Below are 56,286 nucleotides of genomic sequence, written 5' to 3'. Positions count from 1 at the left end.
GCCCAGCACGCCGCCGAGCGGCACCAGCACGCCGGCGCGCAGGCCCAGCTCGGGGCTGCCGGTGGCGTCGGCCATCAGCTTGGCGGTCCAGGTGTTGGCGAAGTAGAAGGCGGCCGTCAGCAGCGCGTAGGACAGCCACAGGAAGGCGGTGCGCCGCGCCATCACGCCGCCGAAGATGGCCTGGCGCACGCCGCCGCGCCGGGCCTGCGCGGCGGCCTCGGGCAGCTGCTCCACGGCAGCGTAGCCGAGCCGGCGCGCGATCGCGTTGTACTGCGCCAGCGCGCGCCGGGGGCGCTTGTCCACCAGGTAGTCGATCGACTCGGGCAGGACGGCGATGACCACCACCAGCATCAGCGCGGTGATCAGCGCGCCGAAAATGAAGGGCGCGCGCCAGCCATAGGCGGCGATCAGCAGGCCGCTGAGGGCGCCGCCGAGGGCGGCGCCGGCGGGCAGGCCGATGCCGTAGATCCCCATCACCACGCCGCGCCGGCGCTGCGAGCTGTATTCGGACGCGGTGATGTTGAGCGTGGCCACCAGCGCGCCGATCGACAACCCCGCGAAGGCGCGGAACGCCACCAGCTGCGGTACGTTCTGCGCGGCCGCGGACAGGCCCATGCCAAGCGTGATCAGGACCAGGCAGGCGATGGCGTGCGGGCGCCGGCCGATACGGTCTGCCAGGGGCGACAGGAAGATCGCCCCCAGGGCCGTGCCGAGCACGCCGGCGCTCAGCAGGTAGCCGACCTCCACCGGGCTCAGGTGCCAGGCCTTGGCCAGGTGCGGCGCGACGAAGGCCATGACCAGGATCTCGAACCCGTCGATCATGGTCAGCACCAGGCAGACCGCCACGGTCTGCCACTGCAGCCGGCGCATCGGCTGCGTGCGGATGGCTTCACGAACGTCCATGCTGTTGTCTCTTCCGTAGTGGTTCTGTGGTGGCGGGGGGCGCTGGACGGACGGCTCAGTGCGCGAGGAAGTCGAGCACCATGCGGTTGAACTTCTCGGCATGCTCCCACTGCGCCCAGTGGCCGCAGCGGTTGAAGATGTGCATCTCGGCGTTCTGCATGCCCCAGACCAGGCGCAGGCCCACGTCCATCGGCACGAAGCGGTCGTCGCGGCCCCAGATGACCAGCGCCGGCGCGGCGATCTCGCCCAGGCGGTGGCCCACGTCGGGGAACTGGCGCGGGTTGGCGGCCAGGCTCTTGACGAAGTTCTCCAGGTGGTCGCGCCGCGCCAGCGTGTTGTCCAGGCGGGCCTGGATCAGTTCCTCGGTCAGGCGGCTGGCGTCGTACATGAAGACGTTCAGCATCTTCTTGAGGTTCTCCAGGGTCGGCTCGCGATAGACGCCCTGCAGCAGCTTGATGCCCTCCAGCGGCATCGGCTGGAACAGGCTCGGGCCGCCGGTGCCGCCGCCCATCAGGACCAGCTTGCCGACGCGCGCCGGGTTGGCCAGCGCGAAGGCCACGGCGCTGTGGCCGCCCATGGAGTTGCCGATGATGTGCACGGGGCCCGGGTGGTCGATGGCGTCGAGCACGCCCAGCAGCGCGCGCGCATTGAGCTCGGAGCGCGAGCCGGTGCAGACGATGGTGTCGCTCTGGCTCCAGCCTGGGCAGTCGACCAGCAGCACGCGGTAGCCGGCCGCGACGAAGGGCTCGATATTGCGGCTGAAGTTGGCCCAGCCGCTGGCGCCGGGACCGGAGCCGTGCAGCATGACGACGGTCTCGGCGCCGCTGCCGACGTCGTTGTAGTGGATGCGCAGGTCCTGGCCGGCTTCCTGGATGGTGACGAAGCGGCTGGTGGCGGCTTCGGTGATCGCTTGCGAGGAGGGGGTCATGGTTGGTCTCGTTGATCTCGTTCGGAGAGGGGAACCGCCGCGGCTGGCGGCGGGCGGTCAAGTCATCCGGTAATGCGGTAATGCGGTGGCGCCGGGCGCAAGCGCGGCCGGCCGGTGCCCTCGCGGGGACCGGGCGCGCCTGCGCATCAAGCGTCGGAATAGGCGGCCTGGCGGGGCGGCCAGGCCGGCTGGCCTGTTACCTGTTGCCGCTGCACCGGTCTGTCCGGTGGCAGCAGAAGCGGGGCTTCAGCCGGACGGCGGCTTGCCGTGGTGGTGCGATCGCATGCTGTCTCCTGTGGCCGGTCTCGTGTCCGGATCGAAGGGGTAAGCGCATGCTAGGCGGGTCCGGTCCTCGCGTAAAACGATTCTCGAAAACGTGCAAGGGTTGCACAGCCTTGATGCACAAGGAAAAAAGGCGGCGCCGGTGGAGGCCGGACAGCGCCACCGGCACCCGGGCTCCGGGTTTGCGAGCAGGCGCCGCGGCGCGGCGGGCGCCGGCGCGGCCCGGCCGGCCGGCCGCTGTCGTGCCGTCGCGACAGCGAAGCATTCCACCCGGCCGTGGGGCTTGCCGCGCACACCTGGCCGGCTTAGCATCGCCAACTTGCCTCAACCCAACCGCTATGCAAAGGAGATCGACATGAAGACTGTTCTGATTCTTTGCAGACCGCGCCTCGGCTGACCCTGTTCCCCGTTTCCCGCTCCTGCGCGGGAAGGCTTGCGTTGCCCGGCTCCGGCCTGCCACCTCTGGTTCCTGCTTCCCGCAATCTCTCCGGAAAGGCCTATGGGCAACGGCATCGTGCATTTTGCCGAGGGGATCTCCTTGATCGCTTCGGACGACACCTGGATCGACAGCCAGGCTGTCCATCAACTCCACTCCACCTTTGAGCTGCCCGGCATGCGGCGGCTGGTCGCCATGCCCGGCCTGCATCCCGGCCATGCCTATCCGGCGGGCGCCGCCAGCTTCGCCGTCGGCCGCCTCTATCCGGCGCTGGTCGGCGGCGATATCGGCGCCGGCATGGCGCTGTGGCAGACCGGCGTCGACGCCGCGGCAGCCAGCCCCGAGCGCCTCGACCGGAGCCTGGGCGACCTCGACGGTCCGCCCGATGCCGCCTGGCAGGACGAGGCCGCGCGGCTGGCGGCGGCGCACGGCAGCCACGCTGCCGTGCTCGACGCCCTGGGTGGCCCGGGGGCCGGCAATCCCTTCGCTGAGCTGCAGCAGGTCGACGGTATCGAGGACGCCGCCGCCGTGGCGGCGCTCGGCATCGATCCTGCCCGCCTGCTGCTGCTGGTGCACGGTGGCGCGCGCGGACTGGGCGAGACCGTCCTGCACGAGCACATGGCGCGCTGCGGCCACGATGGCCTGGCGGAAGGCAGCACGGAGGCCGCCGCCTACCTCGCCAGCCACGCGCAGGCGCTAGGCCTGGCGCGCGCCAACCGCGCCCTGCTCGCGCGGCGTGTGCTGGCACGCCTGGGCGGCGGTGCGGGGCAGGCCTTGCTCGACCGGCATCACAACCTCGTGGCGGCGGCCGAAGTGGACGGCGTGCGCGGCTGGCTGCACCGCCGGGGCGCGGCGCCGGCCGACCAGGGCCCGGTGGTGATCCCCGGCTCGCGCGGCGACTACAGCTACCTGGTGCGGCCGCTGCCCGCCGCGCACAGCCTGTTCTCGCTCGCCCACGGCGCCGGCCGCAAGTGGTCGCGTGGCGAAAGCCGCGAGCGGCTGGCGCGGCGCTACACGCCCGACCAGCTCACCCGCACGCGGCTCGGCAGCCTGGTCATCTGCGGCGACCACGCGCTGCGTTACGAGGAAGCCCCCGACGCCTACAAGCCGATCGACAGCGTGGTGCATGCCCTGCGCGATGAAGGCCTGCTGACCATCCTGGCGCGCCTGCGGCCGGTGCTGACCTACCGGATGCGGGGGGCGGGGCAGCGGGGGTGAGGCTCCGCGCCGCATTGGGGCGCGGTGGCGGCGGCACCCGCGTGCCGGAGGCGCGGTCTGGTTCCGCTTCGCTCGCCATCGCGCGGTCTTTGTATCGTGTTCGGCACGGGCGGAGTGTCATCGTGGCGCAATGCGCATGCTGAATGTGGGTTGAGAGCTACTTCTTGTGAGTGCTGGGACATTGCGGGTCCGCCTTGCCGTCCGTCCGGTGGCTTGGAAGTCCGGCCACGCCCGCTGGCAGCCGGGTGGCCCGTAATGTCTCTAATGCGAGCCGTCAGCCGGCCCTGCTGCGCACTTCGGTGATGCATGCCGCCTCGGCCTGGCGCGCCGGACAGGGTGCACGGATGCCGGCCGGACAGAATCGGACCATTGGGCAAGCCAGTGGAGTCTTGGGTGCCTGCGCTGGCACGGCGGGCCTTTACCCTCATGGTCGATGGCCCTGGGGCGGCACGGCGATGTCATGCGAGGCGCCGCTTCGCAACCATCGCGGCCGCCGACTTCACCCCACTGGAGCTCCCATGACCCTGAGCAAAGCCCTGGCTTCCCTTGTCCTGTCCGCCTGCTTCGGCGCGGCGGCATCCGCGTCCGCGCAGCCGGCGGCCCCCGCGGGCACCGTGCCGGCCGCCCACATTTCCCTCGATCAGGCGCAAGCGCTGATCCAGGCCGCGGTGGCCTATGCGAAGTCGCTGCAGACCGGCATCTCCATCGTCGTGGTCGATGCCTCCGGGCATGTGGTGGCCGCTGCCCGCATGAGCGGTGTGCCGTTCGGCAGCTTCGACGTGGCGCGCGGCAAGGCGCTCGCCAGCGTCGCCACCGGCGGCGTCAGCGGGCGCGAGCTGATGGAGCGCTACCGGGCCAATCCGATCGTGTTCGGCCAGATCAGCGCGCTGTCGTATGGCGGGCCGATGTTCCCCTCCCAGGGCTCCCTGCCCATCTTCTTCGGCGACACGCTGGTGGGCGCCGCCGGCGCAAGCGCGGCCTCGTCGCAGACCGACGAGGATGCGGTACGCGCCGGCATCCGGGCCATCGGCGCGCTGGCGGAGCGCGGCGGCCGCTGAGCCGCTCGCACAACGCCGCTGCGCCGGCGGTATCCATGGCCCGCTCGCCCGGGCCGACGACTTCCTGTCAACCCACCCTGGAAACACAACGTGCATACCCCTGTGACATTCGACTCCGACGGCCTCCTGCTGGCGGGAGCCCTCCATCTGCCCGCCGATGCCGAGCCCGGCGAGCGCCGGCCCGCCATCGCGGTCCTGCACGGCTTCGGCAGCAACCAGGACGACGGCATGGTGCAGCTGGCCACGCGCCTGTTCTCGTCGCTCGGCTACGTCGTGCTGCGCTTCGATATGCGCGGCTGCGGCAAGAGCGAGGGCGAGCGGGCCAAGGTGCTGTGCGAAGACCAGGTGGCCGACACGCGCCATGCGGTCAGCTTCCTGCAGGGCCTGCCGCAGGTCGATCCCGCGCGGGTGGCGGTGATGGGCCACAGCTTCGGCGCGGCGGTGGCCGTCTACGCGGCCGGCGTGGATGCGCGCATCGCCGCCTGCATCGCCTCGGCCGGCTGGGGCGATGGCGAAGCCAAGCTGCGCCAGCAGCACGCCGGCGCGCAGGCCTGGCAGCGTTTCGAGGAGATGGTGGCGCGCGGCCGCGCGCAGCGCAGCCAGGGGGTGTCGATGCCGGTGTCGCGCTTCGATATCGTGCCCATTCCGCCCAGCCTGCGCGGCAACCTGCCGGCCGGCTCCTTCCTGGAGTTTCCCTTCGAGGTGGTCGAGAGCATGCTGCGCTTCCGCCCCAATGCGGTGGTCGCGAAGATCGCGCCCAGGCCCTTGCTGCTGCTGCATCCCGCCGACGACTCGGTCACGCCGACCGAGCAGTCGATCGAGCTGTTCCGCCACGCCGGCATGCCGGCCGACCTGCACCTGGTGGCGAATGTCGACCACTTCATCTTCTCCGATGACAACCGCATGGTCCTGAACCTGGTCGCGGACTGGCTGCACAAGTACTTCCCCGTGCGGCGCGAGCGGGAGCAGGCGGCATGAGCGAAGCGGCTCCCCTGCGCATCGATGCCGCGCGGCTGCAGGCCTTCGCCGCCTCGCTGCTGGCCTGTGCCGGCCTGCAAGCCCCGGATGCCGCGCTGGTCGCCGAGAGCCTGGTGTGGGCCGACCTGCGCGGCGCGCACGGGCACGGTGTCGCACGCCTGCCGCTGTATGCGCGCTGGCTGGCCAGCGGCGAGATGGACGGCCAGGCACAGCCGCGCCCCGGCCTGTGCCTGCCGGCGCTGTCCGTGGTGGAAGGCGGGCGCTGCGCCGGCGCGGTCGGCATGCGCGCGGCACGCGAACTGGCCGAAGCCGGGGCCAGGCGCGCCGGGGCCAGCCTGGTGCTGCTGCGCGAGACCACGCATACCGGCGCGCTCGGTTTCCACACCGCCCGGTCCGCCCGGGCCGGGCTGTTCGCCATGGCCATGGCGGCCTCCGGCCCGCTGATGGCTTACCACGGTGCCGCCGCCGCCGGGGTCTCGACCGCGCCGCTCTCGATGGCCTGCCCGGGGCCGTCTGACCCGATCCTGTTCGACATGGCTTCGGGGGCCGTCGCGCTGGGCAAGCTGATGCAGGCGCGCGCCACCGGCATGCCGTTGGCGCCTGGCTGGGCCATCGATGCCGAGGGCAGGCCGACCACGGACGCGCGGCGGGCGGCGACTCCCTTGCCGCTGGGCGGGGCCAAGGGCTCCGGCCTGGCCCTGATGGCCGAGATCGCCTGCAGCCTGCTGGCCGGCCATCCGATCCTTGCCCCGGCGCTCGGCGCGGAGGCGGGCGCGGGGGCAGCGCGCCACACGCAGAATGCGTGGTTCCTCGCCATCGACATTGCCCAGTTGATGGAGCCGGCCCGCTTCCACGCGCAGGTGAGCGAACTGGCCGCGGCCATCCGCGGCCTGCCTCCTTCGGCCGAAGGCCCGCCACGCTTGCCTGGCGAGCGCGGTTATGCCGAAGCGCGGGCGCGCCGCGCGGATGGCGTGGCATTGCCAGGCGCCACCGTGACAGCGCTGGAAGGGCTGGCACGCGGGCTGGAGGTGCCGCCGCCGTGGAGCGGGGCTTGAGCGGGCGGGACCAGGGAGCGTTCCTGGTGCGCCGCCGGCAGCACTTGCCGTGGTGCCCAGGCAACCCTAGGGTATTTCCGATGATTTCCGATGCCGTGCGCTATCTCCTTGTCTTCATTGGAGATTCTCGCGTGGGCACGGCGGCCATGCGACCAGTGTCTGCGATACGCCTCTTGACGCTCCTGGCGCGGCATCGATAATGCGCTGGCGGAATGCAAACGTTTGCATTCAAGCGAGAGGGACTCGATCCCACCCGAGCCGGAACGTCCGCGCCCGCCCCCGCACGCCTGCCTGTGCGCGGGCCCGCGGCGCGGCGGTGCCGGGCCGTCCGCAGGACAGCCCGGCCGGCGCGGTTCACGCGGAGACATTCTGAATGGCAAGAGACCGCCAGATACGCATCGCCCTCGGCAGCTTCGGGCGCGCCACCCTGCACCTGACCGCAGGGCCGCTCGTGGCCCATGCGCATGCGGAATTCCACCTGATCTTCAAGCTCGGCGGCGCGGACGCCTGCTTCAAGGTCGACGGCGAGCAGCACCGGTTGGGCGACGGCTGCGCGCTGCTGATCAATCCTTGGGCGACGCACGCCAAGCTGCCGCAGGAGGGCGAGCCTTCCTTGCTGCTGGCCTTGCTGCTGGAACCGCAATGGCTGGGCGATACGCTCGCGGCCGACCATCCCGCCGTCGGCCTGCGTTTTCCGCAGCCGCTCGTGCGCATGGACGCGCCGACCGCCGCGGCGCTGGCAGCGCTCGCCGGCTGCCTGGCCCATGACGCCGGCGACGGCCCGGCGGATTGCGAGGCCGCGCTCGCCGGGCTGGTAGGCCAGGTGGCCGCGCGCCATGTGCAGCGCCGCTCCATGACCGAAGTCCTGGCCAGCGCGAGGCCGCTCGACTACCGCATCAAGCGTGCCGCGGAATATATCCGCGCGCATGTGTGGGAGAACCCCAGCGTGGAAACGGTCGCCGGTGCCGTGGGCATGTCGCGCAGCCGCTTGTTCGACCAGTTCAAGGCCTGCATGGGCATCTCGCCGCAGCAGTACCTGGACTGGGTGCGGGTCAGCATCGCCACGCGCCTGCTGGCCGAGCAGCAGGCGAGCATCAGCGACGTGGCGCACCAGCTCGGCTTCAGCGCGCAGGGACACTTCACGCGCTTCTTCGTCCAGCACCTCGGGCTCAGCCCCTCGGAGTTCCGCCGCGTCGGCATGACCGGCTCCGCGCGGGCCGGCTGAGGCACCGCGCGGCAGCCGAGGGGCGGGCCCGTCAGCCGCGCAGCGAGCGCGACAGCTTGTCGAGCATGGCGGCGTCGAACACGGCCTTGGGCAGCATGCAGTGCACGGTCTTGGGCGGAATCGAGGTGTAGTTGCTGGCGGTCTGGTTGGAGTACTGGGTGATGCGGAAGTCGGCGGCGATGCTGGCCAGCGAATAGACATCCTGCGGATCCATCCCTGCCGCCGCGCTGACCCATTCGATCAGTTGCCGCAGGCAGGCGGTCAGCGCCTCGTCGAGATTCTTGCCGAAGCCGAGCACGATCCAGTGGCCGGGCGTTTCCGCCATCGGCAGGGCCAGCGCGCGCCGCTTGTGCAGGAAGTACTGGATGCGCATGTCTTCCATGGCGGTCTCGATGGCGGTCTGGTTGACCACGCCGTCGCCCTGCGCGGCATGGGAGTCGCCGGTCCAGATCATGGCGCCGGGGCGCTGGACCGGCAGGAACAGCGAGGTGCCCTCGACCAGCTCGCGCAGCACGAGATTGCCGCCGTAAGGACCGCTGAGGATGCCGCTGACGGGCTCGTCGCCGGCCGGCTGCACCGCCATCACGCCCTGGAACGGCGCCAGCTTGATGCGGATGCCGGGCGCGAACTCGGTGTACCGGCGTTCCTCGTCGAACTTGAAGTAGCGCAGGTAGGGCTTGGCGAAATCGTTCGGCAGCGCGCCGACGCCCTTGGGCGCCGAGTTCCAGCCCCAGCCGATCGGCCGCAGCCGCACCATGCGGCACTCCACCACGTCGCCCGGCATCGCGCCCAGCAGCTCCACCGGCCCCACGTTCGAGTAGGGCCCCTGGGGGAAGCGCTTGCGCACCGGCTCACGGTCTTCGTAGCGCATGCCGTACTTGGCGCCGTTGGCCCAGTTGACCCAGGTGTCGGGATACTTGACGAGATCGCCGGATTCGATCCGCACGACCGGTGCCGCCTTCGGGTCGAGGATGCCGACACGCACCGTCTCGCTGCCGGACTCGATCGTATGGATCCTGCCCGGGCGCGATACCGGCAGCGGCGCCGCGCCGCCGGGCAAGGCGCGGGCATCCGCGGGGCTGCCCTGCGCCAGCGCCTTGAACGATGCGGCCCCCAGGCCGAGGGCGCTGGCGGTCTTGAACCACTGTCTCCTGTCGATCTTCATCTTGCGTACTCTCTTCCTCTGTTGCTTCCTGGTGGAGCCGTCGCCGGCAAGCGTACGGCGGGACGGCGAAAGTCTTTCTTGCCGAGGGGGGCGGTCCGCTCAGGGCAGCTGCGCGACATACTGCGCGACCGCCTCGATCTCCTCGTCGCTCATCAGCGGGACCAGCAGGCTCATCAGCTTGCCCGGTCCCCCGCGCGTGCCGGTCTTCCATGCGTGCAGCTGCTTGACGACATAGGCCGGCTGCTGGCCGGCCAGGCGCGGGAAGTCCGGCGGGATGCCACCGCCGTCGGGCCGATGGCAAGTCACGCAGGCTGGCAGCCGGCTGGCGGGGTTGCCTTGCCAATAGATGGCCTTGCCGGCCTCGACCAGCTGCGGCTGCGCGGCCTGTCCGCGCGCATGGGGCTGGCGGCTGAAGTAGCGGGCCAGCTCGTGCATCTCCTCGTCGCCCATGCCGTGAACTACCGCGGCCATGGTGGCGTCCTGGCGCAGTGCCGGCTTGCCGTCGGCCGCGCGGAACTGGCGCAGCTGCTTGAAGAGATACGTTTCATCCTGGCCGGCCAGGCTGGGATATCGGGCCTGCGTGCTCTGGCCCGCCTGCCCGTGGCACGCCGCGCAGACCTGTTCCGCCGTACGTCGCGCCGCCGCAGCTGCTGCTTCGGGCGGCAGCGGCTGTGCCAGCAACGGCCCGGACAGGGCGCAAGCGGCCAGCATGGCGGCACAGCGGCGGCGCAGTGGAAAGAGGTCACTCACCTCTGCCTCCTCTCGGCGGTCCGCCGCTTCAGTTGAGATAGCCGCCGGTCCTGGCGACGATGCGCTTGGCGCGCTCGGTTTCGCTGGCCACGCGGTTCGGCAGCGCATTCGCGCCGGCCTGGCTGAAGGCCGTATCCACGCTGAGCACCGCCAGCTTGTCGCGTACCTCGGCATCCTTCATCAGGCTGCGGATCTCGCCGCGCAGGCGTTCCACGATCGGCGCCGGCGTGCCCTTGGGCGCGAACACGCCGTACCACACCGTGATGTCATAGCCGGGGATGCTCTCCGCGACGGTGGGGACGGCCGGCAGCGCCTTGAGCCGGTTGGCGGTGCCCACGGCCAGCAGCCTCAGCTTGCCGGTCTTGACGTGGGGCATGTATTCCAGCAGCGGGCCGGTCGCCAGGTCGATGTGGCCGGCGATCATGTCGTTGATGGTCGGTCCGCTCCCCTTGTACGGCACGTTGGTGATATCGACGCCGGCCATCGTCTTGATCATCTCGAGCGGGTAGCTGGTCGGCCCGCCGTAGTTGACCTTGCCGGGATTCGCCTTGGCATAGGCGATCAGTTCGGCGACCGACTGGTAGGGCGTGCGCGGATTGGTGACCAGCACCAGCGGCGATTCGCCCAGCGGCGCCACCGGCACGAGATCGCGCGTGATGTCGTAGGGCAGCTTGCGGTAGAAGGCGGCGTTGACCCCGTGGATGCTGTTCAGGATGCCGATCGTGTGGCCATCGGGCGTTGCCCGCGACAGCACCTCCGCGCCGATGTTGCCGCTGGCGCCAGGGCGGTTCTCCACCACCACGGGCTGGCCCAGCGCGGTCGACAGGCGCTGGGCCACGGTGCGGGCCAGCACATCGTTGATGCCCGCGGGGGGAAAGGGCACGATGAAGACGATCGGCCTGGTTGGCTTCCAGCCCGGCGACGGCGCAGGCGATGGGGCCCCGTCCGTGCCCTCGGCCCGTGCCGCGCCGGCCGGCAGGCCCGCGAGCGTGGCGGCCAGGATGGCGAGCGCGGCCAGCCGCGCGGGGGCGGCGCGCCAGGTCAGGTGCTTGCGGTGGTGCATTGGATCTTGTCTCCTCATGACTGGTGCCGATGATGCGTGGTGGTGCGTGGTGGTGCGTGGCGGTGCGTGGTGGTGCGCCGCACGGCGTCGTGCCTTGTCGAAATGTGCCGTGTTGCACGGCCGCGACGCACCGGAAAACCGTGCGTATCCCGGCTGCTACTCTACGGATCTGGCGGCGGCCCGCTTCCCGCAATGGCGAGGCGTTTACCCAAGCGTCCACCGTTCTGCGCGGCGGCGCCGGACGGGCCGGGCGCTTACCCGATGGTCCGGGAATCTCGCCGCCGGGGCGCCGGCCGCGCGGCGCGTGCGGCAAGATGGCCGTCCGATCCAATCACAACGGGAGACGCAATGCGAGACGCAATGAGCCGCGATATCGACGCCGCAATCTTCACGGTCGGCACCGGTCCCAGGCATGTCATCGCCCTGCACGGCTGGTTCGGCCATGCACGGGGCTGGGGCGCCTTCACCGACGCGCTGGACGGCGAGCGCTTCACCTACGCCTTTATCGATTACCGGGGCTACGGCAGCCGCAAGGCGGTCCGGGGCGAGTTCTCCATGCGCGAGATCGCGCGCGACGTGCTGGCCTGCGCCGATGCGCTCGGATGGCAGCGTTTCGCGCTGCTCGGGCACTCGATGGGAGGCAAGGGCATGCAGGCGGTGGCGGCGCTCGCCCCCGCGCGCGTCGCCGCCATGGTCGGTGTCACGCCGGTGCCGCCGACCGCGGTGCCGTTCGACGAAGCCTCGCGCAGCCTGTTCGAGCGCGCCTCCGGAGATGCCGAGGCGCGCTTCGGCATCATCGACTATTCGACCGGCAGCCGGCTGAGCCGGCACTGGGTGGAAAAGATGGTCCGCGAGTCGGAGCGGCACGCCGACGCCGAGGCCTTCGCGGCCTATTTCAGGGCCTGGGCCGATACGGATCATTCCGCCCAGCTCGCCGGCACCCGTATCCCGACGCTGCTGCTGGTCGGCGAGCACGACCCGTCGCTGACCGCCGAGGTCATGAAGCAGACCTACGGTGCGCTGTTCCTCGAACTGGCGATCGAAGCGATCGGCAATGCGGGCCACTATCCGATGGACGAGACGCCGGTGGACCTGGCCACGCGGGTCGAGCGCTTTCTCGGCGGCATCCCGCTCGCGGGCATGGGGGAAGGTCCGCGCGGCTGAGCGCGGCGCGGCACTCCGCCTGCCGCGCGGAGCGCCCGCCCGGAGGCCGTATCCGGCCTCCTTGCCGCCGTACTTCAGAACAGGTGCCGCATCCCGGCCATGATGCCCTGCGGGTTGGAAACGCCGCCCGGCGTGACCTCGTTCGGCACATTGGAGAACGTATAGTTGGCCTTGTTCTTGTTCCAGATCTTGCTGGCATTCGCGTAGAGCGTGGTGCGCTTGGACAGCGAGTACTGGTAGCCGATCGAGGCCTGCTGGCCGCGGTTCGGCGTGTCGACCGAGCGCTGCATGCCGTAGGCCAGCAGCACCAGGCCGGCCGGGCCCGCCGGAATGGTGGCGCCGACGTGGAAGCCGCGGTCCTTGAGCGTTGCCTGCCCCGGCACCCAGCGCGTGGCCTGGCGCCCGTTGACGAACAGCTTGAACCAGGGCAGTTCGTAGGTGGCGCCGATCGCGCGTTCGTCGCGGTCGGCATTGGCGACCGCGGCGATGCTGTACGTGCGCTCGTAGGCCAGGCCAAGCCACAGCGGGCCGCGCGAGTAGGTCAGTCCCACCGCCTTCAGCCAGTCCGCGTCGCGCGGCGGGCCGGTGCGCTCGGCGCCGAAGGAGAACAGCGCGCTGGCCTGCAGGCCGGCGATCTCGGGCGTCTCGTAGCGGATGGAATTATCGGCGCGCGCCGTCAGGCTGCTGCCGGCCGGCCCGCTGTTCTGCAGGCGCCCGAGCGGGCCATACGGTGAGAAGCCGAAGGCCGAGGCCTGCCCCTCGATGTAGTAGATCGGCGTGTTCTGCCGGCCCAGGGTCAGCGCGCCCCAGGTGGTGCTGCTCAGGCCGACCCACGCCTGGCGGCCGAACAGCCGTCCGCCTTGCTGGACGTTGCCGCTGTCCAGCGCCAGGCCCGTTTCCAGGTTGAACACCGCGGCGAGTCCCGATGCGAGTTCCTCCTTGCCGCGCAGTCCCCAGCGGGATTGGTACAGCCCGCCATCCTCGATGCGCATGGCATGGTTGGCGCCGGACTTGACGTACTCCATGTAGACGTCCGCGACCCCGTAGAGGGTCACGCCCGACTGGGCGCTTGCCGTACCCGCTCCCGCGCCCAATGCTGCCACCAGGCATGCTCCCGCTCTCTTCATGCGTTTCTCCTCGTTCCTCCGCCGTGTCAGGCGTTATGGTTGTCCGCGCGGCGATACGCCGGCGCAGCAAGGGTACGAGGGGGGAGGGAGCGGGCGCTAACCCAATCGTCCCGCCAATTGGGCAGGGGTCCGGAATGCGGTGGCGGGTATGGTACGGGGCGGGGATGGCGGCGCGCCGCGGCACGCGCGATGCCCGCGAGCGTGGAGAAACGAGGGCGGCCGCAGTTGCCGCCCTGCGAGGCCTGACCTCTCTGCAGAAGAGCCTGGGGCTGGGCTGGCAGCCGTCGGCGCAGTCGCGCCGCTGCGTCAGGCGGCGCCGCCGCGCAGCAAGGCCAGCAGCGCCGGCGCCGCCAGGCCGCCGCCGATCAGCACCAGCACGCCGAAGGCCAGCCGGCGCGTGGCGCCCGCCGACAGCGGTGGCGGAAAGCGCCGCGCCGCCGCGGTGGCCAGCGCCACCACCGGCACCGCCAGTGCCGCCTGCAGCCAGAGCGCGGCATCGAGCCGCCCTTGGCTCAGGCTGAACAGCGTGCGTATCGTCGAACTCACGGTGAAGACCAGGATCAGCGCGCCGCGGATCTCCGCCAGCCGCAGCGGCTGCCGGTAGAACTGGAAGATCAAGGGCGGTCCGGAGACGCCGAACAGGCCGCTGAGCAGGCCACCGAAGACCCCGCTCAGGAAGAAGCTGCGCTGGCTGGAACGCCGCTGCAGCGGTTCGGGCCGCCAGGCCGCGCCCAGGCCGCCGTACAGGATCACCGCGCCCAGCAGCAGTTGCAGCAGGTCGGCCGCGCGCTGGTCGAGGTAATCGAGCAGCAGGGCGCCCGCCACCACCGAGGGCAGCAGGCCCAGCGTGGCGGCGCGCACCGCCGGCCAGTCCATGCGCTGCATCCGGCCGGGCAGGGCGACCGCGCTGTTGGCCAGCGTCACCAGGCTGACCAGCACGGCCAGCGTCGCCACCGGGGCGAGCTGCAGCACGCTGGCCGCGCCCATCACGATCATGCCGAGGCCGAAGCCGGTCACCGTCTGGAAGTAGCCGGCGGCGGCCATCACGGCCAGCATGGGCAGCGCCCCCGCGAACAGCGCCGCCGCGCCGGCGGCGGGCAGGGCGCTCATGGTGCCGGGGCGGCGGTCGCCGTGGCATCGGCCGCCGGCGTGCGTGCCGCATCGGCACGCTGGGCCTGTACCACGGTGACGGCGATCACGTGAAAGATGTCCTCGGCGCTGCAGCCGCGCGAGAGATCGTTGGCCGGCTTGGCCAGCCCCTGCAGCAGCGGGCCGATGGCCTTGGCCCCACCCAGCCGCTCGGCCAGCTTGTAGCCGATGTTGCCGGCTTCCAGGCTGGGAAAGACCAGTACGTTGGCATGTCCGCCCACGCGCGAATGCGCCACCTTGCGCTGCGCGATCTCGGCGACGATGGCCGCGTCGAGCTGCACGTCGCCATCGATGGCCAGCTCGGGCCGCAGCGCGCGCACGCGCTCGGTGGCCGCCACCACCTTGTCCACCGCCGCGTGGCGCGCGCTGCCGCTGGTGGAGAAGGACAGCATGGCCACGCGCGGTTCCTCCATCAGCAGGCCGGCCGCGCTGTCCGCGGCCGCCATGGCGATCTCCGACAGCCCCTGCGCATCGGGGTCGACCACCAGGCCGCAGTCGGAGAAGATCAGGCCGCCCTTGAGGGCGTGGAAGGGCTCGCACGACATCATCAGGAAAAAGCTGGAGACCAGCCTGCAACCGGGTGCCGCGCCGATGACCTGCAGCGCCGTGCGCACCACGTCGGCGGTCGTGTGCAGCGCGCCGGCGACCGAACCGTCGGCATGGCCGGCGCGGACCATCAGGTTGGCGAAGCAGAGCGGATCGAGGACTGCCGCCTGCGCCTGTTCCGCCGTCATGCCCCTGGCGGCGCGCAGCGCATGCAGTTCGGCCGCCAGCGCCGGAGCCAGCGGGGAGGTGGCCGGATCGACCAGCTCGATGCCGTCCAGCGGCACGCCCGCCTGCAGCGCCGTGCGGCAGGCGACGTCGGGCCGGCCCACCAGCAGGATGCGCGCAATGCCCTCGCGCGCTGCGCGCTGCGCGGCCTGCAGCACGCGGACGTCGTCGGCCTCGCACAGCACGATGCGGCGTGGCTGGGCGCGGGCATGGTCGATGATGCGGTGGAGCGCTTTCATGGCGTGGACTCGATAGTGCGGTGTTCAAAGGGGCGATGCCTCGGCAGCGCGAAAGCCCTGGCCTTGCCGACAACCGGGCTCCCCTCTCCCGCCTGCGGGAGAGGGGTTGGGGGAGAGGGCAGGCCTGCGCCAGCACGACGGCATGCACTTCGCGCCGGCGCCCACCCTCACCCCCGGCCCCTCTCCCACGAGTGGGAGAGGGGAGCAGAACATCGGCAGTGCGAAGGCCCCCGCCCCGCCCTCAGACAAAGTCCTTGTACTTGTCCAGCAAGCGCACCGGCCTGGAGAGCGCATCGCGGCGGAACGGGTCGCCCAGTTCGCGCGTGCACATGATCTCCACGATGGTGGTCTTGCCGTGGTTCATCTGCAGGTCGATGGCGCGCTGGAGCGCCGGGCCGACGTCCTCCAGGCGGTCTACCACGATGCCTTCCGCACCCATGGCGCGCGCGATGCCGGCGAAGGACGGGCTGTCCAGTTCGCCCGCGACGAAGCGGCGGTTGTAGAAGTCCACCTGGTTCTTCTTCTCCGCGCCCCACTGGCGGTTGTGGAATACCACGGCCGTCACCGGGATGTTGTGGCGCACGCAGGTCAGCGTTTCCATCAGGCTCATGCCCCAGGCGCCGTCGCCGGCGTACGAGATGGCCGGGCGATGCGGCGCGGCGACCTTGGCACCGATGATGGTGGGGAAGGCGTAGCCGCAGTTGCCCCAGCTCATGGCCGCGAAGAAGCTGCGCGGCTTGTCGAAGCGCAGGTAGCTGTTGGCCACCGAGTTGATGTTGCCGATGTCGGTGGAGACCATCACGTCGGCGGGCATGGCGCGTTCCAGTTCGCGCAGCACCTGGCGCGGGTGCAGGTAGTGGCCGCCGTTCGGCGTGCGTTCCTGCTTCTGCTCTTCGATCATGTCCAGGCTGTACGGGTCGCGCTCGTGCGTCCACTCGTCCAGTTCCTTTTCCCATGCGGCCTTCTCGGCGGCGATCTCGTCGGCGCGCTGACGGAGGGTGGCGTCGCAGGCCAGCGTGCGGCCGGCCAGGCGCTGGGTCAGCGCCGCGGCGGCGGCCTTGGCGTCGCCGCAGATACCGACCGAGATCTTCTTCACCAGGCCGAGCATCTTGTGGTCGGCGTCGACCTGGATGATCTTGGCGTCCTTGGGCCAGTAGTCCATGCCGTGCTGCGGCAGGGTGCCGAACGGTCCCAGGCGCGAGCCCAGCGCCAGCACCACGTCGGCGCGCGCGATCAGCTTCATCGCTGCCTTGGAGCCCTGGTAGCCCAGCGGGCCGCACCACAGCGGATGGCTGGCGGGGAAGGAATCGTTGTGCAGGTAGCTGTTGACCACCGGCGCGCCCAGGCGCTCGGCGAGCGCCTGGCATTCGGCCACCGCATCGCCCATCACCACGCCGCCGCCGGAGATGATGACCGGGAACCTCGCCTGGGCCAGCAGCTCGGCCGCCTCGTTCAGGCTCTGCTCGCCGCCGGGGCCGCGGTCCAGCCGGCGCGGCTGCGGGATCTCGGCCTTGATCTGGCCGTAGAAGTAGTCGCGCGGGATATTGAGCTGGGTCGGGCCCATCTCGTCCATGGCGCGGTCGAAGCAGCGCGCGGTGAACTCGGCCATGCGTGCCGGGTTGGTCACGTGGCCCTGGTACTTGGTGAATTCCTGGAACATCGGCAGCTGGTTGGCTTCCTGGAAACCGCCCAGGCCGATGCCCATGGTGCCGGCTTCCGGCGTGACGATCACCACCGGAGAGTGCGCCCAGTAGGCGGCCGCGATGGCGGTGACGCAGTTGCTGATGCCGGGGCCGTTCTGGCCGATCACCACGCCGTGGCGGCCGGACACGCGCGAGTAGCCGTCGGCCATGTGCGCGGCGCCCTGCTCGTGCACCACCGGCACCAGGCGGATGCCAGCCGGCGCGAAGATGTCCATGGCATCCATGAAGGCCGAACCCATGATGCCGAAGATGTCGGTCACGCCGTTGGCCGCCATGGTCTCGACGAAGGCTTCGGACGGCGTCATGGCTTGCGGGCCGGTGGCTGCGGTGGTGCGTTGCTCTGGCATGGCTTGTCTCCGATGTGTTAAAAAAACGGAACTAAATGTTCCGGAAAGAGTTTGTGAGGCGAATGTAGGACGGAAGTCGTCCGGGGTCAATCAGGAAATTGGTAAATCGGTACGATTCGTATCGAAAAATATAAGAAATGGGGCGTGACCGGAACACCGTGCCGGGTGGACCCATAACAAGCCCCCGGTGGCACTAACTCCGCCCGGTCGGGCTCCCTAACATGGCGCATACATGCGGCGCAGAGCGGCATGTCGCGGCGCCGCCGGGCCACCGGCAGCGCGCCAGACGGCACAACGAGAGGACGCACCGAGACGTCCCCGGCAAAAGGAGACACTGGCATGCCTCATGCTTATCAACCTCTCCTCCTCGCACAGGCACCGTAGCAAGCCCGCTTGCACGCACCGCAAGCGGGCGGCGCGCCGGTACCGGTCCACCGCGCCGTCCCCGCGGGCGGCGTGAACGCAGTCTCATTCATCGAGGAGTCCGACCATGCATTGGATCAAGCAACTCGCAGCAAGCGTGGCACTGGCAGCCGTCCTGGCGCCGGCCGCCCACGCGCAGGGCAAGGAAGTCGTCATCGCCTACCAGGACATGGTGGTGCCGTGGCGCTATGCGCAGGAAATGAAGGAGGTGGAGAAGCAGACCGGCTACAAGGTCTCGTTCCGGCAGTTCTCCGGCGGCGGCGACGTGATCCGCGCCATGGCTTCCGGCCAGATCGCCATCGGCGAGGCGGGCACCTCGCCGATCGCCTCGGCACTGTCGCAGGGGCTGGAGGTGGAACTGTTCTGGATCCTCGACGACATCAACGCGGCCGAGGCGATGGTGGCGCGCAACGGCACGCAGATCAACGGCGTGGCCGATCTCAAGGGCAAGCGCGTGGGCGTGCCCTTCGTCTCCACCACGCACTACCACACGCTGGTGGCGCTGGAGGAGGCCAAGGTCAATCCCAAGGACGTCAAGATCATGAACATGCGGCCGCCCGAAGTGGCCGCGGCGTGGGAGCGCGGCGACATCGACGCCACCTTCATCTGGGACCCGGTGCTGGCCAAGGTCAAGCGCTCGGGCAAGGTGCTGGTGACATCGGGGCAGATCGCCGCGCAGACCGGCAAGTCCACCTTCGACGGCATGATCGCCAACAAGAAGTTCGCACACGACAACCCCGACTTCATGGTCAAGTTCGTGCGCGTGCTGGCCGCCGCCGACGACAACTACCGCAACAACAAGGCAGCCTGGAACGCCGACTCGCCGATGGTCAAGGCGGTGGCGCGCATCACCGGCGCCAAGGCGGACGAGGTGCCCGCCAGCATGGCGCTGTACAGCTTTCCCACGCTGCAGGAACAGGCCTCGGCGCGCTGGCTGGGCGGCGGCGCGGCCAGCGCGCTGCGCTCGGCGGCGCTCTTCCTGAAGGAGCAGGGCACGATCCAGAACGTGCTGCCGGACTACAGCACCGGCGTCAATGCGGAGTGGGTGCGGCGCGCGGCGCAGTAAGCCGGGCACGCGTGGCACCGGCGGCGGCACGCAGTGCCCTGCGCCGGGGAATGCAGCAGGCCCCCGCACCATGGCGGGGCGGGGCCTCGAGCCTCTTCAGGAAGTCTGTCATGTCCAAGCTGGAAATCGACAATCTCAGCGTCAACTACGGCGGCCGCGGTGGCGCCCAGACGCTGGCCCTTTCGCAGGTCAACCTCACCATGGAGCGCGGCGACTTCGTCGTCGCCCTCGGCGCCTCGGGCTGCGGCAAGACCACGCTGCTGTCCTGCATCGCCGGTTTCATGCAGCCGTCCGAGGGCGAGATCCGCCTCGACGGCAAGCCCGTGCACGGTCCTGGCGCCGAGCGCGGCGTGGTGTTCCAGAAACACGCCTTGATGCCCTGGCTCAACGTGGTCGACAACGTTGCGCTCGGCCTGCGCCTGCGCGGCGCGGGGCGCGCCGAACGGCTGCGCGTGGCGCGCGAGAAGCTGGCCCAGGTCGGGTTGGAGAAGGTGGCCGACAAGCCGGTCTACCAGCTCTCGGGCGGCATGCAGCAGCGCGTGGGCATCGCCCGCGCGCTCGCCAACGACCCCGAGGTGATGCTGATGGACGAGCCGCTGGGCGCGCTCGACGCGCTCACGCGCGAATCGATCCAGGCGCTGATCCTGCGGCTGTGGGCGCGCGAGCAGAAGATCGTCTTCTTCATCACGCACAGCGTGGAGGAGGCGCTCTTCCTCGCCACCCGGCTGATCGTGATGACGCCGTCGCCGGGCCGCATCGAGCACAGCTACGAGCTGCCCTTCGCGCGGCGCTACATCGAGTGCGGCGACGCGCGCGCGGTCAAGTCCGACCCGGAGTTCATCCGCTACCGCGAAGAAATCGTCGACCTGATCCATGCCACGCACTGAGGACAAGACCATGACCGCTCCCGCCCAGAGACTCGAAGCCGCGGCCACCGTGCGCGCCGCGCCGGCCGCGCCGCGCCGCCCGCTGCGCACCGTGTCGGGCTACCGCCTGCCCGGCGAAGGCTCCAGCTCGCGCATCTCCACCGTCACCGTGGTATCGCTGCTGGCCCTGTGGTGGCTGGCCAGCCACCTGCGCTGGCTGCCGCCGCTGTTCCTGCCCACGCCGGAAGCCATCGTCGCCGCCTTCGTCGACGCCTGGAACGGCAATGTGCAGGGCGGGCTGCCGCTGCTGGAGCATTTCCGCGCCAGCCTGGTGCGCGTGTTCGGCGCCTTCGCGCTGGCGGTGGCCACGGCGGTGCCGATCGGCGTGATGATGGGCGTCTCGCGCATCGCGCGCGGTGTCTTCGATCCGCCCATCGAGTTTTACCGGCCGCTGCCGCCGCTGGCCTACCTGCCGCTGATCGTGATCTGGTTCGGCATCGACGAGACCTCCAAGATCCTGCTGATCTACCTGGCCTGCTTCGCCCCGCTCGCCATGTCGGCGCGCGCCGGGGTGCGCTCGGTCACCATCGAGCAGATCAACGCCGCCTACTCGATGGGCGCCACGCCCTGGCAGGTGATCCACCATGTGGTGCTGCCGGCGGCGCTGCCCGACATCCTCACCGGCATGCGTATCGCCATCGGCTTCGGCTGGACCACGCTGGTGGCGGCCGAGATGGTGGCGGCCACCGCCGGCCTCGGGCAGATGGTGCTCAATGCCTCCAACTTCCTGCGCACCGACGTGGTGATCATGGGCATCATGCTGATCGGGCTGATCGCCTACCTGTTCGACCTGCTGATGCGCAAGACGGAGACCTGGCTGGTGCCGTGGAAGGGCCGCATGTGAGTGAGGGGGGCGCCGTCACCGGCGGCGCGCTGCCCCGGGGGCCGTCCGGGAAAACCATGTGGCGAAACACAAGTCGTTGGGATTCAGCCGCCGCCGGACTGTCGATTCGCGATCTCCAGTCGTCGGCGGCCTCCACTGGAACGGCCGCTTGCCCGGTACGACGGTCACCTTAAGCTTCCGGGACCTCGATCGTTCCTTCTAGGTATTGGACAGCTTGACCGGAGACATAGACCCGGTCGTCCTGCACGCGGCAATGCAGCAATCCGCTGCGGCGCGATACCTGCATGGCCTCGAGTTCTGACCTGCCCAGGCGCTCGGACCACAATGGCGCAAGCGCCGCGTGAATCGATCCGGTCACGGGATCTTCATCGCCGCCATTGGCAGGCCAGAAGTAGCGCGATACAAAATCGTGGTGATCGCCGCGCGCTGTCACGACGACATCGAGCGGACCCAGTGCCGAGAGCAGATTGAGTTCTGGCACGACGGACCTCACCTCGTGTTCTGTATCGTAGATGGCGACGTAGGCTTGCTGATTGACCAGGACTTCCCGGGGCGCTATCGAAAGCCCTTTGAGAAGATTGTCTGGGATTTCTTCCAGTTTTTCGGGCCGGCGTTGCGGGAAGCTCATCTCGATCAGGCCATTACGCGTCTGCAGAACGCTGAACCGGCCGACTGCCTCGGCAAAGAACTCGATGGCCCTGGTATCACTGCAGCGCTTGAAGATCACGTATGCGCTCGCCAGCGTGGCGTGTCCGCAAAAGGCAATCTCCGTCAGCGGCGAAAACCAGCGGATGTCGAACACACCGTCGGCATTTTCTACAAAAAAGGCTGTTTCAGACAGGTTGTTCTCAGTGGCAATCGCCTGCATCAGGCTATCGGGTAACCAGCGTTCGAGTGGCACTACCGCAGCGTAGTTGCCCTTGAAGACCTTATCGGTAAATGCGTCTATCTGATAGATCGGCAGTTTCATTCGGCGGGCCGTGCAAGACGGGAAGTGGATCGGCGCTATTCATCTGTATCAGGCGAATACGATATCAGCCCGTTTCACATGCCGAACATATACAGTTTGCAATGTGCGATACCGCAAAGTGTCCGTTCACGGGAAGCGACGACGCCGTGCGTACCGGCCGATCGCGAATGTCCCTGTCTGGGCCGAACAGTCGATCCGGCCGCCCTGGGCGGCGGTCAGGAAGGCACCGTGGCGGCGGTGCCCACGGCGTACCGAGGCGTGCGCCCGGTGTGCCGGCGGCGGGATAGATCCACGGCCGGCATCCGCGCTCACGCCGGCGCGGCATCGGGACCGGCCTGCCCAGCGCGCCGGCGGACATAGCGCTTCATGAAGTCCACCCAGGCGCGGATCTTCTGCGGCACATGCCGCGTCGGCGCATACAGCGCATAGACACCTTGCTCGGGGAAGCGATAGCCCGGCAGCGCGTCGATCAGTGCCCCGCTGGCCAGGTCGCCGCGTACCAGCCATTCCGGCAGCAGGGCGACGCCGCTGCCCTGGCGCGCCAGCGCGAGCAGCACCGAGGCATTGTCCGCGACCAGGCGCGGCTTCGCGGCCGGCCGGAACACCTGCTCGCGGCCCTCGCGATCGCGCAGCGTCCAGGCGGCGATGCGCTCCAGCCGGCTGTGGCCGAGCTGGGGCAGGCGCGCCAGCGCGTCGGGCGAACCGATGCGCGCCAGGCCGGCGCCGGCCAGCAGCGCGGGCGACATCACCGGCCGCACCTCATAGGTGTCGAGGCACACGCCGCGGTAGGGCAGGTGCTGGAACTGCTCGAGCCGGCCCAGCCGGATCGCCACGTCGAAGCGTTCGCGCACGAGATCGACCTGTGCGGTATGCGTTTCCAGCCGCACGCGCAGCCCGGGATGCGCTTGCATGAAGGCGTCGAGCGCGGGGGCCACGACCATCAGCGAGTATTCGACGGTCGATGTCAGGCGCAGGACGCCTTGCATGCCGCCGTGCTCGCCGCGCGCTTCCTCGATCGCACCCTCGGCTTCGGCGAGCACGCGCAGGCAGCGCTGGTAGAAGCGCTCGCCCGCGTCGGTCAGCGCAATGCGCCGCGTCGTCCGCGTCAGCAAGGTCACGCCCAGTTCGGCCTCGAGCTGCTTGACGTGAAAGCTGACCGCGGCCCGCGCCTGGCCGAGCACCGCGGCCGCGGCCGTGAACGAGCCGGCCTCGACGACCGCGCGGAATACCTCGAAACGATCCAGGCTTACCATCGCCGGCCCCTGCGATTGTCAAAACGATTGTCAAAACGATTGTCAAAACTATTCGACCAGTCCTGCCACATTATCAGCCTTACCCGAGCGAATCCCGGACTCTACACTACGGCGCCTGATCCTGCCTGCCCCGACCATGTCCGATCGCTCGAAAGTCGCTGCCGTCTACCTGCTGGGCTTCGCCATCGACCTTGCCAATATGTTCGTGGCGAATGCCGCGTACCCGGCGCTGCAGCGCGACCTGCAGGCGTCGGTCGCGCAGCTCGCATGGGTCGGCAATGCGTACATGCTGGGGCTGACGGTGGTGATCCCGCTCGGTGCGTGGCTCGCGCGCCGCTGCGGAGAGCGGCGCGTGCTGGTGGGCTCGCTGCTGCTGTTCGGCCTCGCCAGCGCGGGCGCGGCCGTCGCGCCGTCGATCGGCGTGCTGCTGGGCTGGCGCCTCGTGCAGGGGCTGGGCGGCGGCCTGCTGATACCCGTCGGGCAGGCCATGGCCTATCGAGCCTATGCGCCCGAAGCGCGCGCGCGGCTGACATCGGTGGTGATGATGGTCGCGCTGCTCGTACCAGCGCTATCGCCCGCGCTCGGTGGCGTGCTGGCCGATCACGCATCGTGGCGCTGGATCTTCGCCGGCATGCTTCCCCTCGCCGGGGCCGCATGCGGCCTCGCGCTGGCCTGGCTGCCCGCCGGCACCGCGGCGGCCGAGCTGCCACCGCTCGATGTACCGGGCCTGGCCCTGAGCGTGCTCGCGCTGGCCGCGCTGCTGTTCGGCCTGACCCTGGCGGGCCAGCACGGCGGCACGCACCTCGCCGTCGCGCCGCTTGCCGTCGCGCTCGTCGCCGGCACGGCCTATGTGCATCACGCACGCCGCGCGGCCGCCCCGCTCATCGACCTGGGTCTGCTCGCGCAGCCGCTGCTGCGCATGGGCATCGTGATCTATCTGTGCGTGCCCGGGGTCTTTTCCGGGGTGAACCTGGTCGCCGCGCTCTACCTGCAGGGCGCGCTCGGACTGAGCGCGACGCAGACGGGGGCCCTGATGCTGCCGTGGGCTGCCGCGTCTTTCCTCGCGATCGCGATCGTGCGCCGTGGCTTTCCGGCCTGGGGCGCGAGGCCGCTTTTCTTCAGCGGGATCGCGGTGGATTGCGCGGGCATAGTCCTGCTCGCCACGCCCATCGCGATGCACGAGGCGGGGCGGGTGCTGGCCTTCGCCGCGATGGGATTCGGCGCCAGCCTGTGCACGAGCACGTCGCAAAGCGCGGCGTTTCTCGACGTGCCCTCAGCGCGCATGGGCGAGGCGAGCGCGCTGTGGAACATCAACCGCCAGCTGAGCTTCTGCATCGGCGTTGCGGTGCTCGGCAGCGCGCTGAACTTCCTGCTGCCGCGCCAGGCGGCCGGCACGGCGCCGCTGGCGTATCGGCAATGCTTGCTGCTCGCTGCCTTGCTGACGCTGCTGCCCCTGCCGCTGGTGGCGCGGCCCGCACCGCCACGCGCTGCCGCCGCGCGCCCCGTTTCCCAATGACTCCACCTGACCTGAGCGCCATGCCTCCACACAACCCCTTCTTCCAGGAAGTCGTCGACGCGCACGTCGACATCGAACAATGGCTGTCCGGGCGCGCCGGGCCCGCTCGACTCGGCGCGCTGCTGGCACGCTTCTCGCCGCGTTTCTCCATGGTCACGCTGCCCGGCGCGGCATGCGATCGCGCCGCTCTCGACACGCTGTTCTCGCAGGGTCACGGCAAGCGTCCCGGCCTGCGCATCGAGATCGATGCGCTGAGCGAGATTGCCGCGTGGCCTGGCGGCGCGGTCGTAGCCTACCGCGAGACGCAGACCGATGGTGCGGGCTGCCGCACCGTGCGGCGCGCTACCGTGGTATTCGAGCGCGACGGGGCGGGGCGTATCGCCTGGCGCCATCTGCACGAGACCGCGGTCGCAGGTGCGCCGGCCTAGGCAGAATGTATTGACCTGCCGCAGTACTCCCCCGGCATCTGGAGTGCTTTCCGTCTGTGCGGGGCGCACGGTCCAGTTCCACCATCCGTAAGCTGCTTGCCCCTGAATCGAGGCTTCGGGCCTGAGGCATCGCTTCGTCAATGGAGCGAACGACTGTCGTGCGCTGACGGGCAAGGCAGCGACGCCGGACGTTGTGGGGCGGTGGTGCGGCGCCTTGAGGCGCGGCCGGGAACGTCGCCGCGGCCGAACGCGGTGGCCGGGGCGGCCCCAGCCTTCGGCAGTCGGGGAGATCCATGATCTTTGTTTAGTACATATGACATTAATGATAAAAGTACTAAACGTGGCATGAAGCGTGTCATTTCGGGGCAGATCGCGGGCGATCGCGCTGGCCGGCCGGCACGGTCGCCGGCAGCCTTCCCGGACACGAGGCGCCGCGGGCCGAGCGCTTGCGGCGTGGCGCCGGCCCGGCGGCGCAGGCCATGCGAGCCCTGTCGCAACGATGGGTTGACAGCCGCCCCGCGCTCCCACTAGCATGAAACATGAATCAGCTGTCATGTTCAGGACTGTGCCTCGGCCGCAGCCTTTGCGTCACTGGTCGACTCCGCTTCAGGCCTGTTCCAGGCGTCTCCAGCCTGCCGTTCTGGCAGCGCTGGCAATCCCGAAGACATCCACAAAAGAAGGCGAGGAGACATCATGGCGAGAAGACTATGGCGACGGATCGCAGGCTGGCTGGCGGCCTGCGTGGCGATCTTGTGCACATTTCCATTGCATGCCGCCACGGCGGGGCCTGGTGCATGGAGCAGCCAGCAGACCTGGGCGGCGGACGCCGTCAATGGCGGTAACCTGACGGGCTACTTCTACTGGCCGGCCAGCCAGCCGACCACGCCCAACGGCAAGCGCGCGCTCGTCCTGGTGCTGCACGGGTGCGTGCAGACGGCCTCGGGCGATGTCATCGACAACGCCAATGGCGCCGGCTTCAACTGGAAGTCGGTCGCCGACCAGTATGGCGCCGTGATCCTGGCCCCGAATGCCACGGGGAACGTCTACAGCAACCATTGCTGGGACTACGCGAACACCTCGCCCAGCCGCACGGCCGGTCACGTCGGCGTCCTGCTGGACCTCGTCAATCGCTTCGTCACCAATTCGCAGTACGCCATCGACCCCAACCAGGTCTACGTGGCCGGCCTGTCCTCCGGTGGCGGCATGACCATGGTGCTGGGCTGCATCGCGCCGGACATCTTCGCCGGCATCGGCATCAACGCCGGTCCGCCGCCGGGCACCACCACCGCGCAGATCGGCTACGTGCCGTCAGGCTTCACGGCGGCGACGGCGGCGAACCAATGCAAGGCATGGGCAGGCTCCAACGCGGGCAAGTTCTCCACGCAGATCGCCGGCGCGGTCTGGGGCACCTCGGACTACACCGTGGCGCAGGCGTACGGCCCGATGGATGCGGCGGCCATGCGTCTCGTCTACGGCGGCACCTTCACGCAGGGTTCGCAGGTGTCGATTTCGGGCGGCGGCACCAATACGCCGTACACCGACAGCAACGGCAAGGTGCGCACCCATGAGATCCCGGTCTCCGGCATGGCCCACGCGTGGCCGGCCGGCACCGGCGGCGACAATACCAACTATGTCGATGCCACCCACATCAACTATCCGGTCTTCGTCATGGACTACTGGGTCAAGAACAACCTGCGCGCCGGCAGCGGGACGGGGCAGGCGGGCAGCGCGCCGACGGGGCTTGCGGTCGCGGCAACGACCTCCACATCGGTCTCGCTGTCGTGGAACGCCGTCGCCAATGCCAGCAGCTATGGCGTCTACCGCAACGGCAGCAAGGTCGGTTCGGCGACGGCCACCGCTTATACCGATTCCGGCCTGATCGCCGGCACGACCTACAGCTACACCGTGACCGCGGTCGATCCGACGGCAGGGGAAAGCCAACCCTCGGCCGCCGTATCGGCGACGACCAAATCGTCCTTCACCTGTACCGCCACCACGGCCAGCAACTACGCGCACGTGCAGGCCGGGCGCGCGCACGACAGTGGCGGCATTGCCTACGCGAACGGCTCGAACCAGAGCATGGGGCTCGACAACCTCTTCTACACGAGCACGCTGGCACAGACGGCCGCCGGCTACTACATCGTCGGCAATTGTCCATGACTACCTCGCCGGGAGTGCGGGGCGACCCTCTCGCACAGATGGTCTGATCCGGCACGCCCGCCGCAAGGCTGGCCGTGCCCGGTGGAACTGCCAGTCCACCCCGTGGCGGGTGGTGCGGCAGGCTATGCCTTCGCGACCTTGCCTCCGCCCGCCCGGCGATCGATTTGCAGTGGATATCAAAAACAGGAGACAGAATGAAAACGATACAAGGGAAGAGTCCGGGCCGCTGGTATTCGCGCGGCATGCTGCTGGCAGCGATGGCGGCGTCCGGCGTCATCGGCCTGGCGGCTTGCGGTGGCGGCAATGATGACAACTCAGCAGGCAACCATGGCAATGCCGGAGGCAACGGCAACAACAACGGCAATACGGTGAGCAATACCAAGCCGTCGTTCGTCGGTACCGTGACCGTCAGGCGCTTCGACGGTGTGAGCGACGACTTGCTGACCGCGGGCCTGGGCGCCTCCGGGCTGGCCTCGGCCACGGCACCCGCCGTGGCCAACGCCGTTGCGCCGACCGCGGCAGAGCTGCGGCGCCTGACCATCTACAACAACTATCGCGCCTTGATCGACACCAGCGCCAAGGGGGGCTACGGCACACTCTACGGCCCCAACGTCGATGCCGACGGCAACGTCACCTCCGGCAATGGCATGGTGGCCGGCGCGGAGTATGTCGCGTACTCGGATGACGGCTCCGGCCAGCAGAACGTGGTGCTGCTGGTGCAGATCCCCGACGCATTCGATGCCGCGCATCCGTGCATCATCACCGCGACCTCGTCGGGTTCGCGCGGTATCTACGGGGCCATTTCGACCGGTGAGTGGGGACTCAAGCGCAAGTGCGCCGTCGCCTATACCGACAAGGGCACCGGCGCCGGCCCGCACGACCTGGCCACCGATACGGTGCCGCTGCAGGACGGCACGCGCACGACGCGTACGCTCGCCGGCAGCCAGGCGCAATTCGCCGCGCCGCTCGCCGCGAGCCGGCTTGCCGCCTTCAACGTGGCAACGCCCAACCGGCTGGCGTTCAAGCATGCGCACTCGCAGCGCAACCCCGAGAAGGACTGGGGCCTCTTCACGCTGCAGGCGGTGCAGTTCGCCTTCTGGGCCATCAACGACAAGCTGGGCGTCTCCAGCGGGCAGACCGTCAGCCAGTTGCCGGTGCGTCCCGGCAACACCATCGTGATCGCTTCCAGCGTGTCCAATGGTGGCGGCGCGGCGATTGCGGCGGCGGAGCAGGACACCGACAACCTGATCGATGGCGTGGCGGTCGGCGAGCCCGCGCTGAGCCTGCCGCCCTCGATCAACGTGCAGGTCCAGCGCGGCGGCGCAACGTTGCCGATCAACGGCAAGCCGCTGTTCGACTACGTCAGCTATGCCAACGAGTTCCGGCTGTGCGCGGCGCTGTCGGCCAGCGTGGCGAGCGCGCCGACGCAGGCTTACTTTGCCGTGGCGTTCGGCTGGCCTGCCAGCGTGCAGGCGAACCGCTGCGCAGCGCTGCACGCCAAGGGCCTGTTGTCGTCCACCACCACGGCGGCGCAGGCCGACGAGGCGCTGCAGAAGATGCGCGACTACGGTTGGGAGCCCGAATCCGACCTCCTGCATGCCTCGATGGCGTACTTCGAGATCGATCCGTCGGTGGCCACCACCTTCGGCAACGCCCTGGCGCGCGCCAGCGTGTTCGACAACCTGTGCGACCTCAGCTTTGCGGCGGTGGATGGCTCGTTCCACCCGGCCACGATGAACGCCACGCTGCTGGCGCAACTGGCCGCGACCGGCAACGGTATCCCGCCCACGACCGGCGTGCAGTTGATCAACAACCTTGCCCAGGGTGGCGCGGCGCAGAGCAGGCAGTCGATCGACTCCTCCGGTACGCAGGCCGCCAACCTGGATGGCGCGCTGTGCCTGCGCAACCTGCTGAGCGGCAGTGACGCCGCCTCGCAGGCGCTGCAGCTTGGCCTGTCGCAGACGCTGCGCAGCGGCAATCTGCGTGGCAAGCCAGCCCTGATCGTGCAGGGGCGCAACGATGCCCTGCTGCCGGTCAACCACGGCGCCCGCCCGTACCTGGGCCTCAATGCGCGGGTCGATGGGAGCAGCAAGCTGTCGTATATCGAGGTCACGAACGCGCAGCACTTCGACGGCTTCATTGATCTGTTGCCGGGATACGACTCGCTCTTCGTGCCCTTGGCCGTCTATGAGCAACGCGCGCTCGACGCCGTGTACGCGAACCTGAGGAGCGGCACGCCGCTGCCACCGTCGCAAGTGGTACGCACGACGCCGCGCGGCGGTGCGGCAGGAGCGGCGCCGCCGATCACGGCCGCCAACGTGCCGAACTTCACCATGACTCCGGCTGCCGGTGACCGTATCCAGGTGAGCGTCTCGGGTGGCGTGGCGACGGTTTCCGTGCCGAACTGAGGAGAGCATCGGGTGGCGGCGGGCCTGCTGGCGCGCCGCCACCCGGGCCGCCTGTGTACGTGACGGTGGCGGGCCGTAGTGCGCCGCCGTGGTTGAGGCCATGTCGTCGTCGCACATAGTGCGCACCACGCCGGCAAATCGGCCCCGTGTCTCGATTTGGAGACGGCTTTTCCACGAGTGGAGATATCGCCGTCGCCTTCATTTCTGGCGTTCTCCGCGGCTTCTGGGGGCGATAGTGGCCCGTGGAGCGCGGATCGCACCAGCAGTTGTCTCCAATCCGGGACGGTTCGTGGCTGCAAGCGCCGGCCCGGCGGGCCCGCGTGCTTGCCGGGCCCCACCAGGACGGCCGCGGTGCCGCGCGGAACAAGGGATTTGGCTCCGGTGGCACGCTTTGTGCGAAGTCCCGCGTCCGCACGGTGCTCCCCGTGGCCGGACTGGCAAGCAGAGAGCCGGATCAGGACGTGCGGCTAATCACTTGCCTCAAGACAGCCGTCGATTCGCTGCGGGATCGCAGTGCATGGCTGGATGGGCATCACACCATAGCGCCAGCCGACGGAGCGCAGCTCAAGGCGCGCAGGAGACAACAAGGTGAGCGATTTCTTGGCCAGGCAAGACCTCTACGGCACACAGACCGGCAAGCTCATGAGCGCGCGCCAGGCCGTGCAATGGATACGTGACGGCGATACCGTTGCCACCGGCGGCTTCGTCGGTATCGGCTTCGCCGAGAACATCGCGGTCGCGATGGAAGAGTTGTTCCTGGAAAGCCAGGCTGGCGAGGCATCGGACCTGCGCTGTCCACGCAATCTGACACTGGTGTACGCGGCCGGGCAGGGCGATGGCAAGGACCGGGGGCTGAACCACCTCGGCCACATCGGTCTCGTCCGGCGTGTGATCGGGGGGCACTGGGGCCTGGTGCCGCGCCTGGGGGAACTGGCCGTCAACAACGCGATCGAGGCGTGGAACCTGCCGCAGGGGGTGATCTGCCACCTGTTTCGCGATATCGCTGCAGGGAAGCCCGGCACCTTGACGCGCGTCGGCCTCGGAACCTTTGTCGATCCACGGTGGGGCGGGGGAAAGCTCAATGCCCGCACGCAGGCCGACCTGGTGCGGCTGATGCCGATCGACGGCCGCGAGTATCTCTTCTACAAGGCATTGCCGATCCACGTCGGGATCATCCGTGGCACCACGGCCGATCCCGACGGCAATATCACGATGGAGCGCGAGGCGCTGACGCTCGAGGCACAAGCCATCGCGATGGCCGCGCACAACTGCGGTGGCATCGTCATCGCGCAGGTCGAGCGCCTGGCGGAGCGCGGCACGCTCAAGCCGCGCGAGGTGAAGATTCCGGGGGTGATGGTCGACGCCGTGGTGGTGGCCGAAAAGCCCGAATACCACATGCAGACATTTTCCACGCCATACAGCGCGGCCTTCGCGGGGGAGTTGCGCGTGCCGCTGTCGAGCATCGGCAGCATGCCGCTGAACGCCCGGAAGATCATCGCCCGGCGCGCGGCGATGGAAATACGCAACAACGACGTGGTCAACCTGGGCATCGGCATGCCGGAGGGCATCGCAAACGTGGCCGCCGAAGAGCAGATCATCGATCTGCTGACGCTGACGGCGGAGCCAGGGGTGATCGGCGGCATCCCGGCCAGCGGACTGAACTTCGGCGCCGCGACCAATCCACAGGCCGTGATCGACCAGCCCAGCCAGTTCGATTTCTACGATGGCGGCGGGCTCGACGTGGCCTTTCTCGGCCTGGCGCAGGCGGACGCGGAAGGCAACGTCAACGTCAGTCGCTTCGGCCACCGCCTGGCTGGGGCGGGCGGCTTCATCAATATCTCGCAGAACGCGCGCAAGGTCGTCTTTGTCGGCACCTTCACCGCCGACAAGTTCGAGCTCGCCGTCGCAGACGGCAAGCTGAGCGTGCGCCACGACAGGCCGGCATCGAAGTTCGTCGATGCCGTGGAGCACCGGACCTTCAGTGGTGGATTCGCCCGGGAGGACGGCACGGTGGTCCTGTACATCACCGAGCGATGCGTATTCGAACTGGGCGAGTCCGGGCTCGAGCTGACCGAGATCGCACCGGGGATCGATCTGCAGGAGGACATTCTTTCGCACATGACCTTCCGCCCGGTCGTGCGCACGCCGCTGAAAATCATGGACGCTCGCATCTTTGCCCACGCCCCGATGGGATTGCGTGCGCAGTTGCTGGATCTGCCGATGGCGAAACGCCTGCGCTACGACGCAGGGAGCAAGTGTCTCTATATCAATCTCGAGGGCATGGAGGTGCGCAGCGTCGAGGATATCGAGCGTATCCGCCGCGCGGTCGAGGAGCGCCTGGCGCCGGTCGGCGAGAAGGTATCCGCCATCGTCAACTATGAACATTTCAGTTTCCTGCCGGAGCTGGCCCAAGCCTATGCGGGGATGATGGCCGATCTGAGCGAGCGCTACTACCGCAGTGTGACGCGCTATACCACCAGCGCCTTCGAGCGCGCTCAACTCAAGAGCGCATTGGCACAGCACCTGGGAGAACTCCGGCTGTTTTCCAGCGAGAACGAAGCGGGGGAGCATCTGGAATAGTCCACGGCGTCAGGGAAAATGCACCCGAGCGGCGGTGCCTCCAGGTCGCAGGCCAGGCGCAAAGCGCAGCCATGGCACGGAGATGGCGAGCCTTTGCAACGACGCATACGGAGGCGCTGTCGATCGGGGGGGCTTGTCGAATGACGCAGTGGACCAGGGCCCGGGCGTGCCGGGCATAGCAAGAGCCGCCGGCTCGCAGGAGATGGCACGTGACAGGCCAGCAGACCGCCGCCGTGATGTTCGACTTCGACCTCACGCTGGCCGATTCTTCCAGCGGCATCCTCGAATGCACCCGCCATGGGCGGCGGGGGTGCGCTTCGTGGGCGTGGTGAGCGGGGCGATGTCGCGCCGGGACTGGTCGGCGCGGGGCGAGGTGGCGATCAGGGAGCATATCGGGGAGGTGGCTGGCCGCGTGCGGGCAGGCGGGATTTGCCCTGGCGACTGGTCCGGCTGAAACCCGTAGGGCAGGACGTGCCGGCCGCTTTCACATCGGTGCGTGTCTCGGTTGCATTGCGCGCGTGCCGCCCGGTCCGCTTGCCCTTGGGATGTTAGGATCGGCCCCATACAAGGCCATTCCTGCCAACCATGCCTCTTATCCGCATCTGGGCGCTGGACCACGCGCTGGGCTCGGGCATTGCCGCCCCGATCGACATCCTGCTGGCCGCCAACCGCCTGGCCGGCGCGGCGGCCGGGGGCAGGTCCGGCGCGGTGTTCCGCTGGCGCGTCGAATCGCTCGATGGCGCACCGGTGCGTTCGGCTGCCGGCCAGATGATCGCGGTGGACGGCCGCATCGACGGCGGCAGCGCGGCCGATGCCGTGTGGGTGGCCGGGCCGTTCGTGTCCGACGTCGACAAGCTGCTGGGTCGCCCCGCGCGCCTGGCGCCGCTGCTGGCGGCCCTGCGCCGCCAGCATGAGCGCGGCACCTTGCTGGCGGCCTATTGCACGGGAACCTTCCTGCTGGCGGAGGCGGGTTTGCTCGATGGCCGCAGGGCGACCACGCACTGGTCGCGGGCGGCGAGCTTCGGCGCGCGCTATCCGGCGGTGGAGCTGCGCGCCGCCGAGGTGCTGACGGAGCAGGATGGCATCCTGTGCAGCGGTGCGGTCACCTCGTACCAGAGTCTCGCGTTGCAGCTGGTGGAGCGGCTGGCGGGAGAGAAGCTGGCGGCGGCCACGGCCAAGGTGATGCTGATCGACCGTCACCGTGACTCGCAGGACACCTTCATCGACCTCGACCGCATCGACCGGCTGGAGCACGACGATCCGCTGGTGGCCCAGGCCCAGCGCTGGATGCAGAAGCACCTGCGCGAGCCCTTCAACCTCGCGCGCTTGTGCGAGCGGCTCGCGGTCAGCGAACGCACGCTCAACCGCCGCTTCAAGCAGGCCGTCGGCGCTCCACCGCTCAAGTACCTGCAGACCCTGCGCATGGAGGTGGCCAAGCGCCTGCTGGCGGAGCAGCGCATCGCCATCGAGGCGGTGTGCGAACGGGTCGGCTATAGCGACCTGAGCGGCTTCCGGCAGTTGTTCAAGCGCGTCGCGGGCGTGTCGCCGAGCGAGTACCGGCGCCGCTTCGCGCGTCAGCCCGCGCAATGATGGCGGGTCCGCCGCCGGCCCGGCGGCGGTGCCTGCAGCGGGCATTGTCCTGTCCGAAATCCCGCTGTCTGAAATGCCACCGTGTAATGGCAGTTCGGCCACTTATCAGGTCCCGGGGCGCATCCCTACACTGGCCTCCAGTCGCCCCGGTGGTCGGGGCGGCAGCACGAGAGACTGCGAGCCAGTCGACAGGAGTCCGCCATGCCCATGATCGATGCCTACCTGCCGCAGGGGGCGCTGCCCCCGGAGGCCGAAGCGCAGCTGATGCGCGATCTGACCGATATCCTGATCCAGCACGAAGGCCTCGACCCGCGCAATCCGCGCGTGCGCGACGTCACCTGGATCTTCGTCCACCGGCCGGCGGCGGTGTACCGCGCCGGCGAGCCGGCCACCGCGCCGATCTACCGCATCGTGCCCTCGGTGCCCGAAGGGCAGTACACCGATGCCGCGCGCGCCGGGCTGGTGAAGGAAGTGACCGCTGCGGTAGCGCGCGCGGAAGGTGTGCCGGCCGACGTCATCGGCAAGCGGGTCTGGGTCTTCCCCACCGAAGTGAATGACGGTTGCTGGGGCGCCCGCGGCGCGGTGCGCCGGCTGCCGGACATCATGGAGTCCTTCGGTGGCGCCACGTTGTGCGAGCTGGGAGAGCGCCGCCTGGCGGCAAAGCGGCGCGTGGATGCCGGCCGGCTCATCGGCGCGCTGGCCGGGGCGCTGGCCGGAGGTGAAGACGGCGGTGCGGACCATAGCGAGAACGTCAAGGCATCCTGAGCCCAGGGATCGGCGGGGAGCGGCAAGCGTCGCCGGCGCGAGGCAAGTCTTCTATGCGAGACCGGCCGGCCACGCAGCCGCCGGCGCAGGGTGCCGCACCCCTGCCGGCCGGAACCCCGCCGGCCGCCGGGTTGTCTATACATTATCGCTATGGACATGCTGGGGGCATGCAAATGGATCCCGCACCATCCGGGGTTGAGTCCCCCTCCGTGATACCCCTGTCCGAAACGGAGGCACGCCGCCAGTTGCGCCGCGCCGTGATCGCCAGCACCGTCGGCACCACCATCGAGTGGTACGACTTTTTCCTCTACAGCACGGTGACCGGCCTCGTGTTCGCCAAGCTGTACTTCCCTGAATCCGATCCCCTGGTCGGCACCCTGCAGGCCTTCCTGATCTACGCGGTCGGTTTTATCGCCCGGCCGATCGGCGCGGCCATCTTCGGGCACTACGGCGATCGCATCGGCCGCAAGGCGACCCTGGTGGCCACGCTGCTGCTGATGGGCCTGGCCACCTTCGCCGTCGCCTTCGTGCCATCCTACGCGCGGATCGGCATCTGGGGCGCGGTCCTGCTGACGCTGCTGCGCTTCGTCCAGGGCGTGGGCGTCGGCGGCGAGTGGGGCGGCTCGGTGCTGATGTCGATGGAGTGGGCGCGCACCGACGCGCATCGCGGCCTGGTCGCCTCCTGGCCGCAGTTCGGCGTGCCGGCCGGGCTGTTCCTGGCCAACCTCGCCGTGCTGGCCGTGAGCCGGCTGAGCGGCGACGCTTTCCTGGCCTGGGGCTGGCGCATTCCTTTCCTGCTCAGCATCGTGCTGGTCGCCATCGGCCTCTATATCCGCCTGAACATCCTCGAGACGCCGGTCTTCGCGCGGCTGCTGGCCGAGCATCGCATCGAGAAGGCGCCGATGCTGCAGGTGATCCGGCGCCAGCCCGGGGACATCCTGCTGTCGGCGCTGGTGCGCATGGCAGAGCAGGCGCCGTTCTACATCTTCACGGCCTTTGTCTTCACCTATGGCGTGATGACGCTCGGCATGTCGCGCGACCTGCTGCTGACCGCCGTGCTCGCCGCCGCGGTGCTCGAGTTCTTCACCATCCCGTTCTTCGGCCACCTGTCCGACCTGCTGGGGCGCCGCCGCATGTACATCGCGGGCGCGCTGGCGGTGGGCGTGTTCGGCTTCTTGTACTTCGCCATGGTCGACACCCGCAACCCGGCCTGGGTGTTTGCCGCGATCGTGCTTTCGCTGGTGCCGCACGCGATGATGTACGGCCCGCAGGCCGCGCTGATCGCCGAGACCTTCACCGGGCGGCTGCGCTACAGCGGTGCGTCGATGGGCTACCAGCTCGCCTCGGTGATCGCCGGCGGCCCGGCGCCGCTGATCGCCACGGCGCTGTTCGCCCGCTACCACTCCGGCTATGCGATCGCCATCTACGTGCTGGTGTGCGCGGCGCTCAGCGTGTTTGCCGCCTCGCGGCTGCGCGACTACACCAACCAGGATATCTCGCGCGAATATGACGATGCGTCGGCGCATGGCGGAGGGCATGCGCCGCACGCCTTGTGAGCCTGGATCGCAAGCGGGATAGCAGGGCGCGGGACCGTCCGTGCCAGCTCATGCTGCTGCTCCTCTCGTTCGTCGGCTTCTCTGCCGTGCTGCAGGCTCCGGGGTTGGAGGTCGTGGGTTGAAGGGCGGGATATCGGCCCGGCGCTGCTCAAGATCTTGCTGCAGGCCTCCGCTTCCTGGTGTATCGGCATCATCGGCGTGGCGGGCATGCTGACCGCAGCGGTGCCGGCTCGATGATCCTGATGACGGCGGCTACGCTGGTCGCCAACAATGTGTACGGTCCGTTCCGTCGGTGGCCTCCAGGCCCGGCCGGTAACACGGCATAATCCTCGGCACGAGGCCTGGCGCGCGGCGCCGGCCCATCCGTACACCCAGGAGCTTCCATGACCCCCCAAGACCCGCGCGACGGTATTTCCCTGATCGACTGCACCGAAGCGGAGCACGCGCCGGCCATCCTCGAGATCCTGAACGAGGCGATTGCCAATTCCACCGCCCTGTACGACTACCGGCCCCGTCCGCCCGAGGCGATGGCGGCCTGGTTCGCGGCGAAGCGCGCCGGCGGCTTCCCGGTGATCGGTGCCGTCGACGGCGCGGGCACGCTGCTGGGCTTCGCCAGCTGGGGCACCTTCCGGGCGTTCCCGGCGTACAAGTACACGGTGGAACACAGCATCTACGTGCACCACGAGCACCGCGGGCGCGGTCTCGGCGTGCGCCTGCTGGAGGAGGTGGTCCGGCGCGCGCGGGAGGCGCAGGTGCATGTGCTGGTGGGGTGCATCGATGCTTCCAACGCCGGCAGCATCGGCCTGCACACCCGGCTGGGATTCGTCCACGCGGGGACCATCCAGCAGGTCGGATTCAAGTTCGGGCGCTGGCTCGATGCCGCCTTCTATCAGCTCACGCTGGAGACGCCGGCCTGCCCGGTGGATGGTTGAGGCGGGCGCGGGTCGCGCCGCGCCACTTCGAGGCGGTTGCCGCCCAGTGACTTGGCACGGTACAAGGCCCGGTCCGCCGCGGCGAGCCCGTCGGCCAGTGTGGGCAGGTCGTGCTCGAACTGCGCAAGGCCGATGCTGACCGTCGCCGCGATGCCGGGGCCGTCGACCTGCCGGGCCACCGTCTCGGCGAAACGGCCCGCCACGGCCTCGCCCAGTGCCCGCGCGCGGCGCGCGCCGTCGCCGCACAGCAGTGCGGCGAACTCCTCGCCGCCGATGCGGGCCAGGATGGCCTCGGGTCCCAGCACGCCGCGAGCGGTCTCCGCGAAGGCCGCCAGTACCTGGTCGCCTGCCTGGTGGCCGTAGCGGTCGTTGATGGCCTTGAAGTGATCGAGGTCGAAGGCGAGCATGGCGAGCGGCCCGCCTTGCGCCGCGCCGCGCATCAGGCGCCCGCCCTGTTCGAAGAACCAGCGGCGGTTGCCCAGGCGGGTCAGGTAGTCGGTCTGCGATTCGCGCAGCAGTTGTCCGTGGGTTTCCTCGCGCACCAGCTTCAGCAGGGTCATCGGCAGGATGACCGAGTACAGCACGCCCTCATACATCGTGATCTGGCTGGCAAGCATTTGCATGGGCTCCCCGCCGGCCGTCACCAGCCACGGCAGGACGAAGGTCCGGGCCGCGTAGATCAGCGCATGCAGGGCCGCCACCGCGACCACGATGCGCCGCGCATGGAGCGCCTTCATCGCCTCGCAGCGCCGCATCTCCCACGCGGTCAGGCCGCTGATGAGCGCGATCGGGAGCGCGCTGGCGTAGTTCCAGATGGCGTCCTGCCAATGCACTCCGCCGGCCACCCAGACCAGCGCCATGGCGAGCAGCAGGCCGGCGGAGGCGGCGCGGTACTGCCGCCCGCGCAAGGAGGCGACGCCGGCGAGGACCAGCAGGTGGCCGCACAGCATGACCAGGTTGGCGATGGCGGAGCCGACCGCGCCGGGCAGGTCGTGGCGAAGCAGCACCGCGATGCAGCCAAGCGCCAGCGTGCCGAATCCTGCCGCCAGGATCCGCAGCGACCGGCTGCGCCGTGGGTGTGTCCGATGCTCCCAGAACATCATCCCCGCACTGGCGAGAAGCGTTCCGACCGCAAGAAAGTAAAGGGTGAGGAGATCGACGTGCATCCCGAATATCAAGGCATGGCGCCGGTACATCGCGGCGGCAGCCGAATTCTACGTGGGAAACACGAGGGAGCGCGGGGGGCGGGCAGATCCGTGCGCCGCCGGGCGAGCCGAAGTTGCGGGCGCTTCACCCGGGCGCCGGCATCGCGGCAGCCAGGGCGGTTCCCGCCCTGGCGGGGCCGTCCGATCGGGCGGCACGGCCGGGCGCGGCCGCGCCCGGCCGCACGCTAGGCGACCGCCTTGCGCCCGACGCTGCGCAGCAATTGCGTGACGCGGCCCATGTACTGGTCGAAGCACTGGTCGGCCTGGGCCTGGCTGTCGATGGGCCGCTCCACGGTGCGGCCTTCGGCCTCCAGCCTGGCGCGGACGTCGGGCTTGGCCAGCGCTTCGCCGATGGCCTTGCGCAGTGCCGCGACGCGCTCGGCCGGCGTGCCCTGCCTGACGAAGTAGCCGCCGCTGATGGTGTATTCGAAGTCGGGTACCTGGCGGCTCAGCGAGATCAGCGGGATGTGCCTGAGCGGCGCCGGCAGCGCGCGCGAGAAACTCGTCAGCACCTTGAGCCGCCCCATTCCCTGCATGCTGTCGAAGCTCGACTGGTAGGGCAGGATGGCGAAGTCCACTTCGCCGCCGGCGAGGCCCTGCAGCGCCGGCGCGGCGCCCTTGTAGGGCACGTGCAGGAAGGTCGCGCCGGTGCGCGCGCCGAGGGCGTCGCCCATCAGGTGGTAGATCGAGTCGATGCCGACGGTGGCGTAGGTGAGCGGCTTGCTCCGGTTCTGCCTGGCCAGGTCCAGGAACTTGTCCAGCGAGTCGGCCGCGAGGCCGCTGCGCACGAGCAGCACGATGTTGGCGTCGCTGACCGGGGCGGCCAGCAGGAAGTCCTGGGGCTTGTAGCGGGCGGAGGGGTTCAGCAGCGGGGCGAGGAATACCTCGTTGATCGAGCCGGCGAAGAAGGTATAGCCGTCGGCCGGCGCCGCCAGCACCTTGTTGGCGCCGATCAGCCCGGTGCCGCCGCCGTAGTTCTCCACCACGACCTGCTGTTTCACGCTCTTGCCGATGGACTCCGCGAAGATGCGCGCGGACGCATCGGTCGCGCCGCCGGCAGGGTAGGGCACCACCAGCGACAGCGGCCGGCTTGGATAAGGTTCCGCCGCCCGGGCGGGCAGGCCGGCGAGCAGCGTGGAGCCGGCGCCCAGGCCGGCGTACTGGAGGAAGCGGCGGCGTGTCTGCGAGGTCATGGTTGTCTCCCTGTCTGACGATGGCTTGTGGTTTCTTGTGGTTTCTTGTGGATTCGGGGGGGCGGTCGGATGGGCTCAGGCGAGGTAGCTCTGCGCCAGGCTGGCCCAGAACGCCGCCCCGACCGGCAGCGCCCTGTCGTTGAAGTCGTACAGGGGGTTGTGGACCATGCAGCCGCCGTCCTCGCCGAGGCCGTTGCCGAGCCGGATATAGGCGCCGGGACGATGCTCCAGCATGTAGGCGAAGTCTTCGCTGCCCATCACCGGCCCGCGCGCCACCACCTTGTCCTCGCCCAGCAGCCGCACCGCCACTTCGCGCGCGCGCTCGGTCTGGCGCTCGTGATTGACCAGCACCGGATACTTGCGCTCGTAGACCACCTCGGCTTCGAGCTGGAAGCTGCGGGCCTGGGCCGCGACGAAGTCGCGCAGGCGCGCTTCGATATGGGTGCGCACCTTGGGATCGAGCGCCCGCACGCCGATCTTGATGGTCGCGCTTTCGGGTACCACGTTGTAGGTGGCGCCCGCCTGGATCGAGCCCACGGTGATGACTGCCGCCTTCAGCGCGTCGATCTCGCGGCTGACGATGGACTGCAGGCCGAGCACCATGCTGGCCGCGCCCTGCATCACGTCGATGCCGTGGTGGGGCATGGCGCCGTGGGCCGAGCGCCCGTGCAGCGTCACCGTGGCGCGGTCGAACGAGGCCATGGCCGGGCCGGCGATCAGGCCGACCTGGCCGACCGGCAGGCCGGGCGTGTTGTGCAGGGCGTAGACCTCATCGCAGGGAAATCGCTCGAACAGGCCGTCCTCCAGCATGCGCAGCGCGCCGCCCTCGTTTTCCTCGGCAGGCTGGAAGATCAGGTTCAGCGTGCCGTTGAAGTCAACGGATTCGGCCAGATAGCGCGCCGCGCACAGCAGGATGGCGGTGTGGCCGTCATGCCCGCAGGCGTGCATCTTGCCGGGCAGCGTGCTGGCGTAGTCCAGCCCGGTCTTTTCCTGGATCGGCAGCGCATCCATGTCCGCGCGGATGCCGAGGGCGCGCGTGCCCGAGCCCTTGCGCAGCCGGCCGACCACGCCGGTCGTGCCGAGGCCGCGATGGACCTCGTAGCCCCAGGCGGCCAGCCGTTCGGCGACGAGGTCGCTGGTGCGGCGTTCCTCGAAGGCCAGTTCGGGATGCGCGTGGATCCGGTGGCGGATGGCGACGAACTCCGGGGCGATGGCGTCGATGGCGCGCAGCAAGGCGGAAGGGGTGGCGGGGGCGGTGGATGCGGTCATGGTGCGCTGGGATCGGGGGTGGTTGGTCGCATTATCCGCAGAGGCGTCCGTCGCATCCATGACAGCGGAAGCGGAGAATCGTTGTATAAATGACAACATTCGAATCACCGCATACGAGGCGCCGGCGCCATGGAAGAACGGATGGAGGATGTGCTGGACCGCAGGCGGGCGCTGTGCCTGCTGCAGATCATCGAGACCGGCTCGGTGCGCGGCGCGGCGGATGTGCTGTCGCTGGACCCGTCGGTGGTCAGCCGCGCCGTGGCCAAGCTGGAGCAGGACACCGGCCTGACGCTGCTGGAACGGCGCGGACGGGGCGTGGTGGTGACCGATGCCGGGCGCATGCTCGCGTTGTTCGCGCGCCGCCAGCAGGACCTGCACGACACCTTCCTGGCCGAGGTGAACAGCCTGAAGAACGCCCAGCGCGGCCACATCGAACTGGCCTTCGGCGAGGGCTTCATCGACATGGTGCTCGAACCCGTGCTGCGCGACTTCCTGGTCGCGCATCCGGGCGTGACCTACAACATCCGCGTGGCCGGCACCGAAGAGACCGTGCGCTGCATCGTCGAAGACATGGCGCATATCGGCCTGGTGTTCCAGCCGCCCAACGACGCGCGCCTGCGCTCGCATTATTCCCGGCTCTCCCCGATCCGCGTGCACGTGCGCAAGGACCATCCGCTCGCACGCCGGCGCAAGGCGCTGAGCCTGGCCGACCTGGCGCCGCACCAGGGCGCGGCACTGGTCGAGTCCTTCGGCGTGCGCAAGCACGTGCAGGCAGCGGAACTGGACGAGCAGGTCACGCTGAAGCCGATGCTCGTCACCAACTCGTTCAAGGTGCTATGGGAGTTCGCCGCGCTGGGGCTCGGCTACATCATGACGCCGCGCTCGATCCCGCTGCAAGGCGCGCAGTTCACCGACCTGGTGTCGCTGCCGCTGGCCAACCCGATCCTGAACCACAGCCGGATCCATGTGGTCACGCGCAGCGGGCGGCCGTTGTCGCCGGTGGCGGGCAGGCTGCTGCGGCATGTGGTGGAGGTGTTTCCGAAGGTTTGAGCGCGCCGGTCGCTCGCTGGCGGCCACGCGCTGCCATGCGCGCTCCGTCAAGCCCTGTTCGAACTGCAGGGTGCCTGCAGGGTGCCGTATGAGAACAGCCGTTCGCTGGCTTGCAGGGTATCTGGCATGCGTCCTCCGTTTCGGGAGGATCGATCTTACCCGCCCCGGCCAGGCGGGGCCGTGCGCCCGGCGTCGTGCCCCTGGACTTGGGCGATGGCCGCCGTGAAGTCGCGCAGGAACTCGCCGATCTGCGCGGCGTATGGCGGGGCATGCAGCAACGTCGCGATGTCCTCCGGCGTCCTGCCGATCAGCGGGATTCGCAGGAACGGTTGCTCCAGGAAGCTGCTGCTTACCGTCGCGAGCACGAGCCTCAGCGAGGCCAGCATGTCATCGCCCCGGTGCGAGCCGTGCACCAGGGCCACCGGCTTGCCGACGATCTCGAAGCGGGAGACCATCCAATCGATGGCGTTCTTGAGGCCGCCCGGGATGGCGCGGACATACTCGGGGCTCGAGATGATGAGCCCGTCGGCCCGGGCGACGAGGTCCAGGAACCTGGCGACTTCGAGCGGGGCATGTTGCTCGAAGTCCGGGGAAAAGACCGGCAGCCTGTCGAGATGGTGAAAGACCGAGAACTCGATGCCGGCCGGCGCGAGCGCCTGCATCGCCTTCAGCATGGCGGTATTGGTGGAGGCCTCGCGGGCGCTGCCGGAGATGGCTAATAGATGCATGGGAACGAGGTAGAGGCGGGTTTCCTTACGGAGGCGGTTCCACCTCTGCGCGGGTGGCTGCTACCCGCATCATAGCCCCGTGGCCTCGGCGCGACGACGGCCTTGGCGCGTCGGCAAAGGCCATGCCATCGGAAGCCGGCCGGATGGCGGCATCGCCGGCGTGGAAGCCGGCCCGAGCGGCGGCGCGCTCCGCTCCTCCGCTCGCCAGGCAGCCATCATCGCCCTTGCATGCCGGCCGAATTCCACAGCATCTCCGCGCGCGTGCCCGTGCGGCAGTACGCGAGGACCGGCTTCGGCAGGCCTGCCACCAGCGCGCGGAAGGCCGCGGCGGCCTCGTCGGTGACGCGGCCGGATTCCACCGGCAGGTAGCGCACCGTCATGCCGAGCGCGCCGGCGACCTCAGCGATCTGCGCGAACGGCGTCTGTCCGGCGGCCTCGCCATCGGGCCGGTTGCAGACGATGGAGCGGAAGCCGATGGCGTGCGCGGCGCGTACGTCGGTGCCGCTCAACTGCGCGCTGACACCCACCTCATCCGATAGCTGCTTGACCTGAAGTGTCTGGCCGCTTTCCTCCGCTTCCCGGCAGCGCTCGATGGCCCGGCGGAAACACGCGACCGCAAAGTCGACATCGTCCTGGGTGGTGAAGCGGCCGAGGCTCAGCCGCACCGTGCGTGCCGCGGCGTCCGCGTCCAGGCCGATCGCGGTCAGCACGTGGGACGGCTTGCCGGCCGCCGAGTTGCAGGCTGAGGTGGAAGAGATGGCCAGGTCGTCGCCCAGCATGGAAGGGGAGAAGCCGGGCAGCGCCACGGTCAGGCTGACCGTGTGCGGAATCCGCCTGGCGCCGCGGGCGTTCTGGGTGACGACCCCCAGTGCCCGCACACCGTCCAGCAGGCGTTCGCGCCATTGCGCGATGCGCCGGTTGTCCGACGCCATCTCCGCGCGCGCCAGCTCGCATGCCGTGCCCATGGCGACGATCTGGTGGGTGGCCAGGGTGCCGGAGCGCAGTCCCTGCTCATGGCCGCCGCCGTGCATCTGGCAGGCAATGCGGGGCGCGATATGGCGATTCACATAGAGTGCGCCGATGCCCTTCGGCCCATAGAACTTGTGGGCCGACATCGACAGCAGGTCGATCCCCATCGCCTTCACGTCGATCCCGGTCTTGCCGACGGCCTGTGCCGCGTCGACGTGGAGCAGGGCGCCGGCAGCGTGGACGGCGCGCGCGATCTCCGCGACGTCGGTGAGGGTTCCGATTTCGTTGTTCACCAGCATCAGGGAGACGATGCCGGTGTCCGCGCGCAGTGCCGCGGCGACGGCGGCCGGAGAGATCTCGCCGGCCGCGTCGGGCGACAGGCGGGTGACGGCAACCCCGAGGTGTTCGAGGTGGCATGCCGTGTCCAGGATGGCCTTGTGCTCGAGCCTGCTGGTGACCAGGTGGCGGCGCGCCGGCTCGGCGTCGAAGAAGCCCTTGAGGGCCAGGTTGTTCGACTCGGTCGCGCCGGAGGTCCAGATGATCTCATCGGCCTCCGCGCCGATCAGGCCGGCGACCTGCGCGCGGGCCTGCTCGACCAGCGCCCTGGCCTGCCGCCCCGCGGCATGCGTGTTCGACGCCGGGTTTCCGAAGGCGCCGTCGGCGCCCAGGCAGCCAAGCATTGCCGCGATGACCCGGGGATCCGCCGGGGTCGTTGCCGCGTAATCGAAGTACCGCAGAGTGTCCGTGCTCATGATCCGTCATCCTTGAGAGTGAAGGAAATGTTACGCGGCGCACGCGGAGGGCGATTCCAAAATGGGCTGCAGGTGCGGACCTTATTGGGATGAAATCCTAATAAATAAAAAGAAAAAGGAATAATTTTCCACAGGATGAGCGGACTCTGATACTGGCACTTCCTATACCAGGATCGATGCTTGCCTTGTTGCGCTTCCAGAGCCGGCGAACAATGCGCGTTCACTCACCCATCGCGCGCTCGTTCCGGGCACCGGAGGATCCGTTGCCGCCGCCAGCCCCGTGCTGCGAGAACATGGTGCCGGCTTGGCTAAGCCAGGCAAGTCCATCGCAAGGACCGCGGGCCGGGCAATCCGGCTGCGCGGCCCCGCCGGCTCCAAGCGGCTCCAAGCGGCTCCAAGCGGATCGAGCGTGCGACCTGATTTCGCCAAGGAGCACCTGCCCATGAAGATCGCCATCCTCCCCGGCGACGGTATCGGACCCGAGATCGTCGCGGAAGCCACCAAGGTCCTGGATGCCCTCGACCTGCCAATCGAAATGGACTACGCGCCGGCAGGCGGGGTCGCCTATGCGGCGCACGGCCATCCGCTGCCGGAAGCCACGCTGCAACTGGCGAGAGAGGCCGATGCCGTGCTGTTCGGTGCCGTAGGCGACTGGCGCTACGACCAGCTGGAGCGCCACCTGCGCCCTGAACAGGCCATCCTCGGGCTGCGCCGGCACCTGGGCCTGTTCGCCAATCTCCGGCCGGCGCTCTGCTATCCGCAGCTGGCCGGGGCCTCCAGCCTCAAGCCCGAGCTGGTCTCCGGCCTCGATATCCTGATCCTCCGCGATGCCACCGGCGACGTCTACTTCGGCCAGCCGCGCGGACGCCGCATGGCGGCGGACGGGCATTTCCCGGGCGATGACGAGGGCTTCGACACGATGCGGTATGCGCGTTCCGAGGTCGAGCGCATCGCCCATGTCGCCTTCCAGGCAGCGCGCCGGCGCCGCCGGCGTGTCACCAGCGTGGACAAGGCCAATGTGCTGGAAACCTCCCGGCTCTGGCGCGACGTCATGAGCGAAGTCGGCAAGGCCTATCCGGACGTGGCGCTGGAGCACATGTACGTCGACAACGCGGCCATGCAGCTGGTCAAGGCGCCCAAGGCGTTCGACGTGGTGGTCACCGGCAATATGTTCGGGGACATCCTCAGCGACGAAGCCGCCATGCTCACCGGCTCCATCGGCATGCTGCCGTCGGCCAGCCTGGGGGCGGGCAAGCGGGGACTGTACGAGCCCAGCCACGGCAGCGCCCCGGACATCGCCGGCCAGGGCATCGCCAATCCCCTGGCGACGATCCTGTCGGCCGCCATGATGCTGCGCTTCTCGCTCGCTCAGGCAGACGCCGCGGACCGCATCGAGGCGGCGGTCAGGGATGTCATCGCCTCGGGATTGCGCACGGCGGACATCCATGCCGCAGGCACGACCCGGGTCGGGACATCCGCGATGGGTGACGCCGTCGTCGCCGCCTTGCGCGCGGGTCAGCTGCCGGTCGAGGTGTAGTGGCGCACGCCGATGCGCCAGGCGCCGAAGGCGATGGCGAGGAAGGCGAATCCGGCGAGCGGCGACACCAGCCCGGTCCAGGCCGGCGCGCCGAGCGGATCGGGCTTGCCCAGGATGGCCAGCGCGGGATAGTAGGCCACGCAGGCCAGGGGCACGGCGAAGGTCAGGATGCGGCGGAACCAGGCGGCGTACAGCGCGATCGGGTACTGGGCCGCCTCGACGCCGCCGTAGGTGAACACATTGGCGATCTCCAGGCTCTCGATGGTCCAGAAGGACAGCGTGCCTTGCAGCACGAGGATGCCGAGGAACAGCGCCACGCCGCCCGCCAGCGCGAAGAGGGCGATCGCGGTGGCCGCCGGGGTCCAGGCGATGCCGCCCTGCACGGTGGCGAAGGCCAGCACCATCAGCCCTTGCAGCAGCCGTCCCAGCCGGCTGATGCGCACGTCGTAGCCCATCAGTTGCAGCGCCAGCGGGCGCGGGCGCAGCAGCAGGCGATCGAATTCGCCGGTGCGCAGCAGGGTCGTGCCCAGCACGTCGAAGCCGCGCCCCAGCGCATCGGCGAGGGCGAACATGCAGTTGACCAGCCCGTAGCACAGCGCCACTTCGCCGATCTTCCATCCCTGCACCTCGCCGAAGCGGTGGAACAATGCCCACACCGCCACCACCTCGATGCCGGTGGCGAGGAACTGGCCCAGGGTGAGCATCAGCGCCGAGGCCGGGTAGCGCGCCTGCCCCGCCAGCGAGGACAGGGCGAGGCGGGCGAACAAGGCGAGCGATCCCATGGGCTTCATTTCACGCATTCCCCTCATCGTCCTCATCCCCCCTGGACCTCGAGCCGGCGCATGGTGCGGCCCATGGCCGCGTGGCCCACGCCGACCAGCAGCAGGATCCAGAAGGCCTGCAGGCCCAGTCCCGCCAGCGCCCGCGCGCCGGCCAGCTGCCCGGAGTAGAGGCGCACCGGGATATCCAGCACGCCGGCGAGCGGCTGCATCAGCAGCGCCATCTGCCAGGTGTCCGGCAGCAGTGCCAGCGGCAGCAGGTTGCCGGACAGCACGATCACGATCGGCGTCGCCAGCGCATTGATGCCGCGCTCGTTGAGCGCGGCCGCCGCGGCGATGTTCAGCAGCATCACGAGCGCGGTGGACAGCAGCAGCGCCAGCAGCACCGAGAGCAGGAAGGCCGCGCCCTCGGCCAGGCCGGCAGGCGGCTGCCAGCCCCATTCGCCGAGCCCGGCCAAGGGCAGCGCGATGGCCGCGAACACCAGCATCAGCGCCACGCGCGGCAGCACGCGCGCGGCGGCCCAGCCGGCGGAGCGCGCAAACCACAAGGCATAGGCGTCGACCGGCCGCAGGCGGTCATAGGCCACCGCGCCGGTGCGTACCGACAGCGCGATCTCGGGGTCGCCGCCCCAGGGCAGCAGCGCAAGCAGGCCCTGGGCCATCCACGTATAGGTGACGGACTGCGCCAGCGACATGGGCGCGCTTGCCGCCGCCGCGCCGCCGTAGAAGGCGGCCAGGATCATGATCTTGATGCCGCCCCACCAGCATTGGGTGGCGAAGCCGGCATAGGCCGCCGTGCGGTACTGCAGCATCTGCAGGAAGCGCGAGCGGAAGGCGGCGAGATAGGGGCGCAGGCGGTCGGGCGGCAGCATGCGGGTCAGGCCTCGGCCGCGCCGTGCATGGCGTAGAAGCGCGTGATGACCGCCTCGATGGTCATGCCCTCGTCCTCCGCGTCTTCCGGCAGGCCGTCGTCGAGGCGGCGGGCCGCGACCACCTGCGCGCGCAGGGCGTCGACCGGGCAGTCGGCCAGCACGCGGCCGTGTCCGATCACGATCACGCGCCGGGCCAGGGCCTCGATGTCGTGCATATCGTGCGTGGTCAGCAGCACCGTGGTGCCGCGTTCCCGGTTGGCACGCTGGATGAAGTCGCGTACCGCGAGCTTGGACGGCGCATCGAGCCCGATGGTCGGCTCGTCGAGGAACAGGATGTCGGGCTCGTGCAGCAGCGCCGCGGCGATCTCCGCGCGCATGCGCTGCCCCAGCGACAACTGGCGCACCGGCTGGTCGAGCAGGCGCTCGAGCTGCAGCAGCGCGACCAGTTCGTCGCGCGTGCGCGCGAAGCGCACCGGGTCGACCCGGTAGATATCGCGCAGCAGGGCGAAGCCGTCGCCGACCGGGAGATCCCACCACAGCTGCGTGCGCTGGCCGAACACCACGCCGATGCGCGCCACATGCTTCTCGCGGTCGGCGAAGGGCACGCGCCCGTCGATCTCGACGCGGCCACCGTCGGGCCGCAGGATGCCCGCCAGCACCTTGATGGTGGTCGACTTGCCGGCGCCGTTCGGCCCGATGAAGCCGAGCAGCTCGCCGCGCTCCAGCGTGAACGACACGTCGGCCAGCGCCTCCACCGTGCGATAGCGCGGCCGCGCCAGCGCGCGCAGGGCGCCGAGTACGCCGGGGTCGCGCTCATGGATGCGATAGGTCTTGCGCAGATGGCTGACTACGATCTGAGGCATGGCGGCGGACAATCTCGGCCAAACGGGTGGGGGCGGGATTCTACCGGACGGGTTTGCGTGGCGCAAGGCGTGGCGGCGCGCCACCCGCGGTGGCCGCAGGCCGCAAGGCTTAGATCGGCCGCACTGCCAGCCGCAGTCCCATCGCCTTCAGGATCGACGTCAGGCTGCTCAGCGCCGGGTTGCCTTGCGCGGACAACGTGCGATAGAGCTGCGTGGGATTCAGCCCGGCCTGCCCGGCCACCGCCTGGACCCCGCCGAAGGCCTGCGTCAGCTGCCGCAGCACGGTCAGCAGTTCGCCCTGGTCGCCGCCGGCGATGACGTCGTTGATCACGTCCAGCGCCAGCGCCGGGTCGTCGCGGTACAACTCGGCCATGGCCTCGTCATGGGATCGGCTCCTACGTTTGCGGATGGATTCCGCTCCCCGCTGCTAATCGGGGTGGGCGGACGCAAGGCAGGGTTAGCACTCGTGCTATTCTTTGGTGCACAAGTACACCAAAGAACCAGGCCATGGACGTAGTAAATGAAGACAACGGCGCAGCACTCCGCGCCTTGATCGAGGGCGCTGGAATTACCCAGGCCGAAGCGCTTGCATTGATCAACAGAAGGCAGGCCTTTCCGATACCTATGTCCACTTGGAAATCGTACTTGGCGGCCCCCGACAGTGCCCGGCGACGCAATTGCCCCGAGGCGGTCATCAACCACGCCAAAAAGACTATCGGCAAGCTCAGGCAACAAGCTTGAAGCGGTGCACATCTGCACCTTGAACTGAACACTTTGGATGGAGTCAGTACATGGGTACGTCCTATGAAACGGACGTAGTGGCATGGGCGAGCGAGCAAGCCGCACTGCTTCGCGCTGGCAATCTGTCGGCCATCGACGTCCTGCACATTGCAGAGGAGATCGAGGACGTGGGCAAGAGCGAGCAGCGCGAACTGGCAAGCCGTATGTCCATCCTGCTGGCGGATCTCTTGAAGTGGCAGTTCCAGCCTTCACGTCGCAGCAAGAGTTGGCAGTTCACCATTCGTACCCAGCGCAAGGAGGTTGCCTACGTCCTGAACGAGGCCCCCAGTCTGCGCGGCAAGTTCAACGATGCAGCATGGCTCGACATCGTGTGGTCGAAGGCCCGCAGTATTGCGAACAATGAAACCGGCCTGGACCTCGATGTGTTCCCGGAAGCGTTACCTTGGGCCGTCGATGACGTGCTCTCGCAAGAGTTCTACCCGGAATAGCCAATGACGGTGCCGCAATACGCAAGGCACGCGCTATTTCCGGTGCCACTCGCCAGCACCTGACTCGGAAGACGTCTCACTCGACGTCTTCGCCGTGTCGCCTGCCAGTCGACCACAGTGCCGCGGCGCTTACCGCCGTCTTCCACCGCCTGGCCGCTTCCCGGCGCCGACGCCTGCCCCACCACCCCCCACCGCCTCGATCACCGGATACCGGTCGAAGATCTGCTTGATCCACTGCCGCAGCCAGACGATGGCCGGGTCATGGTGGAAGCGCGGATGCCAGTACTGGCTGAGCGCGAACGGCGGCAGCGTGACGGGTGGCTGTACCGTGCGCACGATGCCGTAGCGGCAGAACACATTGGCGAGTTCCTGCGGCACGGTGGCGATCAGGTCGGGCTGCTCGTCCATCAGCAGCGGTACGGCGAGGAAGTGCGGGGTGTGCAGGTAGATGCGGCGGCGCAGGCCGTGGCTTTCGTAGGCGGCGTCGTAGGCCGGGCTGGTGCGGCCGGCCAGGCTGACGGCGATGTGCGGCATGGTTTCGAACTGCTCGCGGGTGAGGTGCTCGCCGACGTCGCGGTTCTTGGTGCTGACGATGGTGGCGAAGCCGTGCATGAAGATCTGCTGCTGGAACAAGGTTTCCGGCGCGGTGCGTACCGAGCCGAGCAGCAGGTCGGCTTCGCCGGAGGCGAGCAGGGCTTCGATCTGCGGAATGGGGACCTGCATGGTGCGCAGCGTGCAGTGCGGGGCGATGACGCGCAGGTGCTTGATCAGCGGGGGCAGGAAGACCAGTTCGCCCATGTCCGTCATGCATAGCGTGAAGGTGCGCTCCATGGTGGCCGGGTCGAAGCTCGCCTGCGGCAGCACGCGCGTGCGCATGGCGGTCATCACTTCGAGGATGGGGCCGGCCAGGGCCTCGGCCTTGGTGGTCGGCGCCATGCCTTTGCCGGTCTTGACGAAGAGCGGATCGTCGAAGTAGTCGCGCAGCCGGTTCAGGGCGTGGCTCATGGCGCTCTGGGTGAGGCCGAGCTGCTCGGCGGCGCGCGTCACGCTGCGCTCGCGCAGCATGGCGTCGAACACGCTCAGCAGGTTGTAGTCGAAGGCATCGTTATGCATGGCGTACATTCCAATCATGTTCGTCATGAGGTTGAGGCATATTGAGCCGCTGCCTAGACTCCTGTCAACACGCCTCGCAGAAGGCGTCGATCACCGCGATCACCACAACACAGGAGACAACCATGGTCCGTTCCCACCCGCTGGGCTGGCTGCTTGCGCTCGCCGGCTTGTGCAGTCCTGCCGCCTGGGCCGATGTCCAGGTCGGCGTCACGCTGTCCCTCACCGGCCCCGCGGCATCGCTGGGCATTCCGGCCCGCCAGGCGGTCGACATGCTGCCGCGCGAAGTCGGCGGCGAGGCGATCCGCTACACGGTGCTGGACGACGCGTCCGATCCCGCCTTCAGCGTGCGCAACTTCCGCCGCCTGGCCGACGAACAGCAGGTCGACGTGGTGCTCGGCTCCTCGTCGACGCCGGCCACGCTGCCGCTGGCGGCGGTGGCCGCCGAGAAGGGCGTGCCGCTGCTGAGCCTGGCCGCCAGCGCCAAGATCGTGCAGCCGATGGATGCCACGCGCCGCTGGGTCTTCAAGGTGATCCAGAACGAGGCCCTGATGATGCAGGCCACGCTGGCGCGCATGCAGCGGGACGGGGTGCGCACGCTGGCCTTCGTCGGCTTCGGCGACGCCTACGGCGAGGCCTGGCTCGGCGAACTGCGCGCGCAGTTGCCGCCCGCCGGTATCCGGCTGGTGGCCGAGGAGCGCTATGCCAAGACCGATGCCTCGGTGGTGGCGCAGGCGCTGAAGGTCATGGCGGCCAAGCCCGACGCGGTCTTCATCGCGGCCTCCGGCACACCCGGCGCGCTGCCGCAGAAGACCCTGGCCGAGCGCGGCTTCCGTGGCAAGGTCTACCAGACCTACGGCATTGCCAACCGGGATTTCCTGCGCGTGGCCGGCAAGGACGCGGAGGGCGCGATCTTCGCGGTCGGGCCGGTGCTGGTGGCCGGCCAGCTCGCCGGCGCCAACCCGGTGCGCCCGGTCGCCGCCGACTTCGTGCAGCGCTACGAGGCGGCGCACGGCAAGCAGTCGGTATCGGTGTTCGCCGCCAATGTGTGGGACGCCGGCATCGTGCTGCGCCAGGCCCTGGGCAAGGCGCTGGCGACGGCCAGGCCGGGCAGCCCGGCCTTCCGCGCGGCGCTGCGCGATGCGCTGGAGACGACCCGCGACGTGGTGACCACGCAGGGCGTCTGCACCATGTCCGCCACCGACCATTCCGGCTACGACCGCCGCGCGGTGGCGATGGTGCAGATCCAGGGCGGCGACTGGAAGATCGTCGACTGAATCACTGAATCACTGAATCACTGAATCACTGAATCACTGAATCACTGAATTACCCAATCCCCGAATCACTGAAACCGGCCGATGCCCGCCCCACCATGCAGGCGCATCGCGCCGCTGCACATTGCAAAGGCTGGCAATGGCCGTGCCATTGCCGCACCTGGGAGAAACGAAGATGTTCATCCGCAATACCTGGTATGTCGCCGGCTGGGACAAGGAAGTCGGCCCGAGCGAGCTCTTCGCGCGCACCATCATCGGCATCCCCGTGCTGATGTACCGTGACGCGCAGGGCAAGGTGGTCGCGCTGGAAGACCGCTGCTGCCATCGCGGCGCCCCGCTCTCGATCGGCCGGCGCGAGGGCGATTGCGTGCGCTGTTTGTATCACGGGCTCAAGTTCGACACGGGCGGGCGCTGCGTGGAGGCGCCGGCGCAGCAGCGCATCCCGCCGCAGGCCAAGGTGCGCACCTTCCCGGTGGTGGAGCGGCACCGCTGGCTGTGGATCTGGATGGGCGATGCCGAGGCCGCCGATCCGTCGCTGATCCCGGATACGCATTGGCTGGACGATCCCGCCTGGCGCAGCCTCGACGGCTATATCCACTATGACGTCAACTACCTGCTGATCGCCGACAACCTGCTCGACTTCTCGCACCTGCCCTTCGTGCATCCCACCACGCTGGGCGGCAGCGAGGACTACGCCAGCGTGCAGCCGCAGGTGGAGCGGCTGGAGGACGGCGTGCGCATCACGCGCTGGACCCTCGGCACCGAGGCGCCGCCGTTTGCCAGGCAGGTGAAGCAGTGGCCGGGCAAGGTCGACCGCTGGAATATCTACAACTTCACGCTACCCGCCATCCTGGTGATGGATTCGGGCATGGCGCCGGCCGGCACCGGCGCGCCGGAAGGGCACCGCGTGGATGCGGCCGAGTTCCGCGGCTGCCAGGCGCTGACGCCGGAGACCGAGCACTCCACGCACTACTTCTTCGCCCATCCGCACAACTTCGCCATCGACCAGCCGGAGGTGACGCGCTCGATCCACGAGAGCGTGGTGGCCGCCTTCGCCGAGGACCGCGACATCATCACCGCGCAGCAGCGCTCGCTGGCGCTCGAACCGGATTTCAAGATGATCCCGTTCTCCATCGATGCGGCACTGTCGCAGTTCCGCTGGGCGGTGGCGCGCCGCCTCGAAGACGAGGCACGCCAGCGCGCAGCGTCCCCGCAGGCAAAGGTGGCGTGATGGAACTGCTCGTCACCGCGCTGCGGCGGGAGGCCGAGGGGGTGCTGGGCGTGGAACTGCGCCACCCGGCCGGCGCGCCGCTGCCGGCCTTCGTGCCCGGCGCGCATGTCGATGTGGCCTTTCCCAACGGCTGCACGCGGCAGTATTCGATTGCCAGCAGCGCCGGGGATGGCTCCCGCTACTGGCTCGGGATCGGCCTGGCGCCGGCTTCGCGGGGCGGCTCGCGCTATGCGCACGAGCGCCTGCGTCCGGGCGACCGGCTCCAGGTCGGCGCGCCGCGCGCGCTGTTCCAGCTCGACGCCGATGCGGCGGGGCACCTGTTCATCGCCGGCGGCATCGGCATCACGCCCATCCTGAGCATGATCCGCTGGTGCATCGACCACCAGCGCTCCTGGCGCCTGCTGTACTGCGTGCGCTCGCGCCGCCATGCGGCCTACCTGGAGACGCTCGCGCCCCATGCGGCGCGCTGCCGGCTCCACGCCGACGACGAGCAGGGCGGTCCGGCGGACCTGCACGCCAGCCTGCGCGAGCTGCCCGCCGGCTGGCATGTGTACTGCTGTGGCCCGGGCGCGATGATGGACGCGGTGTCGGCCGGCGCCGGCGCGGCCGGGGTGCCCGCGCCGGCCGTGCACTTCGAGCGCTTCGCGCCGCCGTCCGCGCGGGGCGAAGCCGCCGAAGGGGGCGAGGGGGCCGAGGGAGCGGGCCCGGCGGACGGTGCCTTCGAGGTGGCGCTGGCACGGCAGGGCGGGCGTTTCACGGTGCCGGCCGGGCAGAGCATCCTGTCCGTGCTGGAAGGCCATGGACTATGCCTGCCGTCCTCCTGCCGCGAAGGCCTGTGCCGCAGTTGCGAGGTGCCGCTGCTGGCGGGCCGGGCGGACCATCGGGACTATGTGCTGAGCGAGGCGGAACGGGAAGCGAACCGCTCGATCCTGATCTGCGTGTCGCGGGCGGCGGGCGGGGAGCTGGTGCTGGACTTGTAGGCGGGGAGGGACCCGGCGCGATCGCCTGGCGGCATGCGCGGGCCCGCGGGTCCACGGGTCAGGCCGGGTCTGTGGCCAGCCGCGAGTAGATGGAGAAGTCGCCGGGCCGGCCCCGCACCATCCGATAGGACCGCAGCAAGCCCTCGCAGCGGTAGCCGCAGGCGGCGAGCACGCGCGCCGAGCGGGCATTGCTGCGCAAGACTACCGCCTGCACGCGCTGGAAGCCGTAGTGGGAAAAGGACCACGCGGTGACCGAGGCGCAGACGGCGCGGGCGATGCCTCGGCCCCAGTACGCAGGCGACAGGTCATAGGCGATCTCCGCCGTGCGGTTGGCCGTCGACACCGTATGAAAGCCGATGGTGCCGATCACCCCGGCCGTCGCTTGGTCGACGATGGCCATGCGGCGGATCGAGTCCGGCGCGGCGGAGGCGAAGTCCTCGAACTGCGGCGCCAGGTCCGCCGCGGCGTGCAGGTTCCAGCTGGTGTGCTCATAGACCTCGGGCAGGCTCAGGTAGGCGTACCACGCGGCCATGTCGATGGGTTCGATCTGGCGCAGCAGGATGCCGGGGAGGCCGGAAGAGGGCGGATGGTCGATTCTCACCGTCAAGTGGGATAAGTCCAGGTGAGGGCATTGTAGCGAGGCGCCCCGGCGCTTCGGCAGCCGGCGCGTCATCCGTTCGCCGGGCGGCTTGGCCGGACGGGCCGCGCGAGCGGCCTTGCCATCGCCGCCGGGGTGACAGCCGCCGCCTACACGCCTGCGTTCTCCACCACCCGTCCCTCGGCCCGCCAGCGCAGCATGCCGCCGGCGAGATTGGCCACCGACTCGAAGCCTGCCTGCCGCAGGATCACGGTGGCCTGGGCCGAGCGGCCGCCCGCGCGGCAGACGGTGACGACCGGACGCTCCGGCGCGATCTCGCCGCTGCGCGCGGCAAGGTCGCCGAGCGGGATCAGGCGGGCGTGGGGGATGCGCCCCAGCGGGCCGTCGAATTCGGCGGGTTCGCGCACATCGATGATCTGTGGCGCTTCCAGGTGTTCCTCCAGCCATTGCGGCTGGAGCTCCCAGATGCCGGCGAAGGTATAGCTGAGCGGCGCCCAGACCGGCTCGGCCTGCTGGGACGGAGCGCTGGCGGCGGCGCCGCACTGCAGGTTGGCCGGCACCGCGATGTCGATCTGGCGGGGATGGGGCAGGCGCAGGTTGCTGACATAGCCGACGAAGTCGCTCTCGCACAGTTCGCCGCCCAGGCGCGGGTTGAAGCGCCGTTCTTCGCCGACGCTGGTGACGGTGAGGCCGCGGTAGTCGTGCGCCGGGTACAGCAGGCAGGCGTCGGGCAGCGTGAAGAGCTTGTCCTGCACCGCGTGGAACAGGGCGTTGGCGTTGCCCTGCTGGAAGTCGGTGCGGCCGGTGCCGCGGATCAGCAGGCAGTCGCCGGTGAAGGCCATGCTCTCGTCGTCGAGCACCAGGCTGATGCAGCCGTTGGTATGCCCGGGCGTGGCGCGCACCAGCAGGTGGCGCGGGCCGAAGGCGACGGTGTCGCCGTCCTGCAGGTAGCGGTCGGCGCCTTCGGCGCCGCTGGCCGCGGAGATGGCGATGCGGCTGCCGGCATGCTGCTTGAGCAGCCAGGCGCCGGTCACATGGTCGGCATGCACGTGGGTGTCGACCGTCCACTGCAGGCGCAGGCCCAGTTCGGCGATCAAGGCCAGGTCGCGGCGGGCCTGCTCGAAGACGGGATCGATCAGCACCGCCTCGCCGCTGGCGCTGTCGCCGAGCAGGTAGGTATAGGTGGAGGAGGTCTGGTCGAAGAGTTGGCGGAAGATCAGCATGGCGGGGGTCCTGAGGGGCAGGCCGCGTGGTGGAGGGGCCTGCGGCCGGATCCTGGGGTGGTCCGGGCGTTGCTTGCATTCTAGTCCACCAGTTGCCGGTGGCGGGAACGGCAGCGGCCGGCCATGCCGGGACAGGGTGCGCCGATGGCGGCTTCGCGCTACAGTGCCGGCCACGCCACGCCACGCCACGCCACGCCACGCCCGGCCATGTGCCACGGGCAGACGTCATCCACTCACCAGGACCTTTCATGACTCTGAAGCAACGACTGCAACGCCCCGACATCGTCACCGCCCCCGGTGTCTATGACGCCTTGTCGGCGCTGCTGGTCGAGCAGGCCGGCTTCGAGGCCGCCTACCTGTCCGGCGCCAGCATCGCCTACACGCGCCTCGGGCGGCCCGATATCGGCCTGCTCTCGCTCGACGACGTGGCCTCGGTCATGCGCCAT

Annotated in this window: 50 protein-coding genes (2 of these 50 running past the window's edge); 27 read left to right on the top strand and 23 right to left on the bottom strand. The window is 69.4% G+C overall.

Annotated features, from left to right (window positions below):
* Both BKK79_RS21880 and BKK79_RS21875 read right to left on the bottom strand, forming a co-directional pair.
* Positions 1–1,005, bottom strand: partial view of an MFS transporter gene (locus BKK79_RS21880; RefSeq protein ID WP_084085043.1) — the 5' portion only. It extends 462 nt beyond the left edge of the window; 1,005 of the gene's 1,467 nt are visible here — the first part of the coding sequence; its start codon is at positions 1,003–1,005; the stop codon falls past the left edge of the window.
* The gene (locus BKK79_RS21875) at positions 959–1,831 is read right to left on the bottom strand and encodes an alpha/beta fold hydrolase (protein WP_071018731.1); all 873 of its coding nucleotides are present in this window, start codon (positions 1,829–1,831) and stop codon (positions 959–961) included. Before BKK79_RS21875 ends, BKK79_RS21880 begins: the two co-directional genes overlap by 47 nt.
* 781 nt (positions 1,832–2,612) lie before the next feature.
* Here BKK79_RS21875 and BKK79_RS21870 point away from each other — a divergent pair.
* From BKK79_RS21870 to BKK79_RS21850, 5 genes are all read left to right on the top strand, one after another.
* Positions 2,613–3,767: an RNA ligase RtcB family protein gene (locus BKK79_RS21870; protein ID WP_071038781.1), complete on the top strand. Its 1,155-nt coding sequence runs from the start codon at positions 2,613–2,615 to the stop codon at positions 3,765–3,767.
* 518 nt (positions 3,768–4,285) lie between these two features.
* The gene (locus tag BKK79_RS21865) at positions 4,286–4,825 is read left to right on the top strand and encodes a GlcG/HbpS family heme-binding protein (protein ID WP_083384433.1); all 540 of its coding nucleotides are present in this window, start codon (positions 4,286–4,288) and stop codon (positions 4,823–4,825) included.
* A gap of 102 nt (positions 4,826–4,927) precedes the next feature.
* Positions 4,928–5,803 (top strand): alpha/beta hydrolase, encoded by an 876-nt coding sequence (locus tag BKK79_RS21860; protein WP_198173386.1) that lies wholly within the window; start codon positions 4,928–4,930, stop codon positions 5,801–5,803.
* Positions 5,800–6,858: an Ldh family oxidoreductase gene (locus BKK79_RS21855; protein ID WP_071038779.1), complete on the top strand. Its 1,059-nt coding sequence runs from the start codon at positions 5,800–5,802 to the stop codon at positions 6,856–6,858. The genes BKK79_RS21860 and BKK79_RS21855 overlap by 4 nt, the downstream gene beginning before the upstream one ends.
* Positions 6,859–7,231: 373 nt before the next feature.
* On the top strand, positions 7,232–8,083 hold the full coding sequence (locus BKK79_RS21850) for a helix-turn-helix transcriptional regulator (RefSeq protein WP_071018737.1): 852 nt from the start codon (positions 7,232–7,234) through the stop codon (positions 8,081–8,083).
* Positions 8,084–8,114: 31 nt separating this feature from the next.
* Here BKK79_RS21850 and BKK79_RS21845 read toward each other — a convergent pair whose 3' ends face one another.
* The 3 genes from BKK79_RS21845 to BKK79_RS21835 form a co-directional block, all read right to left on the bottom strand.
* Positions 8,115–9,248, bottom strand: a complete 1,134-nt coding sequence (locus tag BKK79_RS21845; RefSeq protein WP_071038778.1) for an acetamidase/formamidase family protein — start codon at positions 9,246–9,248, stop codon at positions 8,115–8,117.
* Between the two features lie 99 nt (positions 9,249–9,347).
* A complete protein-coding gene (locus BKK79_RS21840; protein ID WP_232346426.1) occupies positions 9,348–9,998 on the bottom strand; it encodes a c-type cytochrome in 651 nt (216 codons plus the stop codon).
* A gap of 28 nt (positions 9,999–10,026) precedes the next feature.
* Complete coding sequence (locus BKK79_RS21835) at positions 10,027–11,061, bottom strand: Bug family tripartite tricarboxylate transporter substrate binding protein (RefSeq protein WP_071038777.1); 1,035 nt, start codon at positions 11,059–11,061, stop codon at positions 10,027–10,029.
* Between the two features lie 348 nt (positions 11,062–11,409).
* Between BKK79_RS21835 and BKK79_RS21830 the strand changes: the two genes are divergently transcribed.
* On the top strand, positions 11,410–12,225 hold the full coding sequence (locus BKK79_RS21830) for an alpha/beta fold hydrolase (protein WP_232346425.1): 816 nt from the start codon (positions 11,410–11,412) through the stop codon (positions 12,223–12,225).
* 74 nt (positions 12,226–12,299) lie between these two features.
* Here the strand turns inward: BKK79_RS21830 and BKK79_RS21825 are convergent, their stop codons facing one another.
* From BKK79_RS21825 to xsc, 4 genes are all read right to left on the bottom strand, one after another.
* Complete coding sequence (locus BKK79_RS21825; RefSeq protein WP_071038775.1) at positions 12,300–13,352, bottom strand: porin; 1,053 nt, start codon at positions 13,350–13,352, stop codon at positions 12,300–12,302.
* 306 nt (positions 13,353–13,658) lie between these two features.
* Entirely contained in the window at positions 13,659–14,408 is a 750-nt protein-coding gene (locus BKK79_RS21820) for a sulfite exporter TauE/SafE family protein (protein ID WP_442873314.1), read from the bottom strand.
* Positions 14,409–14,458: 50 nt separating this feature from the next.
* Positions 14,459–15,511, bottom strand: a complete 1,053-nt coding sequence (gene pta, locus BKK79_RS21815; RefSeq protein WP_071038774.1) for a phosphate acetyltransferase — start codon at positions 15,509–15,511, stop codon at positions 14,459–14,461.
* 241 nt (positions 15,512–15,752) lie between these two features.
* Positions 15,753–17,561, bottom strand: coding sequence for a sulfoacetaldehyde acetyltransferase (gene xsc / locus BKK79_RS21810; protein ID WP_071038773.1), 1,809 nt, complete (start codon positions 17,559–17,561; stop codon positions 15,753–15,755).
* Positions 17,562–18,051: 490 nt separating this feature from the next.
* Here xsc and tauA point away from each other — a divergent pair, with 490 nt between their 5' ends.
* The 3 genes from tauA to BKK79_RS21795 all read left to right on the top strand — a co-directional run bounded on the left by tauA (position 18,052) and on the right by BKK79_RS21795 (position 20,820).
* Entirely contained in the window at positions 18,052–19,050 is a 999-nt protein-coding gene (gene tauA, locus BKK79_RS21805; protein ID WP_071038772.1) for a taurine ABC transporter substrate-binding protein, read from the top strand.
* Positions 19,051–19,160: 110 nt separating this feature from the next.
* A complete protein-coding gene (locus BKK79_RS21800; protein ID WP_071038771.1) occupies positions 19,161–19,937 on the top strand; it encodes a taurine ABC transporter ATP-binding protein in 777 nt (258 codons plus the stop codon).
* Between the two features lie 10 nt (positions 19,938–19,947).
* Complete coding sequence (locus tag BKK79_RS21795; RefSeq protein WP_071022307.1) at positions 19,948–20,820, top strand: ABC transporter permease subunit; 873 nt, start codon at positions 19,948–19,950, stop codon at positions 20,818–20,820.
* Positions 20,821–20,989: 169 nt separating this feature from the next.
* On the opposite strand, the gene BKK79_RS21790 is transcribed toward BKK79_RS21795, so the two are convergent.
* Positions 20,990–21,790 carry a PhzF family phenazine biosynthesis protein gene (locus tag BKK79_RS21790; protein ID WP_071038770.1) on the bottom strand — a complete coding sequence of 267 codons (801 nt, stop codon included), beginning with the start codon at positions 21,788–21,790 and terminating at the stop codon, positions 20,990–20,992.
* Between the two features lie 308 nt (positions 21,791–22,098).
* Positions 22,099–23,043: a LysR family transcriptional regulator gene (locus BKK79_RS21785; protein WP_071038769.1), complete on the bottom strand. Its 945-nt coding sequence runs from the start codon at positions 23,041–23,043 to the stop codon at positions 22,099–22,101.
* Positions 23,044–23,179: 136 nt separating this feature from the next.
* On the opposite strand from BKK79_RS21785, the gene BKK79_RS21780 reads away from it, so the two are divergent.
* The 10 genes from BKK79_RS21780 to BKK79_RS21740 all read left to right on the top strand — a co-directional run bounded on the left by BKK79_RS21780 (position 23,180) and on the right by BKK79_RS21740 (position 36,978).
* The gene (locus BKK79_RS21780; RefSeq protein WP_071038768.1) at positions 23,180–24,559 is read left to right on the top strand and encodes an MFS transporter; all 1,380 of its coding nucleotides are present in this window, start codon (positions 23,180–23,182) and stop codon (positions 24,557–24,559) included.
* 20 nt (positions 24,560–24,579) lie between these two features.
* Entirely contained in the window at positions 24,580–24,987 is a 408-nt protein-coding gene (locus BKK79_RS21775) for a DUF4440 domain-containing protein (RefSeq protein WP_071018760.1), read from the top strand.
* A gap of 693 nt (positions 24,988–25,680) precedes the next feature.
* Entirely contained in the window at positions 25,681–27,147 is a 1,467-nt protein-coding gene (locus BKK79_RS21770) for an extracellular catalytic domain type 1 short-chain-length polyhydroxyalkanoate depolymerase (RefSeq protein ID WP_071038767.1), read from the top strand.
* 242 nt (positions 27,148–27,389) lie between these two features.
* A complete protein-coding gene (locus BKK79_RS21765) occupies positions 27,390–29,555 on the top strand; it encodes a 3-hydroxybutyrate oligomer hydrolase family protein (RefSeq protein ID WP_157128617.1) in 2,166 nt (721 codons plus the stop codon).
* Positions 29,556–30,197: 642 nt separating this feature from the next.
* Positions 30,198–32,135, top strand: a complete 1,938-nt coding sequence (locus BKK79_RS21760; protein WP_071040282.1) for an acyl CoA:acetate/3-ketoacid CoA transferase — start codon at positions 30,198–30,200, stop codon at positions 32,133–32,135.
* Positions 32,136–32,344: 209 nt separating this feature from the next.
* Complete coding sequence (locus tag BKK79_RS41610) at positions 32,345–32,467, top strand: HAD family hydrolase (RefSeq protein WP_231908221.1); 123 nt, start codon at positions 32,345–32,347, stop codon at positions 32,465–32,467.
* Between the two features lie 253 nt (positions 32,468–32,720).
* A complete protein-coding gene (locus BKK79_RS21755) occupies positions 32,721–33,725 on the top strand; it encodes a GlxA family transcriptional regulator (protein WP_071038765.1) in 1,005 nt (334 codons plus the stop codon).
* Positions 33,726–33,926: 201 nt separating this feature from the next.
* A complete protein-coding gene (locus BKK79_RS21750; RefSeq protein WP_071038764.1) occupies positions 33,927–34,490 on the top strand; it encodes a tautomerase family protein in 564 nt (187 codons plus the stop codon).
* 173 nt (positions 34,491–34,663) lie between these two features.
* Complete coding sequence (locus BKK79_RS21745; protein ID WP_071038763.1) at positions 34,664–36,046, top strand: MFS transporter; 1,383 nt, start codon at positions 34,664–34,666, stop codon at positions 36,044–36,046.
* A gap of 383 nt (positions 36,047–36,429) precedes the next feature.
* Entirely contained in the window at positions 36,430–36,978 is a 549-nt protein-coding gene (locus BKK79_RS21740; protein WP_071018772.1) for a GNAT family N-acetyltransferase, read from the top strand.
* Here the strand turns inward: BKK79_RS21740 and BKK79_RS21735 are convergent.
* The 3 genes from BKK79_RS21735 to BKK79_RS21725 form a co-directional block, all read right to left on the bottom strand.
* A complete protein-coding gene (locus BKK79_RS21735) occupies positions 36,936–38,144 on the bottom strand; it encodes a GGDEF domain-containing protein (RefSeq protein ID WP_071038762.1) in 1,209 nt (402 codons plus the stop codon). The two genes, BKK79_RS21740 and BKK79_RS21735, sit on opposite strands and share 43 nt — an antisense overlap.
* 224 nt (positions 38,145–38,368) lie before the next feature.
* Positions 38,369–39,376: a tripartite tricarboxylate transporter substrate binding protein gene (locus BKK79_RS21730; RefSeq protein WP_071018776.1), complete on the bottom strand. Its 1,008-nt coding sequence runs from the start codon at positions 39,374–39,376 to the stop codon at positions 38,369–38,371.
* A gap of 75 nt (positions 39,377–39,451) precedes the next feature.
* Positions 39,452–40,645: a M20 aminoacylase family protein gene (locus BKK79_RS21725; RefSeq protein WP_071038761.1), complete on the bottom strand. Its 1,194-nt coding sequence runs from the start codon at positions 40,643–40,645 to the stop codon at positions 39,452–39,454.
* A gap of 141 nt (positions 40,646–40,786) precedes the next feature.
* Between BKK79_RS21725 and BKK79_RS21720 the strand changes: the two genes are divergently transcribed.
* Positions 40,787–41,695, top strand: a complete 909-nt coding sequence (locus tag BKK79_RS21720) for a LysR family transcriptional regulator (RefSeq protein ID WP_071018791.1) — start codon at positions 40,787–40,789, stop codon at positions 41,693–41,695.
* A gap of 155 nt (positions 41,696–41,850) precedes the next feature.
* Here the strand turns inward: BKK79_RS21720 and BKK79_RS21715 are convergent, their stop codons facing one another.
* Together BKK79_RS21715 and BKK79_RS21710 are read right to left on the bottom strand one after the other, a co-directional pair.
* Complete coding sequence (locus BKK79_RS21715; protein ID WP_071038760.1) at positions 41,851–42,423, bottom strand: NADPH-dependent FMN reductase; 573 nt, start codon at positions 42,421–42,423, stop codon at positions 41,851–41,853.
* A 215-nt stretch (positions 42,424–42,638) separates the two neighbouring features.
* On the bottom strand, positions 42,639–44,144 hold the full coding sequence (locus BKK79_RS21710) for an aminotransferase class V-fold PLP-dependent enzyme (RefSeq protein WP_071038759.1): 1,506 nt from the start codon (positions 44,142–44,144) through the stop codon (positions 42,639–42,641).
* A gap of 442 nt (positions 44,145–44,586) precedes the next feature.
* Here BKK79_RS21710 and leuB point away from each other — a divergent pair, with 442 nt between their 5' ends.
* Entirely contained in the window at positions 44,587–45,681 is a 1,095-nt protein-coding gene (gene leuB / locus BKK79_RS21705; protein WP_071038758.1) for a 3-isopropylmalate dehydrogenase, read from the top strand.
* Here leuB and BKK79_RS21700 read toward each other — a convergent pair.
* The 4 genes from BKK79_RS21700 to BKK79_RS21685 all read right to left on the bottom strand — a co-directional run bounded on the left by BKK79_RS21700 (position 45,660) and on the right by BKK79_RS21685 (position 48,568).
* Positions 45,660–46,463: an ABC transporter permease gene (locus BKK79_RS21700; RefSeq protein WP_071040281.1), complete on the bottom strand. Its 804-nt coding sequence runs from the start codon at positions 46,461–46,463 to the stop codon at positions 45,660–45,662. The genes leuB and BKK79_RS21700 overlap by 22 nt on opposite strands.
* 32 nt (positions 46,464–46,495) lie before the next feature.
* Complete coding sequence (locus BKK79_RS21695; RefSeq protein ID WP_071038757.1) at positions 46,496–47,332, bottom strand: ABC transporter permease; 837 nt, start codon at positions 47,330–47,332, stop codon at positions 46,496–46,498.
* A 5-nt stretch (positions 47,333–47,337) separates the two neighbouring features.
* On the bottom strand, positions 47,338–48,195 hold the full coding sequence (locus tag BKK79_RS21690; protein WP_071038756.1) for an ABC transporter ATP-binding protein: 858 nt from the start codon (positions 48,193–48,195) through the stop codon (positions 47,338–47,340).
* 109 nt (positions 48,196–48,304) lie between these two features.
* Positions 48,305–48,568: a helix-turn-helix domain-containing transcriptional regulator gene (locus BKK79_RS21685; protein ID WP_071038755.1), complete on the bottom strand. Its 264-nt coding sequence runs from the start codon at positions 48,566–48,568 to the stop codon at positions 48,305–48,307.
* A gap of 134 nt (positions 48,569–48,702) precedes the next feature.
* On the opposite strand from BKK79_RS21685, the gene BKK79_RS39225 reads away from it, so the two are divergent.
* Complete coding sequence (locus tag BKK79_RS39225) at positions 48,703–48,936, top strand: hypothetical protein (RefSeq protein ID WP_084085037.1); 234 nt, start codon at positions 48,703–48,705, stop codon at positions 48,934–48,936.
* 50 nt (positions 48,937–48,986) lie between these two features.
* Positions 48,987–49,424 carry a DUF29 domain-containing protein gene (locus BKK79_RS21680; protein ID WP_071038754.1) on the top strand — a complete coding sequence of 146 codons (438 nt, stop codon included), beginning with the start codon at positions 48,987–48,989 and terminating at the stop codon, positions 49,422–49,424.
* A 129-nt stretch (positions 49,425–49,553) separates the two neighbouring features.
* Here BKK79_RS21680 and BKK79_RS21675 read toward each other — a convergent pair whose 3' ends face one another.
* Positions 49,554–50,537 (bottom strand): LysR family transcriptional regulator, encoded by a 984-nt coding sequence (locus tag BKK79_RS21675; protein ID WP_071040280.1) that lies wholly within the window; start codon positions 50,535–50,537, stop codon positions 49,554–49,556.
* Positions 50,538–50,659: 122 nt separating this feature from the next.
* Between BKK79_RS21675 and BKK79_RS21670 the strand changes: the two genes are divergently transcribed.
* The 3 genes from BKK79_RS21670 (at position 50,660) to BKK79_RS21660 (ending at position 54,019) form a co-directional block, all read left to right on the top strand.
* Entirely contained in the window at positions 50,660–51,811 is a 1,152-nt protein-coding gene (locus BKK79_RS21670) for an ABC transporter substrate-binding protein (protein WP_071038753.1), read from the top strand.
* Positions 51,812–51,983: 172 nt separating this feature from the next.
* On the top strand, positions 51,984–53,039 hold the full coding sequence (locus tag BKK79_RS21665) for an aromatic ring-hydroxylating dioxygenase subunit alpha (RefSeq protein WP_071022319.1): 1,056 nt from the start codon (positions 51,984–51,986) through the stop codon (positions 53,037–53,039).
* Complete coding sequence (locus BKK79_RS21660; RefSeq protein ID WP_071018804.1) at positions 53,039–54,019, top strand: PDR/VanB family oxidoreductase; 981 nt, start codon at positions 53,039–53,041, stop codon at positions 54,017–54,019. The genes BKK79_RS21665 and BKK79_RS21660 overlap by 1 nt, the downstream gene beginning before the upstream one ends.
* A gap of 58 nt (positions 54,020–54,077) precedes the next feature.
* Here the strand turns inward: BKK79_RS21660 and BKK79_RS21655 are convergent, their stop codons facing one another.
* Both BKK79_RS21655 and BKK79_RS21650 read right to left on the bottom strand, forming a co-directional pair.
* Complete coding sequence (locus BKK79_RS21655) at positions 54,078–54,620, bottom strand: GNAT family N-acetyltransferase (RefSeq protein WP_071040279.1); 543 nt, start codon at positions 54,618–54,620, stop codon at positions 54,078–54,080.
* Between the two features lie 146 nt (positions 54,621–54,766).
* Positions 54,767–55,837 carry an MBL fold metallo-hydrolase gene (locus BKK79_RS21650; protein WP_071022325.1) on the bottom strand — a complete coding sequence of 357 codons (1,071 nt, stop codon included), beginning with the start codon at positions 55,835–55,837 and terminating at the stop codon, positions 54,767–54,769.
* Positions 55,838–56,088: 251 nt separating this feature from the next.
* On the opposite strand from BKK79_RS21650, the gene BKK79_RS21645 reads away from it, so the two are divergent.
* Positions 56,089–56,286 carry the 5' portion of an isocitrate lyase/PEP mutase family protein gene (locus tag BKK79_RS21645; RefSeq protein WP_071038752.1) on the top strand. Its footprint extends 657 nt past the window's final position, so 198 of the gene's 855 nt are visible here — the first part of the coding sequence; its start codon is at positions 56,089–56,091; its stop codon lies beyond the right edge, outside the window.

Source organism: Cupriavidus sp. USMAA2-4 (assembly GCF_001854305.1).
GTDB classification, from domain to species: domain Bacteria; phylum Pseudomonadota; class Gammaproteobacteria; order Burkholderiales; family Burkholderiaceae; genus Cupriavidus; species Cupriavidus malaysiensis.
This window is presented reverse-complemented; position numbering and strand designations above follow the sequence as displayed.

Excerpts from the sequence above, each read along its gene's own strand:
- BKK79_RS21875 (WP_071018731.1), bottom strand. The coding sequence starts at position 1,831 with ATGACCCCCTCCTCGCAAGCGATCACCGAAGCCGCCACCAGCCGCTTC.
- BKK79_RS21870 (WP_071038781.1), top strand. The coding sequence starts at position 2,613 with ATGGGCAACGGCATCGTGCATTTTGCCGAGGGGATCTCCTTGATCGCT.
- BKK79_RS21865 (WP_083384433.1), top strand. The coding sequence starts at position 4,286 with ATGACCCTGAGCAAAGCCCTGGCTTCCCTTGTCCTGTCCGCCTGCTTC.
- BKK79_RS21855 (WP_071038779.1), top strand. The coding sequence starts at position 5,800 with ATGAGCGAAGCGGCTCCCCTGCGCATCGATGCCGCGCGGCTGCAGGCC.
- BKK79_RS21850 (WP_071018737.1), top strand. The coding sequence starts at position 7,232 with ATGGCAAGAGACCGCCAGATACGCATCGCCCTCGGCAGCTTCGGGCGC.
- BKK79_RS21845 (WP_071038778.1), bottom strand. The coding sequence starts at position 9,248 with ATGAAGATCGACAGGAGACAGTGGTTCAAGACCGCCAGCGCCCTCGGC.
- BKK79_RS21835 (WP_071038777.1), bottom strand. The coding sequence starts at position 11,061 with ATGCACCACCGCAAGCACCTGACCTGGCGCGCCGCCCCCGCGCGGCTG.
- BKK79_RS21830 (WP_232346425.1), top strand. The coding sequence starts at position 11,410 with ATGCGAGACGCAATGAGCCGCGATATCGACGCCGCAATCTTCACGGTC.
- BKK79_RS21825 (WP_071038775.1), bottom strand. The coding sequence starts at position 13,352 with ATGAAGAGAGCGGGAGCATGCCTGGTGGCAGCATTGGGCGCGGGAGCG.
- BKK79_RS21820 (WP_442873314.1), bottom strand. The coding sequence starts at position 14,408 with ATGCTGGCCGTGATGGCCGCCGCCGGCTACTTCCAGACGGTGACCGGC.
- pta (WP_071038774.1), bottom strand. The coding sequence starts at position 15,511 with ATGAAAGCGCTCCACCGCATCATCGACCATGCCCGCGCCCAGCCACGC.
- xsc (WP_071038773.1), bottom strand. The coding sequence starts at position 17,561 with ATGCCAGAGCAACGCACCACCGCAGCCACCGGCCCGCAAGCCATGACG.
- tauA (WP_071038772.1), top strand. The coding sequence starts at position 18,052 with ATGCATTGGATCAAGCAACTCGCAGCAAGCGTGGCACTGGCAGCCGTC.
- BKK79_RS21800 (WP_071038771.1), top strand. The coding sequence starts at position 19,161 with ATGTCCAAGCTGGAAATCGACAATCTCAGCGTCAACTACGGCGGCCGC.
- BKK79_RS21795 (WP_071022307.1), top strand. The coding sequence starts at position 19,948 with ATGACCGCTCCCGCCCAGAGACTCGAAGCCGCGGCCACCGTGCGCGCC.
- BKK79_RS21790 (WP_071038770.1), bottom strand. The coding sequence starts at position 21,790 with ATGAAACTGCCGATCTATCAGATAGACGCATTTACCGATAAGGTCTTC.
- BKK79_RS21785 (WP_071038769.1), bottom strand. The coding sequence starts at position 23,043 with ATGGTAAGCCTGGATCGTTTCGAGGTATTCCGCGCGGTCGTCGAGGCC.
- BKK79_RS21780 (WP_071038768.1), top strand. The coding sequence starts at position 23,180 with ATGTCCGATCGCTCGAAAGTCGCTGCCGTCTACCTGCTGGGCTTCGCC.
- BKK79_RS21775 (WP_071018760.1), top strand. The coding sequence starts at position 24,580 with ATGCCTCCACACAACCCCTTCTTCCAGGAAGTCGTCGACGCGCACGTC.
- BKK79_RS21770 (WP_071038767.1), top strand. The coding sequence starts at position 25,681 with ATGGCGAGAAGACTATGGCGACGGATCGCAGGCTGGCTGGCGGCCTGC.
- BKK79_RS21765 (WP_157128617.1), top strand. The coding sequence starts at position 27,390 with ATGCTGCTGGCAGCGATGGCGGCGTCCGGCGTCATCGGCCTGGCGGCT.
- BKK79_RS21760 (WP_071040282.1), top strand. The coding sequence starts at position 30,198 with ATGAGCGCGCGCCAGGCCGTGCAATGGATACGTGACGGCGATACCGTT.
- BKK79_RS21755 (WP_071038765.1), top strand. The coding sequence starts at position 32,721 with ATGCCTCTTATCCGCATCTGGGCGCTGGACCACGCGCTGGGCTCGGGC.
- BKK79_RS21750 (WP_071038764.1), top strand. The coding sequence starts at position 33,927 with ATGCCCATGATCGATGCCTACCTGCCGCAGGGGGCGCTGCCCCCGGAG.
- BKK79_RS21745 (WP_071038763.1), top strand. The coding sequence starts at position 34,664 with ATGGATCCCGCACCATCCGGGGTTGAGTCCCCCTCCGTGATACCCCTG.
- BKK79_RS21740 (WP_071018772.1), top strand. The coding sequence starts at position 36,430 with ATGACCCCCCAAGACCCGCGCGACGGTATTTCCCTGATCGACTGCACC.
- BKK79_RS21735 (WP_071038762.1), bottom strand. The coding sequence starts at position 38,144 with ATGCACGTCGATCTCCTCACCCTTTACTTTCTTGCGGTCGGAACGCTT.
- BKK79_RS21730 (WP_071018776.1), bottom strand. The coding sequence starts at position 39,376 with ATGACCTCGCAGACACGCCGCCGCTTCCTCCAGTACGCCGGCCTGGGC.
- BKK79_RS21725 (WP_071038761.1), bottom strand. The coding sequence starts at position 40,645 with ATGACCGCATCCACCGCCCCCGCCACCCCTTCCGCCTTGCTGCGCGCC.
- BKK79_RS21720 (WP_071018791.1), top strand. The coding sequence starts at position 40,787 with ATGGAGGATGTGCTGGACCGCAGGCGGGCGCTGTGCCTGCTGCAGATC.
- BKK79_RS21715 (WP_071038760.1), bottom strand. The coding sequence starts at position 42,423 with ATGCATCTATTAGCCATCTCCGGCAGCGCCCGCGAGGCCTCCACCAAT.
- BKK79_RS21710 (WP_071038759.1), bottom strand. The coding sequence starts at position 44,144 with ATGAGCACGGACACTCTGCGGTACTTCGATTACGCGGCAACGACCCCG.
- leuB (WP_071038758.1), top strand. The coding sequence starts at position 44,587 with ATGAAGATCGCCATCCTCCCCGGCGACGGTATCGGACCCGAGATCGTC.
- BKK79_RS21700 (WP_071040281.1), bottom strand. The coding sequence starts at position 46,463 with ATGGGATCGCTCGCCTTGTTCGCCCGCCTCGCCCTGTCCTCGCTGGCG.
- BKK79_RS21695 (WP_071038757.1), bottom strand. The coding sequence starts at position 47,332 with ATGCTGCCGCCCGACCGCCTGCGCCCCTATCTCGCCGCCTTCCGCTCG.
- BKK79_RS21690 (WP_071038756.1), bottom strand. The coding sequence starts at position 48,195 with ATGCCTCAGATCGTAGTCAGCCATCTGCGCAAGACCTATCGCATCCAT.
- BKK79_RS21685 (WP_071038755.1), bottom strand. The coding sequence starts at position 48,568 with ATGGCCGAGTTGTACCGCGACGACCCGGCGCTGGCGCTGGACGTGATC.
- BKK79_RS39225 (WP_084085037.1), top strand. The coding sequence starts at position 48,703 with ATGGACGTAGTAAATGAAGACAACGGCGCAGCACTCCGCGCCTTGATC.
- BKK79_RS21680 (WP_071038754.1), top strand. The coding sequence starts at position 48,987 with ATGGGTACGTCCTATGAAACGGACGTAGTGGCATGGGCGAGCGAGCAA.
- BKK79_RS21675 (WP_071040280.1), bottom strand. The coding sequence starts at position 50,537 with ATGCATAACGATGCCTTCGACTACAACCTGCTGAGCGTGTTCGACGCC.
- BKK79_RS21670 (WP_071038753.1), top strand. The coding sequence starts at position 50,660 with ATGGTCCGTTCCCACCCGCTGGGCTGGCTGCTTGCGCTCGCCGGCTTG.
- BKK79_RS21665 (WP_071022319.1), top strand. The coding sequence starts at position 51,984 with ATGTTCATCCGCAATACCTGGTATGTCGCCGGCTGGGACAAGGAAGTC.
- BKK79_RS21660 (WP_071018804.1), top strand. The coding sequence starts at position 53,039 with ATGGAACTGCTCGTCACCGCGCTGCGGCGGGAGGCCGAGGGGGTGCTG.